A 54,608-nucleotide genomic window follows, 5' to 3' on the forward strand; every position below is an offset into this window, starting at 1 on the left:
CTGCGGCGGCCGTCGGCGGCGGTGTAGGGGAAGCGGAGCCGCTCGGCGTCCCGGCAGGCCAGCGCGAGGGCCGTCAGCGCCTCCGCGCTGGTGGGCGCCGGCGGGCCGCCCCACTCGGCCGGCTCGGTCATCGCGGACAGCGCCTCGACCCGGCGCCGCAGCCGCGCGGGCATCACCCGCACCACCTTTGACAGCACCCGGACCGAGGGTTCGGCGATGCCCTCGACCGCGCCGTGGGCGGCGGTCTGGAGCCCGACGGCCAGCGCGACCGCCTCGTCGTCGTCGATCACGAGGGGCGGCAGCGCCGCGCCCGCGGCGAGCTGGTAGCCGCCGTCGGCACCGCGCCGGGCCGTGACGGGGTAGCCCAGGCCGCGCAGCCGCTCGATGTCGCGCCGCAGGGTGCGGACGGAGACGCCGAGCCGCGCGGCCAGTTCGTCGCCCGGCCAGAACCGGTGGGACTGGAGCAGGGACAGCAGCGTCAGGGTCCGGGCGCCGGTGTTGGCCATGCCGCCCATTCTGGCGTCGCTTTGCGGACAGGAACTGACCGCATGGCTTCCTAGCGTGATCGTCGACCGATACGGAACGCCCCCGGAGCGGGCGTTCCACGACGGAAGGCGGAACGACATGACCACGCGGACGGCCACAGCCGACGCCGCCCCTGCGACGGTGACGGGCGAGCACGCCGACCTGCTCCAGACGCTGGTCCATCACCGGCACCTGCTGCGCTTCACCACGCGCGGCCTCACCGACGAGCAGGCCGCCGCGCGCACCACCGTGAGCTCCCTGTGCCTGGGCGGCCTGATCAAGCACGTCACCGCCGTGGAGCGGATGTGGGCGGAGTTCCTCGTCCACGGCCCGTCCGCGATGGGCGACCTCGGCCACCTCCCCGAGGGTGGCCTGCCGCAGCGGGCCGACGAGTTCCGGATGCTGCCTGGCGAGACGCTGGCCGGCCTGCTCGACGGCTACGCGGAGAGGGCGCGGCGGACCGAGGCCCTCGTGGCCGCCCTCCCCAGCCTGGACGCCGCCCACCCGCTGCCGCGGGCACCGTGGTTCGAACCGGGCGCACGGTGGTCGGCCCGCCGGGTGCTGCTGCACCTCATCGCGGAGACCGCCCAGCACGCGGGCCACGCCGACATCATCCGGGAGTCGCTCGACGGCCAGCAGACCATGGCCTGACGGCCGCTCAAGACGCCGGGCTGATGGCCCGGAAATAGAGGAAGTTGGGCGTCGTCGTCAGCGCCGCGTACACCTTGGGGTCCCGTTCCCTGGCCTCGGGCAGCGGCATGGGCTCGACGAGCTGGTCGACCTGGAAGCCCACGTCCCGCAGCGCGGCGAACGCCTGGCTCAGCGGGCGCCGGTAGAAGCGCACTTCGTGAGGGCGCCCGCCGAGCTGCCAGGTATCCGTGACCAGTTCGGTCTGGAAGTAGTCGGGCCGGTCGAACCAGCGCCAGTCCTCGGCCGGGTGGTGGATGGACATCACCAGCGCCCCGCCGGGACGCAGCACCCGCCGCAGCTCGCCGAGCACCGGGCCCCAGTCCTCCAGGTAGTGCAGGACGAGTGAGGCGGTCACGAGGTCGAACGTCCCGTCCGGCAGGAAGTCCAGCGGCTCGGCCAGGTCAGCGCGGTGGAACCGGGCGCGGTCGCCGCTGGCGGCGCACCGTTCCCGGGCCAGCCGCACCATCGACGCGCTGGCGTCGATGCCGGTGACCCGGGCGCCGCGCTCCAGCAGGCTCTCCGCCAGGTGGCCGGCGGCGCACCCCACGTCCAGCACGTGGGCGCCGGCCACGTCGCCGGCCAGGCCGAGGATCGCGGGGCGGTCGTACAGCGCGTTGGCCACGCTCGATCCGGCGTGCGCGGCGTAGTCCGCGGCGAGTTCGTCGTACTGGTCCGGGTCCGGGCCCCCGGGCGCGTCCGCCATCGCCGCCGCTCCTTACGCTTCGCCTGCCGACGGCCCACCGTACCCGCCAACCGGGGCGCGGCGCACCGGATATCAGAAGTCCCGGTCGGCGGGCCTCGGCGCGGCGGCTGAGCCGGAGGCGAGGCAGACGACGCACTGGTCGTCCACGTACAGGTCCCAGTTGCCGACGCTGTTCTCGTAGCAGATCCAGTAGTTCCACAGGCCCGAGGCCCGGCCGTCCATGCCGACGGCACGGCACTTCTCGAACGACGGGTAGGTGCCCTGGTAGCTCGTGGACAGCGGCGCCGCCTCCTCTACGGCGGCCGGTGCGCTGCTGGCCGTGCTGCCGGTGCTGGCCGCACTGGCCGCCGGGACGGTCAGGCCGGTCGCGGCGAGCGCGAGCACGGCCGTGGCAGCGAGGCGTGAGATCCGGGGCATGAACCGCTCCTTACCTTGGTCTGGTGGGGGGAAGCGGGCTCAGCGTGCCGCGCCGGCGTTGGACGGACGTTGTGGCGGTGTTGGCCAGCCGGCCGGGATCCGTTCAAGGACGCCGCCGGCGAACGTGTCGTACAGCGGCAGCGATTCCAGGTGCACGTAGCCGATGTGGCAGTCACAGAAGGCCAGTGGGCAGGGGCGCGGGGCGAGGGCGGCACGGTAGCTGCCGTCGTAGAGGTTGCCCAGCGTGGCGCGGACGAAGTGGCAGCGGCGGACCGTGCCGTCGCCGTCCACGGAGATGACGGACGCGCCGGTGCGGCACGGCAGCCCGGCCGAGCGGTGCGGGTGGCGGCTGTAGGGGAAGAGCGGGTCGATCGCCGTCCAGGCGTCCGCCTCGGCGTCGGTGTAGACGTGCCCCTCGGCGGCGTTGACCCATAGGTAGACGTGGGCGGGCAGGTCGGCGCGCAGCCGGCGGGCGTGCGGCAGGTGCGCGGGGAGGCCGACGATGCCGGTGCTGAAGCGGACGCCCCGCGCGGCCAGCTCCCGTGTCCTGGTGAGGAACCGGTCGTACGGCGTCTGGCCGGGGTGGTAGGTGCACCACAGCGCGACGGTGCCGAGGTCGGCGTCGGCCAGCCAGCCGGTGCGGCAGCTGAGGTTGGTCTGGATCGCGACGCGCGCGACGTGCGGCTGGTGCGACAGCTCGACGAGCGCCCGCCGGTACCAGGAGCGGACCAGGCCCTCGCCCCAGGGCGTGAACAGCACCGACAGCCGGTCGCCGGTCTGCGCCGCCGCCCAGGCGGTGAAGCGTTCCAGGGCGGCACGGTCGGCACGGAGCGTCTCGGGGGTGTCGCGCCGCTTGGCGAACGGGCAGTAGGGGCAGTCGTAGTCGCACGAGGCGAGCGGCCCGCGGTAGAGGATCGTCAGGTCCACGGCGGCTCTACCTCGGCTCGTAGGCGGCCATCGCGGCCCGCACCTCGGGGGAGAACAGCGCCGGTCCGAGGGCGTCGGAGTAGGCCAGGCCCTCGGGGGTCAGGCGCAGCACGGGCCCCGCGCCGTCGCCGGCCGCCCGGTCACGGGCGTCGGTATCCAGCCAGCCGCGGGCGGCGAACTCGGCGAGCTCGGCGGGGAAGTCGTCGCGCGGGTCCGTGCCGAACCGCGCGCGGTACTCCGCCACCGGCATGCCCTGGGCCTGGAGCAGTGACTGGAGCAGGTGGCGGCGGCGCGCCTCGTCCTCGTTCAGGTAGCGGCCGTGGCGGGCGCGGGTGAAGTCGCCGGTGGCGATGTAGGCGTCGATGATCGCGCGGACCTCGCGGGCGCCGACCGCGTACTCGAACGAGTAGTGGAGCGCGGAGGTGTAGGAGCGGGCGCCGCAGCCCAGGCCGATCATGCCGTCGGTCTGGCAGGCGTAGTCGGCGGGGCCCTGCGGCGGCGCGTCGGCGCGGCGGAACATCCGCATCGACACCTGCTCGTAGCCGTGGGCCAGGAGGTGGTCCCGGCCGGTGCGGTAGAGGGACAGCCGCTGGGCGTCCCAGTCCTGGCCGGTGCGCGCGCCGTGACGGGCCAGGCCGGTGAGCGGCCGCACGTACAGCGGGTAGAGGTACAGCTCCTCCGGCCGCCAGGCGAGCGCGGCGTCGAGCGACCGCAGCCAGGTGGCCGTGGTCTGGCCGTCGATGCCGTAGATCAGGTCGATGTTGAGGACCGGGATGCCGGCGTCGCGGATCCGGCCCAGGGCGGCCTCGACGTCGGCGCGGCGCTGCGGGCGGACGGCGGCCCGCGCCTCCTCCTCGACGAAGCTCTGCACGCCCAGGCTGAGCCGGGTCGTGCCGCGCTCCGCGAGCACGGCGAGCCGGTCGGCGGTGGCGGTGGCGGGCGACGCCTCCGCGGAGAGCGGTATGGCGCGCAAGTCGGCGCCCATCCGCCGCTCGGCGATGTCGCACAGCCGGTGCAGCTCGGCGGCGGTCAGGAAGGTGGGGGTGCCGCCGCCGAACGCGGCGGTGGCGAACCGCACGGGGTCGGCGTCCCCGAGCGCCTCGCGGACGGCGGCGGCCTGCCGGTCGAGGGCGTCGAGGTAGCGGCCGGTCAGCCCGTCAGGGGCGCCGGTGCGGGTGAAGAGGTTGCAGAAGCCGCAGCGGACCTCGCAGAACGGGACGTGCAGGTAGAGGGAGAGCGCGTCCTTGGGTTCGCCGCGCCAGATGTCGCGCAGGGCGGGCCGGTCGGGCAGCGGGCGGTAGGCCGTCTTGTGGGGGTAGGCGTAGACGTAGCTCTGGTACGGGCGGACCGTGGCGGGGACGGGCGCGGTGACGGGGGAGTTCATGCGGACGGCTCCAGGAAGAAGTGGGCGTACGGCACCGTCCACACCACCTCGTGGCCGAGGCGGTGGCCGGTGTAGCCGTCGTCGCCGTAGGCGGTGCCGTGGTCGGCGCAGACGATGGCGAAGCAGCGGCGGCGCGCGCGGATCGCCGCGAACAGGCGCTCCACGTGCCGGTCGACGTACTCCAGGGCGGCGGCGTGGGAGGCGCGGGTGTCGCCGCGCTCGGCGGTGGCGCCCGGCTCGTAGAACCAGTTGGGCTGGTGCAGCGCGGAGACGTTCACGAAGAGGAACAGCCGCCGCTCGGCGGGGAGGCGGGCGATGAGGTGCTCGGCGCAGGCGATCTGCTGCTCGAAGGAGGTGGGGGACGCGACGCCGAACCCGGGCTCCCAGTGGCTCTCCTGGAACAGGCCGGGCAGCACGCCGCCGAGCGCGCCCCGCTTGTTGAAGAACCCGGTGCCGCCGATGCACGCGGTGTGGTACCCGGCGGCGGCGAGGCCGGAGACCAGGTCGGGGGTGTCGAAGACGTACGTGCCGCTGGCCGTGGTCTCGCTGCCGGCGAACCGCGCGGCGAACAGCCGGGGATGCGGCCCGGGAGCGGCCGGGGTCGGCAGGTAGCCGGCGAACATCGCCTGGTGGGAGGCGTAGGTGAAGCTGCCCGGGGCGTGCCGCTTCTCCCAGGCGCCGCCGGGCAGGTAGCGGGCCAGGTGCGGGGTACGCCCGGCCGCGGCGAGTTCGGCGGCGACGTCGTACCGCAGGGTGTCCAGGGTGAGCAGGAGCAGGTCGTCGCGGCCGACGATCTCGTTCATGTCCGGGTTCATGCTGGGGTTCAGGTCGGGCAGCGGGCTGGTCTCAGGCGGTCGCATGGTGGCTCCTGGCGTGGTGCTCACGCCGCGGCCGGACCTGCCGCGGGTGCCGCCGCTGGCGCACGGCGGCGACCTGGGCGGCGTAGGTGTCCAGACCCTCGGCGCCGCTGCCGGGCAGGCCCGTCAGGCCGGGCAGCAGGTCCCCGAAGGCGTTGACCTCGGCGACGGCGAACCGCTGCCAGCCGACGGCCGGGAGGAGATCGACGCCGACGCACAGCGTGCCGGGGAAGCACGCCGCGGCCCGTTCGGCGGTCTCCAGGGCCGCCGCCCAGTTCTCTCCTGCCGCCGCGACGGCGGCGGCCAGGTCGCCGCGCTGCCCGCCGAGGTGGAGGTTGGTCATCGGGGAGCGGCTGGTGCGCACGACCGCGTGGGTGGCGCGGCCCGCTACCACGACGACGCGGAGGTCCGCCGCGCGCCCGTCGCCGAGCGACGCCTTGGGCCACCACCGCTCGACGTGCAGACGCTCGGGAGCCAGAGCGTCGACCAGGGCGGCCACCTCGCGCTCGCCGGTGACGCGGCGCACCCGCAGCGAGTTGTGCAGGGCGCCGCCGGCGGCCGTCTCGACGGAGGTCGTCGCCCGGACCCGGCCGCGGCCCGCCGTCTCCACGGCCACCACGCCCGACGCGGACGACCCGTGCGCCGGCTTGAGGAACACCCGCGGCATGCCGTGCGCCTCCATCAGCGACCGCACGTCCTCCCAGCCTCGCACTGCCGTGCCGCCGCCGGACGTGGGCGACTCGGGGACGGGCACCCCGGCGGCGGCGAGGACGCCGTGGCAGCGCCGCTTGTCGAACAGGACGTCGAGGTCGCCCGGGTCGTCCAGGCGTACTCCGCCGCGCAGCGTCCGCACCGCCGCGGTGAAACGGGCGTACCAGCGGGGGCCGCCCTCGACCCGCGTCGGGTCGTCCACGCCGCGCAGGATCCGGTCCACTTCGGCGTTTTCGCCGGGCGAGTCGATGCGCACCGTTTCGCCGGACCCGAAGCCGGCGCCGTCGTCGCGCAGCACGTCCGTCCACGGCACGACGCGCGGGGCGGGCAGCCCGGCCCGGCGCACGGCGCGGGTGAACAGCGTCACCCGGCGGTTCTCCGGGTTGCCCACGACGGCGTACCGGTCGGTGGGGCCGTGGTGCACAGTTACTCGCCGACGGCCACGAAGCGGTGGATTTCATCGTCCCACTCGTGCTCCTCGGCTTCCTCGTCGAGGTAAAGGGTGACGCCGGCGCCTTCCAGCGCGTCCCGGAAGCGCTGCCGCACCGGCTCGCTGAGGAAGTTGTAGTCGAGGTCGAGCGTCTTCAGGTGGGTGAGCGGCTGGCCGCTGAGCAGGGCCGTCGCCCCCTCGTCGGTGAGGATGCCCATGGACAGGTCGAGCGTCTTCAGCTGGGCGACGATGGGCGCGGACGCCATGGCGGCGGCGATCTCGTCCTCGTAGTCGCTGTTGCACAGCGCCAGGTGGCGCAGGCGCGGCAGCCGCGTGCCCTGCAGGATCGGCGCCAGGTCGGCGATCTCGCTGTCGCCGCCGTAGTCCGCGGTACCCAGCCACAGCTCGAGGTACTTCAGGGCCGGGAAGTCGCTGGCGGCGATGGCGCGCACGACGCCGGCGGGCAGGCCGCCGGTCTCGACGACTAGCGAGCGCAGCCGCTGGTGCGTCACCGGGTGGAATTCGAGCCTGTTGCCGCCTCGGACGCCGAATTCCTCCAGCTCCGGGAAACCCTCCAGCAGCGGGGAGACCAGGCCCTGCTCAATCCAGGAGATCTCGTACTCCTCGGGCGCGATGTCGCCGAGGAACAGGGCGCGGAGCGACGGGAGCTGGTCCCGCGCCGCAAGGAGTGTCTCGATCACCTTGTCGGGCCGGCAGCTGACGTCCTTCGTCCATAGGCCGACGACGATCGCGCGGACCTGGCTGAGGTCCACGGTGTCGGCGAAACGCTCGAACACCTGCTCCCAGTCGAGCAGCGGTCCCGTGCCGTACGGCGGGGTCGATATCCGCCATGCCACGGCATCGGCTGCCGGGAGCCGGGCGCCCTTTGTGCCCGGCTCGGTGAAAGGGAAGTCACGGACCTTCAGTCCGTAGAACGTTTCCAGGTGATTCACTCTGCCCATGCCGCTGCCGCTCCTGACTGGCCGTTTTGCAGGTACGCGGATCTTTGTAACACCGGTCACTGACACCGGCCGCAGGCGGGGCTTTGTGAGAGGGCGTCAGGCCGCTGCGGCGCGCGGCCGGAGGGCCGTTGTCAGACCCCCGGCCTACCGTCGGTCACGACGCGGCGTCACCGGGCGGCGCGTCACGACGGAACCGGAAGGGGGACGGGTATGTACCGGCAAGGGGACGTGCTGATCGTGCCGCTCGCACCAGAGGAGGTGCCGCCACAGACGCGGGACGCGCACGAGGAGCCGCGGGACGGCCGCGGCCGGATGGTGCTGGCGCTCGGCGAGGTGACGGGGCACGCGCACGCCGTGGTGGGCCCGGGCCGGCTGCTGCGGGAGCCGGGCGGCTCGGGGGCGATGCTGCTCGAACTTCCCGGCGGCGGCCGGCTGGTGCACGAGGAGCACGCGGCGATCACACTGCCGAAGGGCTGGTACCGGGTGATCCGGCAGCGGGAGTACGTGCCGGGCGCGGTGCGGCTCGTGGCGGACTGAGGAGGCGGGATGACCAGCGTGACCAGTCTGGCCGGCGAGCCCGGCCGGGCCAGCACAGCAAGCACGGGGAGCGGCGGCAGCGGCGGCGCCGGGGAGGAAGTCGCGCGGTGGCGGCTAGTCGCCACCGCCACCGGCCCGGCGGACCGCGCGGCCGCGGCGGCGGGCGTGCGGCAGGCGTACCGGCAGGCGGGGCTGCGGGAGCCCGAGCGGATCGAGTGGGCCGCCTCGCCCCGGGCAGCGGTGCGGCTGCTGCGGGCGCAGGACGGGCCGTTCGCGCCCGCCGCCAGGGGCGCCAGCGTGCGGGGCGCGGTGCGCGACGCGCCGTGGGCGTCGGAGCGGGAACGGCTGCGTGCCCGGCTCGGCCCCCGCGGCTGGGCGCAGTGGTGGGGCGCGACGGGCGCCGCGCTGTGGGAGAGCACGGAGCAGCTGGTGAGCCGGGTGCGGGCCGGCCTGGTCGAGGAGGTGGCCGAGGACGCGGACGACGAGGCGGCCGTCCGCGTGCTGCTGCTCGACGCGGTGCGCGGGCAGCACGACGCGGCGTGGCTGTGCGCGTTCGGCGCGGGCGGGGACTCGCCGCTCGCGGGGCTCGGTGCGGTGGCCCGCGCGGCGGGCTGGTGGTGGCCGTACGAGCGGCTCGCGGTGGTGTGCGAGCGGCCGGTGGAGCTGTACCGGGACGAGGCCGGCCGTCTCGACCGGAGCGACGGCCCGGCCCTGGCGTTCCCCGACGGCTTCGCGCTGCACGCCTGGCGCGGCATGCCGGTGCCGGGCTCGTTCCTCGCGGAGCTGGCAACGCTCACCCCCGAGCGCATCAGGGACGAGGAGAACGCCGAGCTGCGCCGCGTGATGCTGGAGCACTACGGCTACGACCGCTACCTGCGCGAGTCGGAGGCGCAGCCGGTGCACCGCGACGAGACGGGGGTGCTGTGGCGGGTGCCGCTGTCTGGTGACGAGGACGTGGTGATGGTCGAGGTCGTCAACTCCACGCCCGAGCCGGACGGCACGCGCCGCACGTACTGGCTGCGGGTGCCGCCGGGCACCCGGACCGCCAGGGAGGGGGTGGCCTGGACGTTCGGGCTGGCGCCCGAGGAGTACGCCCCGGTGCGGGAGACCTGACGGGCCGCGGCAGGTGCCTGGTCCGGCGCCTGCCGCGGCGGCCCGCCGGCCCGCCGTGGCCGTCAGCCGCGTTCCGCCAGGGCGTGTGCGGGAGGGGTGCGCAGCGCCCGCCGGACGGGAAGTTCGGTGGTGAGGAACGCGACGGCGGCCACGGTGGCGGCCGCGGCGAGCGGCAGCCACACCGGCCCGGCGGGCCAGGGCCGGTCCAGGAAGCCGATGCCCAGCAGCGCCAGCGGCACGGCGGAGAGCGCCAGGCCGGTGAGCAGCGCGGCGGCGCTCATCACCGCGGCCTCGCGCCGCGTCATCGCCAGGATTTGCCGCGGGGTGGTGCCGGTGAGCCGCAGCGTGGCGATCTCGTGGCGGCGCTGTGCGGTGGTGGCGATCAGCTTGTTGGCGATGCTGAGGAGGAGATAGCCGAGCAGGACCACGACGACGGCGAGGTTGATCCACACCTCCGGCGGCACCTCGTCCCGGCCGCCGGCCACCGTGCTGTCCGCGGTGCCGGCCGGCTCCACGGTCAGGCCGGGCCGGGACGCGGCCAGCGCCCGCAGGCCGCGCAGCGCTTCCTCGGTGCCGTCGGTGCGCACCAGGATGCGCTGGTGCAGGGAGGTGGTGGTGTGGCCCTCGGCCAGGTCGGCGGAGAGCGCGACCGCGCCGAAGCCGAGGCCGCGTTCGTAGACGGCGGCGACCCGCGCCTCGACGGCGGCGCCGTCGCCGAGCACGAGCTGCACCCGGTCGCCGACTCCCACGCCCGCGGCCCGGGCGGCCTCGGTGCTGACCGCCACGGTGTCGCCGGTCAGGTCCGCCAGGCCGCCGGACCGCACGCCGAGGTCGAGGACATCCGCGGCGGCGGGCGTCAGGATCAGCGCGGACTCCGCTTCGACGGTCTCCTCGCCGAACTGCACGGAGGACCACAGCACGGTGGTGTCGCTGACGGGTGCCGCCGACCGCACGCCCTCGGTGGCCCGCACCGCCCGCAGGGTGTCGTCGGTCAGGCCGCCCAGTCCGTCGGCGGTCAGGCGCGCCTCGGCGAGCGTGCCGTCGCTGACGTCGCGCTGGGAGGCGGCCATCACCGTCGTCTGCGCGTACACGTACGTCAGCACGAACACCACGGCCATGGCGAGGGCGCTGACGACACCGGCGAGCCGCAGCGCATAGCCGCGGATGTTGGCCACCGCCAGCCAGGACGGCGCGGAGACGCCGGGCCGCAGCCGCCGGGCCAGCAGGTCACCGGCGCCGCGGAGCAGGGCCGGCCCGGCCAGCGCCAGGCCGATGGCGCCGGTGATGCCGGCGATCGAGGTGGCGGACGCGCCCAGCACCGTGCGGGACAGCAGCGGCACCACGGACATGGTGGTCGCCGCGAGGATCAGCAGCAGCCCGGCGTTGACCCGCAGCCGCGAGGGCGTGCGCGGTTCGGCGCGCGACTCGGCGACGGCCTCGGTCGCGGGCATGCGGGAGGTGCGCCACGCCGCGCCGCGCGCCGACACCTGGACCGCGAGGACCAGCAGCAGCACGGTGGCGAGCGCGGGCAGCGGGCTGACCGTCAGCGGCAGCTCCGCGGGGATGACGCCGCGTGCGCTGAGCATGCCGCGGAACCGTTCGGCCAGCCAGTAGCCCAGGGCCACGCCCGGCACGAGCGCCACGCCCGCGACGACGGTCGCCTGTGCGGCGGCGAGGCGCCGGATCTGCCGCGGCGTCGCGCCGACGGCGCGCATCAGGGCGAGTTCACGCCGCTGCCCGGCGACGGCCACGGCCAGCGCGCCGGCCGTGACGAAGCCGATGACGAGCAGGACGACGCCGGCCAGCGATCCGGCGAGCAGGATGAGCAGGGAGCGGGCCGCCGCCGCGTCGGGCGCCGCGGCCTCGCCGCGGTCCGTGCCGGTGGCCACCACCAGGCCGGTGCCGCGCAGTTCGTCCCGGACGGCGTCGGCGACCTCCTCCCCGGCGCCGGGCTCGGTGCGCAGGCCGATCAGGTCGACGGTGCCGGCGCGGGGTCCCTCGTCGCGTCCGGCCAGGCGCATGGCCGTGTCGTCGGCGACGTACACGCCGGGCACCGGCGCGGCCACGACGGCCGTGACCCGGTAGTCCCGCGGCTGCCCGGCGGCGGCCACCGTCACCTCGTCGCCCGGCCGCACCCCCGCCGCGTCCGCTGTGGCGGCGTCCAGGGCGACCTCGCCGTCCCCGGCGGGCGGCGTGCCCTCGACGGCGTCGCCGCCGTCCTCCAGCAGCCGCACCGAGGACCAGCCGTGCCCGGCCGTCCGGGGGTCGCCGCCGGGCACGACGCGCCCGTCCCCGGTCACGACGGCGGCGGGGAAGGAGACGTCGCCGACGGCCGCGGTCACGCCCGGCAGCCCGCCCAGCTGCCCGACCAGCCGCTCCGGCACGGGCCGGCGCTCGGGCAGCGCGAGTGGCAGGTCCCCGCTGGGGCGGAACGTCTGGTCGGCCGCGACGACGACGTCGGCGCCGCCGAGCCGCCCGGCGGGCAGGTGGGACCGCCACCCGGACTCGGCCAGCACGCCGGTCGCCGTGATCATCGCGGCCCCGCCGAGGATCGCGCAGGCCACGGCGAGCATCGCGCTGACCCGGTGCCGGACCATCGGCACCGCCATCGGCAGCAGGCGCGGCATGGTCATCCCTTCCCGAGCGAGACGAGACGGTCGGCCAGGTCGGCGGCGCTGGGCCGGTCCAGGGTCTCGACGATCTGCCCGTCGGCCATCACCAGCACCCGGTGCGCCCGCGCCGCGGCCGCCGGGTCGTGGGTCACCATCACAACCGTCTGCCCCAGGTCGTCCACGAGCCCGCGCAGCAGGTCCAGCACCTCGTGGGCGGTGCGCAGGTCCAGCGCGCCGGTCGGCTCGTCGGCGAACACGACGTCGGGCCTGGCGGCCAGCGCCCGCACGATCGCCACGCGCTGCTGCTGCCCGCCGGACAGTTCGGCCGGACGGTGGGTCAGACGCCCGCCGAGGCCGACTCGTTCGATCAGGGTGCGCAGCCACTCCCGGTCCGGGGCGCGGCCGGCGAGCCGCAGCGGCAGGGTGATGTTGTCCTCGACCGTGAGGGAGGGCACCAGGTTGTAGGACTGGAAGACGAAGCCGAGGCGCTCGCGCCGCAGCTCGGTCCTGCGGGTCTCGTTCAGCCCGGTGATCTCGCGGCCGCCGACGGTGATGCTGCCGGAGGTGGGGACGTCGAGGCCGGCGGCGCAGTGCATCAGCGTGCTCTTGCCGGAGCCGGAGGGCCCCATCACGGCGTAGAACGTGCCGCGCTCGACGGTGAGGGAGACGTTCCGCAGCGCGTGCACGCCCCCCGGGTAGGTCATGGACACGCCGCTCAGGGCGATGGCGGGCGTGGCGGTCACCGCCGCCCCCGCAGGTGGTGCGCGACGAGGGCGACGACGCACGCGGCGGTGACGGCCCCGCACGCGAGGTGCACGGCCACGGCGGCCCCGGCGGCCGAGGCGACCGTGTTGCCGACCGCGCTGACCACCAGCACTGCCCAGAGCGCCGTGCGCAGCGCGCCGCCACCGCCGGCGGCGGGCGCCGTGCCGTGCTGCGGGTGCGCGAGGGAGTGCTGGGGGCCGCCGGCCAGGCGGTAAGGGTCGGTCATGTCCTGCTCCGGATCGCTGGGTTGAGCGTTGTACTGCCGCGGTGTGGCCCTCACGCTAGGTGCGGCACCCCTGCCGCGCCGATCCCGCCAGGTGCCGGATCCGGGGTACAGCAGGCTGTACCGAGGGGCAGGATGAGCGCGGACTCCCGCACGGATTAGGGTCGCGGTCGCGGGAGGGTGGATGACGACCCACGAACACGATTCCGCCGGAGCGCGATCGCTGGTGCGGCGCGGCGACGTGCGCGCCCTGTCGCGCCAGGCCGCCGCGGGTGCGCTGACGGCGCTGGAGCGGCTGGCGGGCGGCACGGGCACGGCGGTGCTGGCGCTGCTGCTGCTGGGCTGGCTGCTGGTGGTCGCCGTGCTGTGCGTGCTCGGCGTGGGGGTGCTGCTCGCGCCCGCGGCGGTGCGCGCGCTGCACACGCTCGCGGACCGGGAACGCGACCGGCTCAGCCGGTGGGGTCCGCAGCTCGTCGGGCCGGACGCGCCCCCGGCCCGGCTGCGCCCCGCCCTGGCGCACCCCACGGTCCGGCGGGAGCTGCGCTGGCTGGTCCGCCACGCCACGCTCGGGCTGCTCACCGGCCTGGCTGGCCTGCTGCTGCCGCTGTTCGCGGTGCGCGATCTGACGTTCCCGCTGTGGTGGCGGCTGGCGCCTGCGGACGCGTCCATGACCTCCCTGGGGTTCGGGACGGCGGACGGCTGGCCCGAGGCGGTCTCCGTCGGCCTGATGGGCGTGGGCTGGGTCGCGATCATCGTGGGTCTGGCCCCGGCCATGGCGCGTGCGCAGGCCAGCCCGGGGCGGCGGCTGCTGCCCGCGGGCGCGGAGACGGACGTGGCGCTGCGGATCGCGGAGCTCACCGCCAGCCGGGCCGCCGCCCTCGACGCGCACGCGGCCGAGCTGCGCCGCATCGAGCGGGCGCTGCACGACGGCACGCAGAACCGGCTCGTCGCCGCGACGGTGCTGCTGGGCGCCGCCCGCCGCATGGTGGAGCGCGACCCGTCCCAGGCCGGCGAGCTGCTGGAGCGCGCGCACGGCGCCGCCGAACAGGCCCTGGCCGAGCTGCGGTCGGTGGTGCGCGGCATCCTGCCGCCGGTGCTGGCCGACCGGGGCCTCGCCGGCGCGCTGACCGGCCTGGCCGCCTCGTGCCCGGTGCCGTGCCAGCTGGACGTCGACGTGCCGGCCCGCTGCGCCGCGTCCGTCGAGGCGACGGCCTACTTCGCCGTCGCCGAGGCGCTGACCAACGTCGCCAAGCACAGCGGCGCCAGCCGCGTCACCGTGACGGTGCGGGCCCACGACGGCCGCCTGCGGCTGCGCGTGGCGGACGACGGCCGGGGCGGCGCTGCCGAGGACGGCGGCTCGGGACTGGCCGGGGTGCGCCGCCGGGTGGCGGCGCACGACGGCACGCTCACCGTGACCAGCCCGCCGGGCGGGCCGACGACGCTTGAGGTGGAACTGCCATGCGGATCGTGATCGCCGAGGACGACTCGCTGCTGCGCGAGGGGCTCGCGCTGCTGCTGCGGGCCGAGTCCTTCGAGGTGGTGGCCGCCGTCGGCACGCCCGACGAGGTCCTGGCCGCGATCGACGAGCACCGGCCCGATGTGGCGATCCTCGACGTGCGGATGCCGCCGACCCACACCGATGAGGGCATCGCCACCGCCGTGGAGGCCCGGCGCCGCCAGCCAGACCTGGCCGTGCTGGTGCTGTCCGCCTACGTCGAGCAGTCTTTCGCTACGGAGCTGCTCACCGGGGGCGCCGGCCGGCTCGGCTACCTGCTCAAGGAGCGGGTCGGCCGCGTCGAGGAGTTCGTGGACGCGCTGCGGCGGGTGGCCGGCGGCGGCACGGCGATCGACCCGGAGGTCATCGCCCAGCTGTTCACGCGCAGCCGCGCGGACAGCCGCATCGACCGGCTCACTCCCCGGGAGCGGGAGGTGCTGGCGCTGATGGCCGAGGGCCTGGGCAATGCCGCCATCGCCAGGCGCCTGGTCGTGACCGACGGCGCCGTTCACAAGCACATCCGCAGCATCTTCGCCAAGCTCGGTCTGTCCCCCGCGGACGAGGTGGACCGCCGCGTCGCCGCCGTGCTGCGGTACCTGGACGACGTCCGCCGCCGCTGACCCGGCCCCTCGCGCAGCACCGTCCCGGGCCGGCCGGAGCCCGGTCAGCGTCAGTCCAGGTCGACGTGGTCAAGGGCGTCCAGGAGGCGGGACAGCACGCGCACGCAGCCGTCGAGGTCGGCGTCGGTCACGCCGCCGGCGGCGGGGCGCAGCAGGGCGCGTTCGCGGTCGGTCACGGCGGCAAGGGCGGCTTGGCCCTCGTCGGTGAGCCGGAAGAGCACGGACCGCCGGTGCGCCGGATTGGGCACCGGCTCCACCAGGCCGCGCGTGGCGGCCTCGTTGGCCATGCGCTGCACGAACTGGCGGCTGAGCGCCTGCTCCCTGCCCATCTGCGGGACGGTCATCGGTCCGTGCTCGCGCAGCATGCGGAGCACGGCGCGCACTCCCGCCGGCAGGCCCATGTGGGGGGTGTCCAGCTCGACCTTGCGGTGGATGCGCCGGTACAGCGGGCCGACCAGGTCGAAGACCTCGACCAGCCGGTCCGCGCGTTCCTCGCTGTCACTCATCCCGCCATCATGACACCTGGGTTGTCATTCCGCGTCCAAAAATGACACCTTAGTTGTCATGAGTGATCTCTACTGGCACGAGTCCGGCACCGGCCGCCCCGTCGTCCTGCTGCACGGCGGCTTCCTGCACCACGGCATGTGGGAGGAGCAGATCCCGTTCCTCGCCGCCCGGTACCGCGTCATCGCCCCCGACGCGCGCGGCCACGGCCGTTCCCCGAACGCCACCGGGCCGTTCCGCGCCGCTGATGACGTCGCCGCACTGCTGCGGCACCTGGACACCGGCCCCGCCATCCTCGTGGGCTGCTCCATGGGCGGCGGCACCGCGGTCGACACCGCGCTGGAGCACCCCGGACTCGTCAGCGCCGTCGTCGTCAGCGGCGTTGGCACCAGCGAGCCGTACTTCACCGACCCGTGGACGACGCGCGCCCTGACGGCCACCCAGCAGGCCATCGCCGCGGGCGACCTGGACGGCGCGGTCGAGGCGCACACCGCGCTCGCCGCCGGCCCGCACCGCACCCTGGACGACCTCGACCCCGGCGTCGTGGCCAGGCTGCGGGACATGACCAGGACCACCATGTCCAAGCACCGGCACGACGAGCCGAACCACCTGGTGCCCGTGCCGGACACCTGGGAGCGGGCCGCGGGCCTCACCGTCCCCGTCGTCGCCCTCAACGGCTCCCTCGACTCCCCCGACCACCTCGGCATGGCCGGACGCCTGGCCCGCACCGTGGCCAGCGGCCGCGTGCTCACGGTCGACGGCGCCGCGCACTACCCCAACATGGAGCGTCCCGCCGTCTTCAACGCGCTGCTGGGGGACGTCCTCTCGGCTTTCTGACGGTTCCGGGGCACAGTGGGGGCATGAGACCGGACCTGCTCCGCGCCGTGGGCGCGGCCACAGCGGTGTACGGAGCGGTGGTGGCGGCCCGGCCCGGGCTGCTGACGGGCCCGTCCGGGCTGCGCGGTGAGGACGCCCGGACGGCGGTGCGGCCGGTCGGGCTGCGCGACGCGGCCAGCGGGCTCGCGCTGCTGCTCGCTCCCCGCGGCCCGGCGCTGCGGACGGCCGCCGCGGTGCGGATCGCCGCCGACCTCGGGGACGCGGTGCTGCTGGGCCGCACGCTCCCGGGCAGCTGGCGCCGCCGGGGCGCGGCCGCGGTCGGCGTGGCCTGGGGCGCGCTGTCGGTCGCCGGACTGCTGCTGCCCGAGCGGACGGGCCGCCGCGAGGAGGGCCGGGGGCGCGGCGGCCGCAGGTACGCTGCCAGGAAGGCCGACTGAGAACTCACCACAGGGGGCAGTGACGTGGCGCTGTTCGGGAACGCTCATGCCATCGACCCGGGGTCCGCGCAGCAGGAGTACGCGCGGCTGCTGGGCGCCGGCGAACAGGTGCAGGCCGCGTACCTGCTGATCCGGGACACGATCCTGCTGACCAACCGGCGGCTGATCATGATCGACAAGCAGGGGATCACCGGCAAGAAGGTGGAGTACCACTCCATCCCTTACCGCTCCATCTCCCACTTCGCGGTCGAGACCGCCGGGCACTTCGACCTCGACGCCGAGCTGAAGATCTGGATCTCCAGCTCCGAGACGCCGATCGAGAAGACGTTCACCAAGGGCGTGGACATCTACGAGGTCCAGGCGATCCTCACGCACTACGTCACGCAGTAGCGCGGCCGCTGGCGGCCAGCGCGGGGAACGTGGTGCGCGCCGCCTCAGGCTGGGCGTTCCCACAGGAGAGCTATCCGGCCCTCCGTCCAGTCGGGCAGGCGTGCAGCGAGTCTGCTCAGCGACGGGCCTCGCACGTGATGCCAGTGCACGGTCAGCGGCGTACCGAACAACTGCCGGAACCAGGACTGGAGGCCTGGCGCGGCACCAGACAACGCCTGGTCACGCGTCATCTCGGGTTCGGGCAGCTCATGCAGCGGGTACACGCACAAGGCGTAACGGCCTTCGATAGGCCCGGGAAAGAACGCGACGGCCCGGACGTCCTGCCACCCCAGGCGGGTAATGGACCCGCGTTTGTACGCATCGTGGTACTCGACCCCGTCGGGGCCGAAACGCACCGCCGGGTCATCCTTGCGGCTCGGACTTGGCCCGCCCAGGTACGCCTCAATGGTGCTTATCAGCCGGTTTCTCGGCCGGTAGAACAGCGATTCGCCGCCCATTGCACAGCTCCTCCGCCAGCTCACCCCTCGATCGCAGCCCGCGACCCGGGTTCTGCACGCGCGCCTGGCTCGTCTGTCCTCCCCGGAGGCTACGGCCCCCGCCCGGGACCGGTCCCCGGGCGGGGGATCCCAGCCGAGCGGCGACCGGCGTCCGGGTCAGAGCCGTGTCACACTCGGCCTACCGCGCGTCACTCTTCGTTACGACGTCGCTGTCACGAGATGACCGTGGGCGCCGGCAGCTGTTGCCGCACTCCGCCAGCCGGACATACGCGAAGGCCCCGTTCCAGTCGTGGAACGGGGCCTGAGCTGCGCGCTCGGCAGGATTCGAACCTGCAACCTTCTGATCCGTAGTCAGATGCTCTATCCGTTAAGCTACGAGCGCTCGGCCCCCGCTTGCGGCGGGGCCGTGTTGCGCGACCAGAGTACAGCAGGTGCGGCCCGGGAGTGAAATCCATCGGGGTGAAGCAGCCCACATCGCCTCGCGCACGCGGCTGACCTGCGCAAACACCCCTCGCAGAAGAGCGCGGGCGGCCCGGGACGCGCCCGCCCGCGGCCGCATGCCGGAACACATGCCGGACACACGTGCCAGACAGCGAGAAGCCCCGGCCCGAGGGCCGGGGCTTCCGCGTCGTCCTGCTGGTGATCATCGCGATCACAGTGGCGGAGGCTCCGGGATTTGAACCCGGGATCGGGGGGAACCCGAAACCGCATTAGCAGTGCGGCGCCATAGACCAGACTAGGCGAAGCCTCCCCACACGGCGTCGCACGAGGCAACGCGTGCGTGCAAATGATGCCACAGTCCCGGTGGACGCAGCCAATCGGATTCCACCCTAAGGGGCGAAGAGCGGGGAGTCGAGTTGCGCAACGAACCGGCTCGGGGAGCGTTAGCAGGGAGACATACCCGTCCATCCTGACTCACGCTTCACCGTGACCCGAGGGAGTACCCCCATGCGCACCCGCCTCGCTGCCGCCGCCCTCCCGCTCGCCGCCGCCAGCGCGCTCGGCCTCGCCGCCGCCGCGCCCGCCCACGCCGGCGGCGGCACCGCCGCGGACCCCCGGCTCCAGCACCCCTACCACGTGGTCATCACCGTCACCGACAGCGGTGAGGACGACGGCACCTACGAGCTGTACTGCGACCCGGTCTCCGGCCTCTCCTACGGCCAGCACCCCGAGCCCGGCGCGGCCTGCGACGCCCTCCTCAGCTCCGGGCAGCCGTTCGAGCCCGTCTCCTCCGACGCGCTGTGCACCTACATGTACGGCGGCCCGGCCCGGGCCCACGTCTCCGGCACCTGGGCCGGCGAGCCGGTCGAGGCCGCCTTCACCCGCGACAACGGCTGCGAGATCGACCGGTGGAACCGGCTCGTGCCCGCTCTGCCCCGGATTGGCGGCGAAGGTGCCTGAATCGCTCCTTTCGAACGCACCGTCGCTTCGCGGGGCGTGGGCCGTAGACTCCCCCTAATGCCACGCACGGGGGACGTGCGCCCGGGAACACGTGGTTCAAGGGAGAGGGAGGAATCGACGTCGTGAGCAGCAGGCCAGCGAGAGGCGCTGCTCGCCTCGCCGCGATACTCGACGCGCTGCCCGACGCCCTGTTGCTCGTCAACGGCAACGGCACCGTCGTGAACGCGAACGCCATCGCAGTGGAGACCCTCGAGGCTCCGGGAGCCCCTCTCATCGGCCGCGGCCTCCTCGACATCGTTCCCGACTTCGACCCCCGGCGGATCCCGGGGTCGATGCGCCGTCCCCAGGACGACCCGGGCGCCCGCACCAAGCCGACGCGCATGATCGCGCGGCGCACCGACGGCACCGAGCTGCAAGTCGAGGTGACGAGCGCCGGGCTGAACAGCCATCGGTCGCCCTACGCTTCGGCGGTCGAAGCGGCGTTCGCCGACGACTACGCCGGCGAGGAGCTGCTGATGCTCGTGGTCCGCGACCTGACGGGAACGCTGGACACCGAAGCCGAACTGGTGCGCCAGCAGCGGCAGACGGAGATGATCCTGCGCGCCGCCTCCGAGGGCGTGGTGGGCGTCGACACCGCCGGCCGGATAGTGCTGGTCAACCCGGCGGCGGCGCAGATCCTCGGGCACCGGGCGAGCCAGCTCGGCGGCCAGGAGCTGCACCCCCTGATACAGCACTCGCGGGCGGACGGCACGCCGCTGGCGTTCGAGGAGACCCCGCTGCACGACACCCTCTCCTCCGGGCGCAAGCACCGGGTGCGCGGGCAGGTGCTGTGGACCAAGGACGGCAAGGCCGTGCCGGTGGACCTGACGACGGCCCCGGTGCGGGACGGCGACCAGCTGGTCGGCGCGGTTCTGGCGTTCACCGACCGGCGGGCGCACGACGCGCTGGCCGCGCGGCACGCCCAGCTGACGTCCGTGCTGACCGACAGCCTGCGGGGGCCGCTGGAGGAGCTGCGCCAGGAGCTCTCCGCGCTGGCGGCCGACCCGGCGGGGCAGCTGTGGCCGGAGGCCAACCAGGTGCTGCACCATCTGGCCGCCGGCTACACGCGGATGACGACGCTGCTGGACAACGTCCTCAGCTTCCAGCGCCTCGACGAGGGGCGCGAGAAGCTCCACCGGCGGCAGGTCTCCCTGGAGTCGGTGGTGGCCGCGGGCGTGGAGGGCGCCACCGAGCTGATCGGGCCCGGCCGGGCCCAGTTCGCCGTGCACGCGCCGCCGATCGAGGTGGAGGTCGACGAGGAGCGCATGGCGCTGGCGCTGGCACACCTGGTGGCCGACGTGGCGGGCGTGGACGCGACCGGGCGGCAGGGCCAGCCGGGCGGCGACTCGACCATCGTCGTCGCCGCCGCGCGCCGCGGTGACGTGGTGCGGATCGAGGTGCGCGGCCCGCACCCCGGCGGCAGCCCGGTGCACGAGCCGATCGTGCGCGGCGTGGTGCAGCAGCACGGGGGTGTCGTGCAGACCCACGAGATGCCGGGCTCCGGCGGCGGGCAGGCGTACGTCGTGGAGGTGCCGGTGGTCTCCGGCACGGCCGCGCCGGCGCCGAAGCGGGCCGCCAAGGACGGCAGCGGCGAGACGACCGTGATGCCCGTGCCCGCGCAGCCCGCCCGCGGCACCGGCGAGCACGCCGCCGCCGAGGGCGGGCAGGACACCACCCCGGCGCCCGGCCGGCCGCAGCTGCCGGCGCCCGCCGGGACCGGGCGGCGCCGCAAGCAGGCGGCGCCGGAGGAGCGCGAGGGGCAGGCCGACGAGGCGGCGCCCGTCCGGCAGGGCAACGGGCGCCGCCGGCGCGCGCTGGCCAGCGGCGACCAGCCGGCCGTCCCCCGGCAGGCCGTGGCGGGCCCGGCGCCTCAGCCCGGCGGTGGTCCCGGCGCAGCGGCGGGGCAGACGGACCGTCCGACCGGCCGCCGCAGGCGCGCGAAGCCTCCCGAGGCCACTCCCGAACGCCACGAGCGCCCGGAGCTTCCGGCGCCCGGCGCCGCGCCCGCACCGGAGAACGCGCCTGCGGTGGGCCCGGCCGCGCTGGAGCCCGCCGTGGCGCAGCACGCCGCGCCCGCGCCCCCCGCCGCCGCCCACGCGCCGCAGCCGCAGCCGCCGCAGCCCGTGCCGCAGCAGACGCCGCCCCAGCCCCAGCAGACCCCGCAGGAGCAGCAGGCCCAGCCGCAGGGCAACGCCGCGCAGGCGCCACCGGAGCACCCGCGCGACCCCGCAGCGGAGGAGCCCGAGCCCCGGCCGGTGGAGCACTCGGTCGTCGCGGCCAGCCCGATCCTGGACGGCAGCGCGCCGCGGCCCCCCACCGTGCACCGGCCGCGTTCCCTGCCGATGCCGGGCAGCGAGTCCGCCAAGTCTGACCCGCGGTCGCTGCCGGGCGTCAGCGTGCGCACGCTCGGCCAGGGCGTGCCGGTCAACGCCGCCGGGTCCGTGCCACGCCAGCCCGCACCGGCCCCGGCCGCGCCGGCCCCGGCACCCACGCCAGCGCCGACACCGACGCCGACGCGCCGCCGGAAGCTGGCGACGCCGCCCGCCGACGACCCGCGCATGACCGCCACCGCCACGCCGCCGCAGGGCACGGCCGCACCGCCGCAGCAGACGCCACCGCAGCAGGCCCCGCCGCAGCAGACGCCGCCGCAGCCGAAGCCCGCCGAGGGCGCACGGGAGTTCACGATCAGCGCGCCGGCGGCGGGCGCGGACGAGGGCCCCGAGCCGCTCGACGGCCCCAACGGCGCCGTCGAGGTTTCCGAGCAGCACGGGCCCGACGCGCAGCCCGGCGGCCTGCGGCTGCCCGGACCGGCCGAGGACGAGCTGCCGCCCGAGCCGCTGGACAACCCCCGCCGCCTGCTGGTGTGGCCCGAGCCCGACGTGTCGACGCAGCAGGCGCTGACCGACCGCGGCTACCGCCCGGTGATCGTGAACTCCCGGGAGGAGGTGGACGCGCAGATCGCGGCCTACCCGGCGGCGCTGTTCGTCGACCCGCTCACCGGGCCGATCACGCGCACGGCGCTCCAGTCGCTGCGGCAGGCGGCCGTCGCGGCCGAGGTGCCGGTGCTGGTGACGGCGGGCCTGGGGCAGGCGAGCCGCGAGGCCGCGTACGGCGCGGACCCGGCCGTGCTGCTGAAGGCGCTCGCCCCGCGCGACAGCGAGCAGCATCCGCCGCGGGTGCTGCTGGTGGAGTCGCAGCAGGCGATCGCGAACGCCCTGGCGGTGTCGCTCGAGCGGCGCGGCATGCAGGCCGCGCACGCCTCCTCGGACGCCGAGGCCGTCGAGGTCGCGCAGCAGGTCAGGCCGAACCTCGTCGTCATGGACCTCAACCAGGTCAGGCGCCGCAGGGCCGGGATCATCGACTGGCTGCGCGTCAACGGCCTGCTGGCGCGCACCCCGTTCGTCGTCTACACGGCGGCGGAGATGGACCCCTCGCAGCTGCCGCTGCTGGCCTCGGGCGAGACCGTGCTGTTCCTGGCGGAACGCTCGACGCAGCCGGAGGTGCAGGCGCGGATCGTGGACCTGCTGGCCAAGATCGGGGCGCACTGACCCCCGGCCCCGCTGCCGGGCCCGCGCGGCCGGTGGTCAGTGCCGCAGCTCGGTGACCTCCAGGTCGCCGCTGGCGTACCGGGCGCGCAGCAGCTTCTTGTCGAACTTGCCGACGCTGGTCTTGGGCACCGCCTCGATGCGGGTCCAGCGCTCGGGCAGCTGCCAGCGCGGCACGTGCCGCGCGAGGAAGGCGCGCAGCTCCTCGAACGACGCGGACGGCGCGGCGCCGTCCCCCTCTTCCGCGGCCGCCCGCGCCGGGGCGGGGACGACGGCGGCCAGCGGCCGTTCACCCCACTTCTCGTCCGGCACGGCGATGACGGCGGCCTCGGCGACGGCCGGGTGCGCCATCAGGTGGTTCTCCAGGGCCACGGACGATATCCACTCGCCGCCGGACTTGATGACGTCCTTGGCCCGGTCCGTCAGCGTCAGGTAGCCATCGGGCGTGATGGTGCCGACGTCGCCGGTGCGCAGCCAGCCGTCGGGGCTGAACCGGTCCTCGGGACGCTGCGGCTCGGCCCCCGGCCCGCCGTGGTACGCCCCGGCGATCCACGGGCCGCGCACCTCCAGCTCGCCCTCGCTGCGCCCGTCCCACGGCAGGATGGCGCCGCCGGGCCCGGCCAGCCGCGCCTGCACGCCGCAGGGGAAGCGGCCCTGGGTGACGCGGTACGGCCACTCCTCTTCAGGGCTCAGGCCCGGCGGCGGTTGCGACACGGTGCCGAGCGGTGACGTCTCAGTCATGCCCCAGGCGTGGCAGACCCGCACGCCGTGCCGCTCCTCGAAGGCGCGCATCAGCGACTCGGGGCAGGCCGAGCCGCCGATGGTGACGCGGCTGAGGCACGACACGTCGCGCGGCCGGGCCGCCAGCTCGGCGAGCAGCCCCTGCCAGATGACGGGGACCGCCGCAGCGTGGGTGGGGCGGATCGCCTGGATCATGTCGGCGAGCGCGCTGGGGCTCAGGAAACGGTCGGGCAGCAGCAGGCTGGTGCCGCTCATCAGGGCGGCGTGCGGCAGGCCCCAGGCCAGCACGTGGAACTGCGGCACCACGGGCAGCGTGGTGTCGGCCGAGGTCAGCCCCATCGACTCGGCCGCCAGGACCTGCATGGAGTGCAGGTAGATGGAGCGGTGGGTGTAGACCGTGCCCTTGGGGTCGCCGGTGGTGCCCGAGGTGTAGCACAGGGCGGCGGCGGTCCGCTCGTCCAGCACGGGCCAGTCGTAGTGGCCGGGGCGGTCGGCGATCAGCTCCTCGTAGTCGTGCACGGCGGCGCGGGTGCCGCGCAGCAGGCCGCGGTCGCCGGGGCCGGCGACGACGACGTGTGCGACGCGGGGCAGCTCGGGCAGCAGCGGGGCCAGCAGCGGTAGCAGCGAGCCGTTGACGAGGATGACGCGGTCGTCGGCGTGCCGGGCGATCCAGGCGATCTGCTCGCCGGGCAGCCGGAGGTTGAGGGTGTGCAGGACGGCGCCCATGCCGGGGACGGCGAAGTACGCCTCCACGTGCTCGGCGTTGTTCCACATCAGGGTGGCGACGACGTCACCCTCGCGCACGCCGAGGTCGTCGCTGAGGGCGTGCGCGAGCTGGGCGGCGCGGCGGCCGGTCTCGGCGAACGACTGCCGGTGCGCGGTGCCGTGCTCGGTCCAGGTGTAGACCTGGGCGCGGGCGTGGACGGTGGAACCGTGGTCGAGGATGCGGCTGACGAGAAGCGGAACGTCCTGCATCGTGCCGTGCACCGGGCCTCCCCACACTCGCCGGTGACCTGAGGTCTCCGGGCAGTGTGGCACCGGCGGGGAGGTAAGAACAGGGGGTGTGCGAGCCCTGGATCGCGCCGGGCGCGCGCCCGCGTGTGCTGCGTGTGCTCAGGCGGCCATGGCCTGGCTGTCCCGGTCGAGTGCGGGGGTGAGCCCTCCGTCGATCGCGCCGTCGAGCCCTTCGGCGATGCCGGGGCCGGCGACCTCGGCCAGTTCGCGGTCCTCGCGGAGCTTGGCGAGCGCGCGGGAGACCGCGCTCTTGACCGTGCCGACGGAGACGCCGAGCACCTGGGCGGTGGCCGCCTCGCTGAGGTCCTCGTAGTACCGCAGGACGACCATGGCGCGCTGCCGCGGCGGAAGTCTGACCACGGCGCGCCACATCGCGTCGCGGACCGCCTGCTGCTCGGCCGGGTCAGGCCCGGGCACCGGGTCGGGCTCGGGCAGCTCCTCGACGGCGTACTCGTCGACGCGCCGCTTGCGCCACTGGGAGGTGCGGGTGTTGAGCAGTGCCCGCCGCACGTAGCCGTCGAGGGCGCGGTGGTCCTCGATGCGCTCCCAGGCGAGGTAGGTCTTGGTGAGAGCGGTCTGGAGCAGGTCCTCGGCGTCGCTGGGGTTGGACGTCAGCGAGCGCGCCGTGCGCATGAGCACCGGGCCGCGCGCCCGCACGTAGGACGTGAAGGTCGGCGGCTGCGCCGTTGGGGCTGTCCGGGGCGTCGTCATGTGCAACAAACTAGGAGACATCACCCGGGCGGCGGATCGCCCGGAGGTCGCGATGGCGTCTCCGCCCCAGGGTGTAGAGGCGGGGCTGAGGCCACCTCCCAGGGGTGGAGGGCGCGGCCCGGGTCTCCTCAGGGAGGATCAGGGATTCACCTGATGATCGAATGGTGGCCGAAACGGCGCGGTCGCGCCCTGGCAGGACGCGACCGCGCCAGGTGACCTTCCGGTCACGCCGGTGACGCACCCCGGACATCACCGGCGTCCGTGCCGGGCGCGTTCGCGGGTCAGAACAGCGCGCCGAAGTTGATGGTGACGCTCCGGTGGTCGTTGTGCTGGAGGATCGGGGCGAAGTTCGGGCCGTCTACCTGGGCGGTACTGGACTGGTTGGAGGCGTTGGCGCCGATCGCCGACTGCTGGGTGGCGGCGGCGTTACCGGTGTTCACTCCTGCGAATCCGGCGTGCTCGCTGACGACGCCGGCGTTCGCGCCTACGGCCGCGTTGCCCGCGGTGACCGGGCCTACGGCGTGCGCGACGCCCCCGAGGGCGCCAAGGGTCAGGGGAAGGGCCGCCGCGACGGCGGCGAGGCGGGCGGTGCGGATGCGTGCCATGTCCAGTTCCTCCATGGGATCGCGTGGTTCGCTGCGGGTGTTCGCCGCTGCGGGACGGTGCTGGGGGAAGCCCCCCTCGGGCGGGCAGTTGGCCTTCTGCCGCGAACTCGGAACGACGTCGCGAAACGAGAGTTGCCCACGGAAACCGGGGTGAACCAGGGAAAGCGGCACGATTCCCTCGGAGGTATGACGGCGGCACGCTAAACCGGCTCGCGTGTGCTGCCCGGCGCTCACGCTGCCTCGTCGTGCGCCGGGCGCGCGGGGCGGCGGCAGTCAGTTAGGCCGGTGGAAGCAGAACATCGGAGGCCCGCCGTCCCCCGCCTCGCCCTCCGAGCAGGGGGTGATGTACCTCAGGCACCAGCCGTCGCGGCCCTCGGCGAAGGCCAGGTGGTAGGCGACCCCGACCTCCTGGGTCTCCACCGTCGCCACCCCAGAGGTCCGGCCCGTCGTCTCGTCCTCGAGGGTGGTCGTGCCGGCGACCGTGGCCCTGCCGATGACCTCCGGCAGAGTCTCGAGGAGTCCGAGCGAGCTGGAGCCGTCCGGGCAGGCCATGGCGGCGTAGGCGGCCTCGTCCCCCTCGGTCATGGCGTCCGCGACGGTCTCGGCCGCCGCCTGGAGGCTGTCGCCGTCGCCGCCTCTGACCACGAGCCACAGCCCGGCGGCCGTGCACCCGGCGACGGCCAGCCCGGCGGCCGCCCACCACCGGCGGGAGCGGCCGGGGCGGCTGCCCAACTCGCCTCCCTCTGAGCTGCCGTTGAGGCTGCTCATCCCTATCTCACCACCATCCACGCGGGTATGACGGTCAGTTACAAAGGAGTGGCAGGAGCCGGATACGAGGGCGCCGGGCCGCTCTCAGGCCGTCGCCGTCAGCTCCTCGATCCGCCGGGCGAATCCTGCCTCTGGCAGGGGGAGTTCACACTCGTCCACGTAGGCAACGGCCCCCGGCACGTAGTGGACGACCGCGGTAGCCGCCGCCGTCAGGCCGGTGCCGTCGTCACCGGCGCCGGCCGTGTCGCCGTCGCCGCCGTCCTCGTTCCGCAGGCCCGTCAGCACCCGCAGGACGAGTTCCGGGCCGCAGCCGTCGTCGCCGGGCGGCTCGGGCGACTGCCGGTGCCACAGCTCCGCCTCCCACTCCTCGCCCAGCGTCAGGTGGTGCAGGTACAGGCAGAACGCGGCCGCCCCGTCTCCCGCCCCGGCGGCGAACTGCCACCAGAAGCGGGCGCCGTCCTCCCGCCCCGCCAGCTGGAGCACGCACCCGAGCACCCGCGCCCCGGCAGGCTCCGGCACCCGCCGGGCGAGGAACGCGGCCAGGCGGCGCAGCGCTCCCGCCTCCTCGACGACGGTCCGGCACAGCATCGCCAGCTGCCGCTTCGCCTCGCTGACGGCGCCGCTGCCCGGCGGCGGCCGGCCGTCGGCGGCCGCGTCCCGGGCCATGCGCGCGGCGACGAGCGCCGCGACCCGTGCCTCGGCCTCCGCAAGCTCCTGCTGGCTGTAGGGCCGTGGCGTCAGCACGGCCCGGGCCAGCGCCCGTTCCAGCGGCGACTCAGCCACCGACGCCATCGCCGCTCCCCCTCTCCGCGACCCGCTCGGTCAGCCCGAGCGACTCCTTCAGCCGGTGCCGGGCGTACCGGGCCGTGGACCGCACGCCGGGCACGCTGATGCCGAGGATGTCCGCGGTCTCCGCCGTGCTGTAGCCGATGCAGTACAGCAGCACGATCACATCGTGCTGGCGCTCGGGGAGTTCGCGGATCGCCTGGTAGATGGACAGGCTCTCTTCCAGCTCGCCGATGGGATCGACGGCGGTGTGCAGGGCGTGGGTCTCGAAGGCGGCGCTGTCCATCACGACGGGACGCCGTCCCCGGGCGCGCGCCGCGTCGATGGTGCGGTGCTTGAGAATCGTCCAGGCGTAGCCCGCCGGGCTGTCGAGCCGCAGCACGTCCGCCCAGTCGGCGGCGAGCTGCTCGAAGGTGCGGTCCACCGCTTCCTCGGCGTCCGCGCGGTCGCCGAGGTACAGCTCGGCCCAGCGCACGTAGGCGGGGCGGTACATCTGGTGAAAGGCGCGGAAGTCCGCGGGCAGGGACGGCAACGGGGCAATACCAGTCGGTCGTACGGACGCTGCTTCACTCACCGGTGTCCCTCCCGCCCCGGCGCGGCCTGAGCGGGTATGGCGAGCTCTGGCGGGGATCCCTCGTTGTCTCCCACGAGCTGAACTGTCACGGACGTTCGGGCCTCTCGGTGTCGTCGTCGAGGGAACCGGTCCACCAGCCCCCGGAAGGCACCATGCGCCTTCTGCCCCTAATAGCGACCGGCGCGCACCGATCGTGCATCTCAATGGCCACAAATCTTACGGAGTGAAGCTTCTCAGTTACGGAAAAGATCGCGCTTTCTATGGCCTCCGCACCAGGTCCGCCGTCCGCGCCGTCCCGTCGGTCCAGGGGTGGGGATAGCCCCCGGTGGCAGGGGGGAGGTGGCGGGAGTGACCGGGGCGTCGGAGCCCGGCAGAGTGGGGGCCATGCGAGGCAAGCTGAGGATGATGGTGATCGCGGGGCTGCTGCCGCTGGCCGGCCTCGGGCAGCAGGCGGCGGCCGCGGCCGACCCGGTCGGCGAGGCCGTGAGCGGGCTGACCGAGGAGGGTTTCCCGGCCGCGGTGGCCTATGCGCGCGACGGGGACCAGGACACGACGTACGCGGCGGGGGTCGCCGACACGGCGACCGGCCGCGAGGCCACCGCCGGGGACCGGTTCCGCATCGCCAGCAGCACCAAGGCGTTCACGGCGACCGTGCTGCTCCAGCTGGCGGGCGAGGGCCGCCTGAGCCTGGACGACTCCCTGGCGCAGTGGCTGCCGGACGTGCTGACAGGCAACGGCTACCAGCCGGAGCGGATCACCCTGCGGCAGCTGCTGAACCACACCAGCGGCGTCCACGACCCCGCCACCACCCCGGAGTTCTTCGCGCCCTATCTCGAGGAGGGCGACCGGGCCCACGTCATCACGCCGCGCGAGGTGATCGAGCGCGCCGAAGCGCACGGGCCTGACTTCGCCCCCGGCACGGATGTGGCGTACTCCAACACCGGCTACCTGCTGGCCGGTCTGGTCATCGAGCGTGCCACCGGCCACCCCGTGGAGACGGAGATCGCCCGCCGCGTGCTGGAGCCGCTCGGCCTGCACGACACCTCGCTGCCGCGCACCGACCCGTTCCTCCACGGACCGCACCTGCACGGATACGACCTCGCGGGCCAGGACATGACCGTCTTCAGCCCCTCTTACGACTGGACGGCGGGAGCGATGGTCTCGACCGTGAGCGATCTCGCCCGGTTCCAGCGCGCGCTGTTCGACGGCGAGCTGCTGCCCCCCGCGCAGCAGGCGGAGCTGCGCGAGGTGGTGGCGGCCGGTGAGCGGCAGGGCTACGGGCTGGGCGTGGAGACCATGCAGCTGCCGTGCCCTGACGGCTCGGACCGCGAGCTGTGGGGGACGACCGGCGCCGGCCCCGGCTACTACAGCTACGCCTTCGCCTCGGCGGACAACGAGCGGCAGCTGGTGCTCGCGACGACCGTCTACGACCTGGCCGCCGAGCTGCGCGGCGACGGCACCGCGCCGTGGCCGGCCTCGCCGCTGGCGCCGCTGACCGCCGCGTTCTGCACGGACGGCTGAGCCCGCGGGTGCGCGGGTGCGCGGGCACCTGCGCGCCCCTTCTGCACCCCCGCGTGCGTACTCCGCAAGGAGGCGGAACGCGCTGCACCGGTTCCGCCTTCGCCCAACGACCGCGTGGACGAGACGGTCAGCGCGCCGCTGACCGGCCCGGGCGGCGGCGCGCACGGCCTGTACGTCGTGGCCGAGTGCCCCGAGGGCGTCCAGCCGGAGCTGTTCACCGGCGACGTCACCTCCGAGGAGGGGCCATGACCGGATCCGCGCCGGGATGAGACGCAAACCCGTTGCCCGCCGCGGCGGGACGTTGCCATGATCGGCGGATGGCACAGACCTACCAGGACGGCAGGGCGGGGATCGACGCCGCGCTGGTACGGCGCCTGATCGCCGCGCAGTTCCCGCAGTGGCGGCATCTGCCGGTCAGGCCGGTGGCCGTCGACGGCTGGGACAACCGCACCTACCGGCTCGGCGACGACATGACGGTGCGGCTGCCCACCGCCCGTGGCTACGTCCCGGCTGTCGCGAAGGAGAACCGCTGGCTGCCCGTGCTCGCGCCCGCGCTGCCGGTGCCCATCCCGCAGGTGCTGGGCGTGGGCGAGCCCGGCGAGGGCTATCCGCACCCTTGGTCGGTGCGCCGCTGGATCGACGGCGAGACCGCCGCCCCCGAACGGATCCGCGACATGGCGGAGTTCGCGGAACAGGTCGCGGAGTTCATCCTGGCGCTCCAGGAGGCGGACGCCACCGACGGGCCGGGCGCGGGCGCGCACAGCTTCTACCGGGGCGCCTCCCCGGCGCACTACGACGAGGAGACGCGCCGCTGCCTGGCCGCGCTGCGCGGGCGCGTGGACACCGCGCGCGCCGCCGCGGTGTGGGAGGACGCTCTCGCCGCCACCTGGCACGGCGAACCGGTGTGGTTCCACGGCGACATCGCGCACGGCAACCTGCTGGTCCGCGACGGCCGCCTGGCCGCGGTGATCGACTTCGGCACCTCGGGCACCGGCGACCCGGCGTGCGACCTGGTGATCGCCTGGACGCTGTTCGAGGGCCGCAGCCGCGAGGCGTTCCGCCGCGCCGTCCGCCAGGACGACGGCACGTGGGCCCGCGCCCGCGGCTGGGCGCTGTGGAAGGCGATGCTGTGCCTGGCCAGCGACAGCACCCCGCCGGACGAGGCCGCCGGGCACCGCCGCGTGATCGAGGCGGTGCTCGCCGACTGACGGCGACGGGCCGCGCGGGGGCGGGGCGTTACTGGAAGCCGCAGCCCGGGTTGGGCGCGTCCTGGTGCAGCGGCGCCCCGTGCGGCAGCACGTACAGCACGTACAGGACCACCGGCTGCGTGCCCTCGTTGCGGCCGAGATGCACCGTGTCGGGGCCGGACGGCTCGGTGAGCGTGGCACCCGCCGGGTAGGTGCCGTCCGACGCGCAGGTCGCGTCGTAGTGGCTGAGCGTCCCCTGCTGGACGTACCCGTACAGCGTTCCGTCGTGGTAGTGCCAGCCGGTGCCCTGGCCGGGCGGGATGGTGATCTTCCGGAGGATGTAGTCGGTGTCTCCCACCGTCCGCTCAGCGATGACGGTGTTGGTGACGTCCGGTCCCGGCGGTGTGGCGTGCGCGGTGCCGGCGGTCATCACCTGAGCGACGGCGGCCAGGCCGGCGGCGGCCAGCCCGGCGCGGAGCGGAACCCGCATGCGGTCTCCTTGTCTGATGTCTGCTGTCTCGCCCCGTTCCTGACGCGGTGCCAGCTTCTTTCCTACCGGCGCGCCGCCCGCGCGTCATCCCCGCCACCGGCCGGCGCGGCTGGCGTGATAGGTGTGGTTCCCGGTTCCGGGTGCGGCGGGCACCGGGACCCCCGGACCGGAACCGGGGACAGCAGTGAGCAAGGGGAGGCGCCCGTGATCGTCGTCGCCGGTGAGGCTCTCATCGACCTGGTGCCCGACCGGCGCGGCGACGCCCTGTCGCCGCTGCTGCCGGCGCGCGGCGGCGGCCCGTTCAACACCGCCATCGCGCTCTCCCGCCTCGGGTCGCCCACCGCCTTCTGCTCGCGGATCTCCACGGACGCCTTCGGCGAGTCGCTGGTGGCGCGGCTGCGCGAGGAAGGCGTCGGCCTCGGGCTGCTCCAGCGCGGGCCGGAGCCGACGACGCTGGCCGTGGCGGCGCTGTCCGAGAGCGGCTCGGCCGACTACACGTTCTACGTGGACGGCACCGCCGACCGGCTGTTCGGCCCGCCGCCCGAACTGCCGCCCGCCACGGCGGCGGTGTCGTTCGGCACCTGCTCGCTCGTCCTCGAACCGGGCGCCAGCGCCTACGAGGAGATGATGCGCACGGCGGCGGCGCGGGGCCTGGTAGTGGCGCTCGACCCGAACATCCGGGCCGGGCTGATCCCCGACCCCGGCGCCTACCGGCGCCGGTTCGCCGCCTGGCTGCCGCACGTGACGCTGCTGAAGCTCAGCGAGGAGGACGCCGACTGGCTCGGCGGGGATGTGACGGGCTGGCTGGCCGCGGGGCCGGCCGCCGTGGTGATCACGCGCGGCGGAGACGGCCTGACGGTGACCACGCGGGACGGTGCCACCCGCGCCGTGCCGGGCGAACCGGTGCGCGTCGTCGACACCATCGGCGCCGGGGACACCGTGAACGCGGCGCTGCTGCACGGCCTCGCCGCGCGCGGCGCGCTGTCCCCCGAGGCCATCGCCGCGATGGCGCCGGACGACTGGGGCCCGCTGCTGTCCTTCGCGGCGCGGGCGGCGGCCGTCACGTGCTCGCGCGCCGGCGCAGAGCCGCCGCGCGCCTCGGAGCTCGCGGGGGCGGACCCGGGGGCGTGACAGCGTAAGGTGGCGCTGCTTCGCTGGGAGCAACGCCAGGCTGGTCTGCCGAGGAGGCCCCGTGCCGCTGTCCCGCCGTGCCCCGCTGCCGGCCGTGCCCGACCGGGCCGCCCGGCTGAGGGCCAACGCGGTCGCCTGCCTCGCCGGCACCGAGGAGTCCAACGCCCGCCCCGAGGCCGCCGCCCGCCTCGCCGCCATCGACGCCACCGCCGCCGGACGGCTGGCGGCGCTCGACGCGGCGGGCCCGGGCGAGCTGTTCGCCGGCCTGCCGCTGGGGGAGAGCGACACCAACCTGATGCGCTCCTTCCAGTACCTGTACGAGATCGCCCTGGCCACCCGCGCCCCCGGCGCCCGCGAGGGCGGCCTGACCGGCGACGCGGAGGCGCAGCACCGGGTCGCCGACGGCCTGGCGTGGCTCTACGGCACCCACTACGGCGACCAGGCGGCGGGCTACTACGGCAACTGGTTCTCCTGGGAGATCGGCATCTCCACCCACGTCAGCCGGCTGCTCGTGCTGCTCGGCGACCGGATCGAGGCCCGCCACCCCGGCCTGACCGGCGCGTACGTCGCGGCCATGGACGCCTACCTGCGCCACGGCAAGGACGGCGACGTCGACCTGGACTCCCGCTTCCACACCGGCGCCAACCTCGCCGGCATCACCACCAACCGCATGCTCCAGGGCGCCGTGCGCGGCGACGACGCCCGCGTCGCCAAGGCCATCGCCGACCAGGACACCGTCCTCGGCGTGATCGACCCCTACCGCCCGCGCCACGGCGTCACCGACGGCTTCTACGCGGACGGTTCGTTCGTCCAGCACGGCAGCGTGGCGTACACCGGCTCCTACGGCGCCGCTCTGCTCAGCCGCGTCGTATCCGCCCTCGGCCTGCTGGCAGGCACCGGCTACCTCGACGAGGCGGGGCTCGCCCGCCTGGCGGCCGCGGCGTACGGCTGGCTGGCCCGGTCGTTCGCCCCGGTGATCTTCGAGGGCTGGATGATGGAGATCGTCCGGGGCCGCGCCGTCTCCCGGACCAGCGACGGGTACGACGCCACCGCGCCCGTGGTCGAGGCCGCCGTGGACCTCGCCGCGCACGCCGCCCCCGCCGAGGCGCGGCGGCTGCGGGCGTACGTGCGGCACCTGCACCGCACCTCGCCCGCCGCGCCGGACGGCTCGGGCTTCGTCTCGCCGCTGAGCGCCGTGCGGTACGCGGACATCCTGGCCGACGAGTCGGTGCCCGGCGCCGACCTGTGCCCGCCCGAGGCGCACGCGGCGTTCAGCGCCATGGACAAGACGGTCCACCGGCGGCCGGGCTACGCCTTCGCGGTGGCGCGCAGCTCGGAGCGGATCAGCGGCTACGAGTACATGAACGGCGAGAATCTCCTGCCCTGGTTCCAGGGCGACGGCGCCCACTACCTGTACCTGGCGGGCGAGGACCAGCGCACCGTCTTCGGCGTGGACTACCTCACCACCGTCGCGCCCGGCCGGCTCGCGGGCGTCACCGCGCCCGAGGAGCGGCGGCTGACCGTGCCGGAGCTGTACGGCGGCTTCTTCTACGACGACCCGGCCGAGGGGTTCACCGCGTCCTCCGGGAAGCAGAACGCGTACGTGTACGTCCCGCGCGGCACGCAGGCGTTCTCCGGCGGCGCACGGCTGGGCGCGTACGGGATGGCGGGGCACGTGCGCGCGGACGACGCCGCGTACGCGGCCAAGCGGGCCGGGCTGCTGCCGGACGGCTTCACCGCCTACCGCAACTGCCGGGCCACCACGTCCTGGTTCCTGCTGGACGAGGAGATCGTGGTGCTGACGTCGGGCATCGGCGACCCGGACGGCCGGCCGGTGACCACCACGCTCGACACCCGCGTCGCGGACCCGGCGGACGACGTGTCGCTGACCGGGCGGCGGCGCGACGGCGGCCGGTGGACAGGCCCGGGCGCGGCGCCGCTGGCGTGGCTGCGGTACCGCAACGCCACCCGCGGCACGGCCTGCGGCTACGTGCTGCTGCGGGCGCCGCGGCTGACGGCCGCGCTGGAGACGGTCACCCGCAGCCGCCGGGTGGTGCGGGCGGCCAATCCGGACACGGCGGTCACCAGACGCGTCTTCACCCTGACCGCCGCGCACGGCACCGCCGGGGCCGGGAACGGCGGCGCCGGGCGCGGCGGGCCCAGGCTGGCCTACGCGCTGCTGCCGCACGCCACCGAGCGGCGCCTGGCCGCCTACGCCGCCGCGCCGCCGGTGACCGTGCTGGCCAACACCCCGCGCCTGGCGGCCGTGCGCCACCACGGGCTCGGCCTGACGGGCGTCAACGCCTTCGCGGCGGGCACGCACCGGGCCGGGCCGGTGACGCTCGACGGGCCGGCGTCGGCGCTGCTGCGCACCGGCCGGGACGGCACGGTCACGGTCGCCGTGTGCGATCCGACGACGCGGCGGGACGCGGTGTCCCTGACGCTGGGCGGGCTGCCGCCGCGCGAGGTCGTCGCCGCGGACGAGGGCGTGGCGGTCAGCTTCCGCGGCGGCGTCACGCGGCTGCGCGCCGCCACCCGCCACGCCTACGGCCGCAGTTTCACCGCGGTCCTGCGCTGAGGCGCTGCCCCTGGTGCCTGGTGTGCGCTGCGGGGCGCGCCCGGGGGCGCTCACCCGTCCGGGCCCGCCCGGCGTGCCCCGGCGGCCGGGCGGGAGCAGGCTGCGGTCATGGCAGCGCGCCCCCGCATCGTCGTGTACCCGCCCGTGCCGGGCCGCGGGCGGCGGGTGCGCGCGGACGGCGAGGTGCTCGGGACCGCCAGGTCGCTGCGGGAGCTGCTGGAGTTCCTGCGCCGTGCCGGGCTGGATCCCGACGACGTCGACCCGCGCGACGCCGGTCTGTTCGAGTGGCGCGGCGGCGGGCCCGAGACCTGGGAGTGACGGCGGCCGGCCGGGTGTGGCGGTCATCTCGCTGCCTTGCGCGGCGGTTGGGGGGAGCGGCCGGGGAAGGTATGGAGCATGACCTCGCTACCTGCCGACATCCTCGCCAAACTGCGCCGCATCGGACGTCAGTTCACTCCGGAGAACAACGAGCTGGTCAGGCGGCTGCTGGCGCCGCGCCACGAAGCGGCGGGTTACCTGGCCCTGCGCGTGGTGCGGGACGTGGCCTACGGCCCGGATCCGCGTCACCGGCTCGACCTGCACACGCCCGGGGCGGCGGCGCCGGGCGGCGGGGCTCCGGTGCTGCTGTTCGTCCACGGCGGCGGCTTCGTCGGCGGGAACAAGTCCGAGCCCGGCTCGCCGTTCTACGACCACATCGGCGGCTGGGCGGCGGCGCGCGGCTTCGTCGCCGCCACGATGACGTACCGGCTGGCGCCGGTGCACCAGTGGCCCTCGGGGGCCGAGGACGTGGCCGCCGCCGTCGCGTGCGTCCGCGACCGCGCCGCCGGCGTGGGCGGCGATCCGGAGAAGATCGTGCTGATGGGGCACTCGGCGGGCGCCACGCACGTGGCGTCCTACCTGGCCGGGCACGCGGCGGGCGGCGGGTCGCCGGCGGCGGACCTGGCCGGGGCGGTGCTGCTGTCGGGGATCTACGACCCGGGCGCGACCGAGCCGAACGTGCCGATGCGGGCGTACTACGGCAGGGACACCGCCAGCTACGGCGCGCGGACGGCGGTGCCGGGCCTGGTGAAGCTGGAGCTGCCGCTGCTGATCGCGCTGGCCGAGTACGACATGCCGGTGTTCAGCAAGCAGGCGGTGGTGCTGCTGGACGCGATGCTGGCCGAGCACGGCGTGCTGCCGCCGGTGGTGACCGTGCCGGGGCACACGCACCTGTCGGAGATCCTGTCGCTCGGGCTGGACGACGCGGCGTTCGGCGCCGTCCTGGAGCGCTTCGTGCGCCAGGTCACCGGCGGGTGAACGCGCGGCCGGCGGGCCCGGGCGGTGCGCTCCCGGGCCCGCTCGGTGCCGCACGTGTCAGAACGTCACGTCGGAGCAGATGAAGTAGATCTGGTCGGCGTGGGACGCCTTCCAGATGGTGTAGACGACGTGGTGGCCGCTGCGCCCCGGGGCGCTGACCTCGGCCGTGTAGTGCTCGGACGGCTCGTAGGAGCCGGTGCGCTCGATGAGCTCGAGGTCGTCCCAGTCGAGGGCGTCGTTCTCGGCGTCGTAGCCCTGCTTGGTGACGTAGATCTCCAGGTAGTCGGCGCCGTGCTGGGCCTGGTCGTACAGGTCCACGGTGAAGGTGCTGTCGACCTGGGTGGTCTGCCACGGGCCGGGGTTGTCCAGGGCGTTGTACCGGCCGTTCTCGGTCTGGCCGGCGCTGCACAGCTGGTTGTCGGGGATGTAGCGCTGGAAGTCACCGCCGGTGCCCTCGCGGTACAGGCCGTTCCAGTTCCACATCGCGTTGGTGTCGTGCTGCCATGCCTGCCAGCACATGGGGTCTTCCTGCTCCATGGCCGGGTTCTGGAAGTCGTCGCCCCAGCGCTGCAAGCAGCCGTAGTTGCGGGAGACCGGGTCCGCGACCGACCCGTGGGCGGAGGCGGTGGGCGCGGACCACGGCGTCAGCAGCAGCGTGGCCGCGGCCAGCAGCACCAGCAGCGCGCGGACCGTCCCTTTCCGCGCGTCTGCTGGTTCGTGACGAAGTACCTGACTGAACACTGCGACTCCTCGACCGGAGTTGTGGGGGGTTGTTTCCGGAGGTTGGGAGCGCTCCCAATCGCAGTGCCCCCTTCCCTCGCGTTCTGTCGAAGAAACTTCGAACAGGTGCGGGCTTTTCCGCAGGACCGGGCGCCGGGCGCCCCGCGCGGACACGGCCGGCGCGCCCGCTCCCGCGCCTCCCCCACCACCCCCGGAACCCCACAGAAATCACCGGCGGGGCGATGGATTCACACAGAAGAAGACGCCGGAGCGATTGACTGACGCGCCCGGCCGGTCAGGCTGGGGGGCGGTCCCGTACCCCCGCGGTGCGCGGCCAGCGCCGGACCCGGTCCGCGGACCGGCGCTCCTCCCTCTCCCCCGCCGGGGGTTTCCCGGCAGAAGGGATCCGTCCATGACCGCACCCCACGACGACGTCCCGGCGCGCCGCGGCCCCGGCCGCCGCCGCCTGCTCGGCACGCTGGCGGGCCTGCCGCTGGCGTTCGCCGCCGCGTCCGACACCCAGGCCGCGCCCGGCGGCGGCCAGCGCCCGCGCACTGTTCACCTCGCCGGTGACTCGACCGCCGCCCGCAAGCGGGCCGACGAGGCCCCGGAGACCGGCTGGGGCATGGCCCTGCCGTTCTTCCTCGCCCCCGGCATCGAGGTTGCCAACCACGCGGTCAACGGCCGCAGCTCGAAGAGATCGACGAGGGCCGGCTGGCGGCCCTGCTGGAGACCGTCCGCCCCGGCGACCTGCTGCTGGTGCAGTTCGGCCACAACGACGAGAAGACCAGCGACCCCGCCCGCGGCACCGACCCCTGGACGACCTACCAGGACTGCCTGCGCCAGTACCTCGACGGCGCCCGCGCGCACGGCGCCCGGCCCATGCTGGCGACCCCGGTGGAGCGCCGGCGGTTCGGCCCGGCAGGCGACGCCGAGCCCACGCACGGCGAGTACCCGGCGGCGATGCGGGACCTGGCCGCCCGCGAGGGGGTGGCGCTGCTCGACATCCAGGCGCTGTCGCTGGCGCTGTGGCAGCAGCTCGGCGCCGAGGGCTCCACGGCGTACTTCAACGGGACGCCCGAGCGCCAGGACGACACGCACTTCAGCCCGCGCGGCGCCATCGCCGTCGCGAGGATGACGGCCCGCGCGCTGGTCGACGAGCAGGTGCTGCGCCCGGACCAGACGCGCCGCCTCGACGAGGAGATCCCGGAGGACTGGATCACCTGGGCCCGCCTGACGGGACCTGGGGCGAGGGCCGGGATGCACTCAGATACACCCCCGCTCCGGGTCGCAGCGCCCGTGTGGCGCGGCCGCCGCGTCCCTAGCGTCCTGAGTGGGCGCGGGAAGCGCCCCGGAGAGGGGAGATGCACCAATGTTCCGACAGGCGCGACAGCAGACCGTGCCGCCCGCCACCGGCCCCCGGGAAGCGCTGCGGCTGGTCAAGGTCAGCAAGGTCTACGGCACGGCCGGCAACGCCGTGACCGCCCTGGACGACGTGACGCTGAGCCTGCCGGCCGGCAGCTTCACGGCGGTGATGGGTCCGTCCGGCTCGGGCAAGTCGACGCTGCTCCAGTGCGCGGCGGGGCTTGACCGGCCGGACCGGGGGATCGTCGTGGTCGACGGCACGGAGATGACCGGCGGCAGCGAGGCGGAGCTGACGAGGTTCCGGCGGCGGCGCGTCGGCTTCGTCTTCCAGCAGTACAACCTGCTGCCCACGCTGACCGTGCTGGAGAACACGACGCTGCCGCTGAAGCTGGCGCGGCAGCGCGTGGACCGGGCGCGGGCGCGGGAGATCCTTGCCCAGGTGGGGCTCGGTGACCGGCTGGACCACCTGCCGGACGAGCTGTCCGGCGGCCAGCGGCAGCGGGTGGCGATCGCGCGGGCGCTGGTCACCCAGCCCAGCGTGATCTTCGCGGACGAGCCGACCGGCGCGCTCGACCTGCGCAGCGCGCGGGACGTGCTGGGGCTGCTGCGCGACGCGGTGCGGCGGCACGGCCGGACGGTGGTGATGGTGACGCACGACCCGGTGGCGGCGGCGTACGCCGACTCCGTGCTGTTCCTGGCCGACGGGCGGCTGGCGGGACAGCTGACCGCGCCGACCGCGGAGGCGGTGGCGGAGCGGCTGACGCACCTGGGCGACGCGGTGCTGGCGGAGGTGTGAGGGATGTTCACGCTGGCGATGCGGTCGGTGCGGCACCGGCCCGGACGGCTGATCGGCACCCTGCTGGCCGCGACGCTGGGCGCGGCGATTGCGATGGCGTTCAACTCCCTGCACGACACGGCGGCGGCCGGCGTCGACGACACCTCCGCCATGACGCTGGGCCTGGCGGGCGGTGTGGTCGGCGGGTACGGCACGCTGCTGGTCTTCTTCACCGTCGCCTCGACGCTGACGGTGAACGTGCGGCAGCGCGGCGAGGAACTCGGCACGCTGCGCCGCGCCGGGGCCACCCCGGCGCAGCTGACGCGGATGGTGACCGGTGAGGCGCTGGTGGTGGCGGTCGTCTCGACGCTGCTGGCGATCGGCCCGGCGGCGCTGGGCGGTTCGGCGCTGCTGCGGCTGTTCCAGGACACGGACCAGGTGGCGGCCGACGTGGACTACGTCTTCGGGCCCATCGCCCTGTCCGCCGGCTTCTCCGTGACGCTGCTGGCCTCGGCCGGTGCGGCGTTCGTGGCGGTGCGGCGGGCGGCGCGCGCGGCGGCCGGCCAGCGGCGGCGGCGCGGCCGGGCGCGGACCGTGGGCGGCGTGGCGGCCCTGGTCACCGGGTCCCTCGGGGCGCCGGCGACGCTGATGATGGACGCGTCGGACGAGATGCTGATGGCGCCCGCGTCCTACGGCGCGATCCTGCTGTCGATCGGGTTCGCCGCGTTCTCGGCGCCGCTGCTGCGGGGGCTGCTGCGCTGCTTCGGCGGCCTGGTGGCGGCGCTGACGGGCGCGGGCGGCTACCTGGCGGTGCGGAACCTGCGGCGGCGGGCGGACCAGCTGGGCGGGATCCTGATGCCGCTGATCCTGTTCACCGGCATCGCGACGGCCACGCTGTACATGCAGGTGGTGGAGAGCGACGCCCTCGAGGCGGCCGGACTGGTGAAGTCGGCCGACGACAAGAACCTGGTGACGATCAACGTGATCGTGGCCGGCATCATCGTGGCCTTCTGCTGCTTCTCGCTGGTCAACAGCCTGTACGCCGAGACGTCGTACCGCAGCGGGGAGTTCGGCCGGCAGCGGCTGACGGGGGCGACCCGGTGGCAGGTGCTGACGATGGTCGCCACGGAGTCCGTGCTGGTCACGGTGACCGGGCTGTTCTTCGGCACGGCCGCGGGCCTGGCCGGCCTGATCCCGTTCTGCGTGGTCCGCACCGACCGGATGCTGCCGGAACAGGGTCCGTGGATCTGGCTGGGCGTCGCGGCGGTCGGGGCCCTGGCGACGCTGGTCACCAGCCTGGTCACGGCGCGCCGCGCGCTGCGGAAGCCCGCCGTGGCGGCGGTGGCGGTGGCGGCCTGAGAGGGCCGGTGTGCGGGGAGTGCGGGGGTGTGAGACGCGCGAGAGATGCGCCACAGGGTGAGCAGCTGTCAGGTCAGGGCCGGATGCCGCATGCCGCCTTGCTGGTCCACGCGCAACGCCACGATGCTGGGCGCTTCCGTGCAGTCCCGCTCCGCTGGGAGGAGGTCACTGTGCGACGCCGTCGCTCCGCTCTCGTGCCCGGCCGCTGACGCGCCACACCGTGGCCCAAGGGGCCCGTCGGCACCGGCGGGGCCCCTGCGCGTGCCCCGGGGCCGACGGCCCGTCAGGCGGCCCCGGCGGGCTGGCCCGCCTCGGCGGCGACGGCGGCCGCCGCGCGGACGAAGGCGGCGACGGCGGGGGAACGGCTGTGCGACGGCCAGGCCAGGCTCAGGCGCAGCGGCGGCAGGTCCGCCACGGGGCGGTAGGCGATGCCCGGCCGGGGGTGGCGCTCAGCGACCGAGACCGGCGGGAACCAGACGATGCGGCCGATCTCGACGAGGCTGAAGATCTCCGCCAGGTCGCGCGGGGCGGGCGGCGGCGGCACGGCGGCGCGGGAGCGCAGCCCGGGCGGCTGCCCCTCCTGGTCGGCGGCGGTGCCGTCGGGCAGCGCCTTGCCGGCCAGGTCAGCCAGGCGCAGCGCGGGGCGGGCCGCGAGCGGGTCACCGGCCGCGATGGCCAGCAGGCGGGGCTCGGTCAGCAGGGGTTCGCTGTCCAGCCCCTCGCCGGCGAACGGGGCGGGCACGAACGCGACGTCCGCCCGCCCGTCGCGCACCGCCGCCGCCTGCTCGCCGCGTCCGGCCATGACGAGTTCGGCCGGCAGCGCGGCGGGGTCGCGCTCGTAGGCGGCGAGGACCGCGGGCAGCAGCCCGCCGTCGTAGCCGGCCTTGAGGGCGACGCGCAGCTGCGGGCGGGGCCGCCCGGCGTTCCGCGTGCGGCGCTCGGCGGCGGCCACCGCGTCGAGGACGGCCCGCGCCTCGCGCAGCAGCACCTCGCCCGCCGGGGTGAGCGCCACGCTGCGGGTGGTGCGCGTCAGCAGCGCGACGCCCAGCTGGCGCTCCAGCGCGCGGATGGCCCGGGACAGCGGCGGCTGGGCCATGCCGAGCCGCGCGGCGGCGCGCCCGAAGTGCGCCTCCTCGGCCACGGCGACGAAGTACCGGAGCTGCCGCACCTCCAGGCCGTTGCTCCCGCCATTCCTACCGCCACTCATACCGCCACGGTATCAATGGTGATCGGATCGGTCCTTCTCCCGCGCGGGGAACGAGAGTTGGATGGTCAGCGCGGCGCCCGCCGCATCCCGTTCCCCCGCCGCCCCCCTGCTGCGGGGTGTCCGCGTCTTCCCGGTACCACCTGGAGTTGGCATGTACGTCGTCACCACGCCCACGGGCCAGATCGGCAGCCTGGTGCTGGCGCAGCTGCTGGCCGGCAACGTCCCGGTGCGGGTGGTCGTCCGCGACCCCGCGAAGCTGCCCGCCGCCGTCCGGGACCGCGTCGAGGTCGTCGAGGGCTCACACCGCGACGCCGGTGTGGTCGCCCGGGCGTTCGACGGCGCCGAGGCCGTGTTCTGGCTGCCGCCGCCGTCGCCCCGGGCCGCCCGCGTCGAGGACGCCTTCGTGGGGTTCTCCGCCGCCGCCTGCCGGGCCCTGCCGGGCAGCGGCGTGCGCCGCGTCGTGGGCGTCTCCGCGCTCGGCCGCGGCACGCCCCTGGCCCGCCGCGCCGGGCACGTCACCGCCTCGCTGGCGATGGACGACGCGTTCGCCGCCACCGGCGTCCCCTACCGGGCCCTGGCGCTGCCCTCGTTCATGGACAACCTGCTGCGGCAGACACGGCGGATCAGGGAGGAGAACCGGTTCCTGACGATGATCTCGCCCTCGCTGAAGTCACCGGCGTGCGCCGTCCGCGACATCGCCCGCGCCGCCGTGGCGCAGCTGCGGGACGCGTCGTGGACCGGCTTCGGCGAGGTGCCGGTGCTCGGCCCCGAGGACCTGTCCTTCGACGAGATGGCCGGCATCATGTCCGAGGTGCTCGCCCGGCCCGTCCGCTGCGAGCGGGTGGCACCGGACGTATTCCGCGCCCGGCTGGTCGTCGCCGGCATGTCCGAGGCCATGGCCCAGGCACAGGTCGAGATGGCGCTGGCCAAGGACGCCGGGCTCGACAACGCCGTCACCCGCACCCCGCAGACCAGCTCGCCGACCACCTTCCGCACGTGGTGCCAGGAGGTGCTGCGGCCCGCCGTCACCGCGGCGTGACGCGGGCCCGGCTCACCGCCCGGCCCGCCGCGCCGCCCGCGCCGCCAGATCGCGGCAGAACGCGCCGAACTCCAGCCCCGCGGCGGCCAGTCCCATGGGGAACGTGCTGGTCTCCGTCATCCCCGGCGAGACGTTCGTCTCCAGCACGACCACCTCGCCCGCCTCGGTGACCAGGGCGTCGGTGCGCGACAGATCCCGCAGCCCCAGGGCCCGGTGCGCGGTCACCGCCGCCCGCGCCGCCTCCTCGGCGGCGTGCGCGGGCACGCGGGCCGGGCAGAAGAACTCCGCCTCGCCCGGCGTGTAGCGGGCGGCGTAGTCGTACATCCCCTCGCAGGCGATCTCCACCGCCGGCAGCGCCACCGGGCCGTCGCCGAGGTCGGCGACCCCGACCGCGATCTCGGTGCCGGTGACGCGCTCCTCGATCAGCGCCTCATCGTGGTAGCCGAAGCAGGCCATCAGCGCCTGCGGCAGCTGCCCGGCCTCGTCGACCCGGCTGACGCCGAACGCCGACCCGCCCGCGCGCGGCTTGACGAACAGCTCCTTGCCCAGCCGCTCGGTGATCCGGGCCGTCAGCTCCGCCGCGCCCAGGTCGTGGAACGCCTGCTTCGGCAGCGTCACCGACCGCGGCGTGCGCAGCCCGGCCCGCGCCAGCACGGCCTTGGCGGCAGTCTTGTCGAACGCCGACCGGCAGGCGTGCGGGCGGGCGCCGACGTAGCCGACCCCGGCCAGCTCCAGGACCTCCTTGAGCGTGCCGTCCTCGCCCGTGGCCCCGTGCAGCACGGGGAAGACCGCGTCCGGCGGGTCCTCCGCCAGCGCCGGCAGCAGGTCCGTGCCGACGTCGCGCAGCTCCGCCTCGACCCCGGCCCGGCCCAGCGCGGCCGCCACCTGGCTGCCGGAACGCAGCGACACCTCGCGCTCCGGCGACAGGCCCCCGGCGATCACCACGACCCGGTTCGTCTCGCTCACTTCCGTCCACTCCCTCGGTCCGTGGTGCCGAACGTCCGCCCCAGTTCGATCTCGGCCTCGATCACGCCGGCCAGTATCCGCACGCCCTCCCGGATCCGCTCCGGCGGCGGGTAGCAGAACGACAGCCGCATGCTCTGGTGCCCGCCGCCGTCGGCGTAGAAGCCGGTGCCGGGCACGTAGGCGACGCGAGCCTGCACCGCCCGGGGCAGCATCGCCTTGGAGTCCAGCCCCTCCGGCAGCGTCACCCACACGAAGAAGCCGCCGTCCGGCCTGGTCCACGTCACGCCCGGCGGCATGTACTCGGCAAGCGCCGCCAGCATCGCGTCGCGCCGCTCCCGGTACATCTCGCGGAAGTCCTTCAGCCGCTCCTGCCACGGCTGCGTGCGCAGGTAGCGGTCCACCGCCAGCTGCGCGAACGACGAGTGCGACAGCATCGCGCTCTCGGCCGCCAGCACCAGCCGGTCCCGCACCGCCGGCGGCGCCAGCGCCCAGCCCACCCGCAGCCCGGGCGCGAAGGTCTTGGAGAACGAGCCGAGGTAGATCACGTCCGCCGGCGCGTCGGCCGCCAGCGCCCGCATCGGCTCGCCCTCCAGGTACAGCAGGCCGTACGGGTTGTCCTCCAGCACCAGCACGCCGGCCGCGCGGCACACCTGGAGCACGCGGCGCCGCCGCTCGGCGCTCAGCGTCACGCCCGTCGGGTTCTGGAACGTCGGCACCGTGTAGAACAGCTTCGCCGGGCGCCCGGCCCGCTCAAGCCGCGCGAACGTCTCCGCCAGCGCCCCGGGGTCGACGCCGTGCTCGTCCATGGGCACGTGCGTCACCTCGGCCTGGTACGCGGCGAACGTGCCCAGCGCCGTCACGTACGTCGGGCCCTCGGCCACCACCGAGTCGCCCGGGTCGAGGAACACGCGCGCCACCAGATCGAGCGCCTGCTGCGAGCCGACGGTGACGACGACGTCATCGGGACGGGCGTCGATGCCCTCGGCAGCCATCACGCCGCAGATCGACTCCCGCAGCGACGGGTCGCCCTGCGCCGAGCCGTACTGCAGCGCGACCGGGCCCCGCTCCTCGACGAGGCGGGCCATCATGGCGCCCACGTCCGCCATCGGCAGGGCGCTGACATTGGGCATGCCGCCCGCCAGCGAGACGATCTCGGGGCGCGACGCGACCGCGAACAGCGCCCGCACCTCGGAGGCGACCATCCCCGCCGCCCGGCGGGCGTAGCGGCCGTGCCAGGGATCGACGCGCGTGCCCCGCGGCTCCTGGGGGTCTTCCTGACCGGGACGCATCCGCACTTTCCTGCTCCCTTGACGGTGGCCACCGACCCTACAACCGTCGCCCCCGGCCCGCGCCGGCCGACCGGCCCCGCCGGGTGGGTGCCGCGGTCATCGTCCACCGTGCGGGCGCTGGCCGTCACCCGTCCCAGACGGCCCCGCCCGGCGACGGGTGACGGCCGCGGCGGCGTTCCCGGCGGGCCGTCAGTCCAGGGTCAGCAGGGTCGAGGTGTTGATCGGCTCCGGTGCCTCGAACGGCAGCAGGCTGGAGTCGAGCGTGATGGAGCGGACGATGCCGACCGCCTTCCACGGCGCCTTCTCCAGGTGCACCTTCGCCAGCTGCGCGTCGACCCAGATGACCGCCCCCTGGTAGTTGACGCCGGCCACGGCGTGGCTCGCCCGCGAGTGCTCGAAGACCACGATGGCGGAGGCGCCGTGACCGGCGCGCCGCAGCCGGTCCGCGACGACTCCCCACGCCTTGTTCGGATCGGCGTCGTCCTCGGTGAGGTCGTCGCGCCACCGCGTGTTCAGCCATGCGCTCGTGCGGCCGGGGCCGTCGTCCTCCCGCATCGGCCCTCCGTCGTCCCGCTTCACTGACTGGTCGACCCCGGCGGCCGCCGTCGGGTTGCCCGACCAGGAGGCGAGGAAACTGCGGACCGCCTCGACGCAGTTGGCCAGGAACTCCATGCCCTTCTCGTCCCGATGGCTGTTGATCAGCTTCACCCATTCGGCCGGCTGCGGCAGCCCGAGGTGCGCCCTGAGGCCCGATTTGACCGGGTTGGGGAACTGCTGATAGGTGTCCCCCTCCTTGGGAAACGCCTTCTCGAGCTTGCGCTGGTCCTCCTCACTCGGCCCGAACAGCCGGCTGCCCGGCTGTTCGCGCACATTGTTCGTCAGGCTGCCCGGATGCGGGCGCGCGCGCTGCACGGTCAGGCCGTGCCCGCCCGCCGCGAGGGCCCGCGTCACAGCGGCGTTCCCGGCGGCGCGCTGCAACGACAGCACGGCGCCGACGTGGCCGGGCACCGCCGGCGTTCTCGGCGCGGCCCGCCCTGGCCGGCCCGGGGCTGGAACGCCGGGCCGCTTCGATTGGTCACGCACGTGCACCTTGTCCACCGCCTTCTGCGCTGCGAACGGCTTGTCGTGACCGTCTATCAGCCCGCGCGCCGCGGGCGGTAGGTCCGCCGGGGCAGTCCTGCCGGCACAGGTGCCGCACCCGGCGGCCCGTCGCGCACACGGCCGGAGCACACCGCGCCAGGGGGCGCACATCGGCCACCGCAACGCGCGCAGACCGGTCCTGGGAACCGGAGGGCTCCGTTCCCCGCGCTGTGGCGGCGATAGCGTTACGGCATGCAAGAGCCAGCGGATGACGGGCCGCGCTTCACCGTGCTGGGCCCCGTGCGTGCGTGGCGAGGCGACCGGGAACTCAGGCTGGGCTCACCCCAGCAGCGCGCCGTGCTGGTGGCGCTGCTGCTGCGCAACGGACGACCGGTCCCCTCGGAGGAACTCGTCGACGCGGTATGGGGAGAACAGCCGCCCGCCGCCGCCGTCTCGGTGCTGCGCACCTACGCGTCCCGGCTGCGCAGAGCGCTGGAACCCGACCGCCCGGCGGACGCCGCCCCGCGCGTCCTGATATCCGTGCCCGGCGGATACGCCCTGCACGCCGCCCCGGACGCGGTCGACCTGCGGGTGAGCGAGCGGCACCTGGCCGAGGCGCGGCGCGCCCGCGCGGCGGGCGACCTGCTGGCCGCGTCCACCGCGCTGCGGGCCGCGCTGGACGGCTGGGAGAACGTCGCGCTCGTCGGCGTCCCCGGCCCGCTGGCCGAAGCGGAACGCGCGCGGCTGGCCGAGCAGCGGCTGGCCGCGCTGGAGGCCCGCATCGACGTGGACCTCGAACTCGGCCGCCACGACCAGGTGGTGGCCGAACTGACCGCGCTGGTCGCCGAACACCCGCTGCGGGAGCGGCTGCGCGGGCAGCTGATGCTCGCGCTCTACCGCTCCGGGCGGCAGGCCGAGGCGCTGGCGGTCTTCTCTGACACCCGGCGCTCCCTCGTCTCCGAGCTGGGCGTCGAACCGGGAGCCCAGCTCCAGGAGTTGCACGCGGCGGTGCTGGCCGGGGACACGGCGCTGGCGCAGACTCCCGCCGCCGCGCAGCCGGAACCCGCCACCACGGCCGTCTGCCCCGAGCAGCTGCCGAGCGCCGTGCCCGACTTCACCGGCCGCGAGGAGGAGTTCGGGCTGCTGCGCGCGGCCCTCTCCGCGCCGCCGCAGGAACCGGCCGCCCCGACGGCGGTCGTGGTCGGCATGGGCGGCGCCGGGAAGACGACGCTGGCCGCGCAGGTGGCGCACTCGCTGCACGACCGGTTCCCCGACGGGCGGCTGTTCGTCGACCTGCACGGCGCGAGCGACACCCCGGCCGACCCGCACGCCGTGCTCGGCCGCTTCCTGCGCGCGCTCGGTGCCCCCGACGGCTCGCTGCCGGGCGACCCGGCCGAACGCGCCGCGTTCTACCGCTCGATGCTGGCCCGGCGGCGGGTGCTGGTGGTGCTGGACAACGCGCACGACACCGAACAGGTCCGGCCGCTGCTGCCCGGCACCCCGACCTGCGCCGCGCTCGTCACCAGCCGCTTCCGGCTCGCCGCGCTGCCCGCCACCCGGCGGATCGACCTGGCGGGATTCACCCCGGAACAGGCGCTGACCCTGTTCGCCCGCATCGTCGGCGAGGAGCGCGCCGCCGCCGAACCGGAGGCGGCGCTGCGGGTGGTGCAGGCCTGCGCCGGGCTGCCGCTCGCGGTCCGCGTCGTCGCCTCGCGGCTCGCGTCGCGGCCGGGCTGGAGCGTCGCCGCACTCGCCGGCCGGCTCTCCGACGAGCAGCGGCGGCTCGACCAGCTGCGCGCCGAAAGCCTCGCCGTCGAGTCGTCGTTCCGCCTCGGCTACGAGCAGCTCTCCCCCGGCGATGCGCACGCGTTCCGGCTGCTGGCGCTGCCGGAGGTGCCCGACCTGTCCCCGGACGCCGCGGCGGCCGTGCTCGGGATGTCCCCGGCCGAGGCGGAGGACGTGCTGGAACGCCTCACGGACGCCGGCATGCTCCAGTCCCCGGCCGCCGACCGCTACCGCTACCACGACCTGCTGCGGCTGTTCGCCCGGCAGCGGGCCGCACGCGAGGGCACGGAAGACGAACTCGACGCCGCGCTGGACCGGTTGCTCGACCTGCACCTGGCGACCGCGCGCCACGCCTACCGGCTGATCAGGCCCTGCCACACCGTGCCCGACGCCCTGGCCGCCACCGGACACAGCGGCCTGGAGCTGCCCGGCGCCGCGGCGGCGCGCGCCTGGGCGGACCGCGAACTGCCCGGCATCCTCGCCGCCACCCAGCAGGCGGCCAGCCGCACCGCCGGGCTGGCCCGGGTCGCCGCCGAGCTGATCCTCGCGCTCGACCCGCTGCTGGAGGAACGGTTCGGCTGGGGCGACTGCCTGCCCGCGTGCCGCGCCATCGCCGAGGCCACCCACCGCGCGGGCGACGCACGCGCCGAGGGGCGCGTGCGGTACATGCTGGCAGGCGCCCTGATGCAGACCGGGAAGTGGGACGAGGTCGACGAGCACGCCAGCGTGGCGCTCGACCTGGCCCGCGCCGCCGACGACGGCATCACGCTGGCGATGACGCTCAACGTCCGCGGCGCGCACGCCGCCTACCAGGAGAACTGCGCGGCGGCCTTCGGCTACCTGGAGGAGGCCGTCACGGTCAGCCGCGCCATCGGCGACCCCGGCATCGAGGAGTACGCGCTGGGCAACCTCATCCAGGTGCGCATCGACGCCGGCAGCAACGACGCGTCACTGCTGGCCATGGCCCGGCACCACCTCGCGCTCGCCGAGCGGATCGGCGAGCCGTACGCCATCGCCCGCTCGCTGTACCGGCTCGGCCAGGTGCTGCGGGTGTCCGGGCGCCCGCACCAGGCGATCCTCACCCTCCGCCGCGGCCTGGAGCTGCTGGAGCCGGACGGGCCGCGCCTGCTGCGGGCGGGCATACGGTTCCGGACCGCCGAGGCGCTGCGCGCCGCCGGGCGGCCCCGGGAGGCGGTGTCCGAGGCGGAGCGCGCCCTGGTGCTGCTGCGTGAGATCGAGTTCGCCTCGCTGGAGGCCCGGATCCTGCGCTACCTCGGGGACGTGCTGAACGAGCTCGGCCAGCCCGACCGGGCGCGGGCCTGCTGGCGCGAGGCCCGTTCCATCCTGACCCGGCTGGGCCTGCCCACCGGGGACCTGTCCTGGGAGCTGGCCGGCAAGCCCGCCGCCGGGGAAGGGTGACGCGTACACACCGTCATCAATCGTTCGTCAACGCGCTGTGGAACTCCCGCCGGAAGACTCCTGCTGCCGCCGCTGAGGCAGGGCCGGTGAGTCCCCCTGCTCACCGTGGCCGCGGCGGCATGGCGTCCGGCGGAGGTGTGAGTGATGACGACGTTCCTGCGGAGCCCGGCTGAGGATGCGCTGGCCTACGCGCTGCTCGGCAACCCCCTGGAATGGCGCGTCGCCTACCCGGAACTCTTCCGTCGCCTGGGCCTGGGCTCCCGCACCCAGGGCCCGGTGCTCGACTACGGGTGCGGCCCCGGGGTGGTCGCCTCACACATCGCCGGGCGCTACCTCTACGACGTGGTGGGCTGCGACGTGTCGGCCGACATGATCGAGGCCGCCGAGCGGCACGTGGCCCGGCCCGACGTCCGCTTCCTGCGACTGGCGAGCCAGCGGGTCGAGGGCTACCCCGACGGGTACTTCGGCGCCGCGCTGTGCGCGTTCGTGCTGAACGTGATCGACGACCCGCGGCTGCACCAGGAGATCGCCCGCGAGATCCACCGGCTGCTGCGGCCCGGGGCGCCGTTCGGGCTGCTGGTGCCCCATCCGGACAGCACCGGCGTGCAGTTCAGCACCTGCCGCAGCGGCGACCCCGGCGTCACCTACGCGCCGGGCGACCCGATGCTCACCCGGCTCGCCTCGCACGGACGGGAGCTGACGGTGCAGGACTACTACTGGCCGGTGGACTGGTACCGGTCGCTGCTGGCCGACGCCGGCTTCCAGGACGTCACCGCCGCCGCACCGGTGGCCGGCGACGCCGAGCCGCCGCAGCCGCCGTTCCTCCTGGTCACCGGAAGGCGGTGACCAGGGCCCGGGCTATGGTGAAGGCTTCACCGTACGACCGTAAGTGAGGCACCATGGCCGACCCGACGTTCGTGCTCGTGCACGGAGCCTTCGCCAACTCCTTCTCGTTCGCGCCGCTCCAGGCCGAACTAGGGCTGCTCGGACACCGCTCCGTCGCCGTCGACCTGCCCGGCCACGGCTTCCAGGCGACATTCCCCGCCGGCTACCAGGCGCCGCAGGACCCCGACGCGCTGGCCACCACCCCGGGCGTCCTCAAGGGCGTCACGCTGGACGACAACGCCAAGCACGTCATCACGGTGCTGGAGCGGGCCAAGCAGAACGGGCCGGTGATCCTGCTCGGCCACAGCCGCGGCGGCATCACGGTCACCGCCGCGGCCAATGCCCGGCCCGACCTCATCGACCGCCTGGTGTACGTGGCCGCGTGGTGCCCGGTCGACCTCGACGTCTCCGACTACTACGGCGAGCCGGAGATGGCCGGCGTCGACGCCGGCGCGGTCGGCGCCGCGCTGGTCGGCGACCCGGCCGCGCTGGGCCTGCTGCGCAGCAACTTCCGCACCGCCGATCCCAAGGCGCTGGCCGCGTTCCGGGAGGCGTTCTTCGCGGACGGCACCGACGACGAGTTCCGCGCCTTCCTCAACCTCTTCCAGCCCGACGAGAACCTGGACGCCGGCGGCACCGCCGACCGCGCCCAGGCGGACACGTGGGGGCGGATCCCGAAGACGTACATCCGCCTGGCGGACGACCGCAGCATCCCGCTGGCCATGCAGGACCGGCTCATCCGCGAGGGCAACGCCCTCACCCCGGACAACCCGTACGACGTGCACACCCTCCAGGGCAGCCACCTGCGGTGGCTGGTCCACCCCGGGCCGGCCGCCCGCGTGCTGGCCTCCCTCGCCACCTGACGGCCCCGGCCGTCCCTCCCCGCCCTGCGGAGCACTCGTCCAAGACGCCGGGGCGGCCGGGCGGGGAGGGTGTGCCCAGGCACCGTGGGCGGTGTCCTCGCCGACGGCCAGCGGGCCGTGGTCGAAGCGGCCGTCACGGCGAAGCTCGCCGGCGGCGGCGACGACGCCAACGACTACTGCTTCGTCTTCGAGTTCCGCGACGGGCTGGTCCACCGCGTCCGCGAGTACCAGGACCCGCGCGTGCCGCCCGCGCGCTGCTTCCCGCCGCCGCCCCGGGCGGGGCGCCGCGTCAGCGTGACGGCCGGTCCCCGCCCGCGGGGAACTCCTCGCTGCCCCTCACCCGCAGCAGCCCCAGCCGCTCCCGGGTCCCCTCGTCCGCCGGGGTCAGCACCAGCAGCGACTGGCTCTGGTCCGGAGTGACCAGGGTCTCGCAGTCCAGCGCCAGCGGCCCGACGCGCGGGTGAAGCACCGTCTTCCTGTCCGCGCGCCGGACCGCGACCTCGGGCTCGGCCCACAGCTGGCGGAACCCGGCGCTCGCGGCACGCAGCCGCTCGACGAGCCCGGCGACCACGGGGTCGCCGGCGCGGCGCCCCGTGGTCGCGCGCAGGTCGGCGACGAGCTGGCGGGCGTACCGCTCCCGCTCCCCGGGCACGGTGACGGCGCGGACGGCGGGATCGGTGAACCACCGGTACACCGCGTAGCGTTCGTCGCCGTCGAGGTGCTCGTAGCCGCCGTGGATGAGGACGGCCATCCGGTTCTGGGCGAGGATCTCGCCGAGGTCGGACAGCACCATGGCGGGGGTGTCACCGAGCAGGCGGAGCAGCCGCAGCAGGCCGGCCTGGGCCAGCCGGGCCACGCTCTCGCCAGGCGGCGGGCGGTGGCCGGCCAGGTAGAACAGGTGGTCGCGTTCGTCGTCGGTCAGGCGCAGAGCCCGGGCCAGCGAGGCGAGCAGCTGGGCCGACGGCTGGCTGCTGCGGCCCTGTTCGAGGCGCACGACATAGTCCACCGACATGCCGGCGAGCATCGCCACCTCCTCGCGGCGCAGGCCGGAGGTACGGCGGCGGGGGCCGCCCGGCAGGCCGGCCTCGGCGGGCTGGACCGCCTGCCGGCGGCGGCGCAGGAAATCGGCGAGTTCGCCGCGTCGCATCTGCCCATGCTCCTGCGGGAGTCCGGGCGTATCCAGGGAGCGCCGGCCCTGGGATCGGGGTGTCAGCCGGTGCCCTCGCCGAAGTCCCCGCCGAAGTCCTCGCTGAAGGCGGCGCCGAGCGCCGCGGCGATCAGGGCGGGCAGGTCGGAGCGGCCGTCCTCGCGCACCCAGCGCATGAGGGCGACGTGCGTCGCGGCCAGGCACGTGCTGGCGGCGACCCAGACCCGGTACTCTTCCTCGTCTCCGGTGCCCTGCCGGTCGCCGAGCAGGGCGTCGGTGATGGCCTTCTGGGTGGCGAACTGGCTGTCCAGGTGGCGGGCGCGCAGGGCCGGGGTGTCGATCATCAGCCGCAGCCGGGCGAGCAGCAGGTCGCGGGCGGGTGAGGGTCCGGGCGGTCCGAGGACGCAGCGGGCCGCCTCGACGAGGGTCCGGCCGATCCGCAGCACCGGGCACTCGTCGGCGGGCCGGGCCACGACCCGGGCCGCGAGGAGGGCGTCGGACCGGTCGTGGAGCACGAGGTCTTCCTTGGTGGGGAAGAGCCGGTAGACGGTCGTCACCGGGACCCCGGCGGCGCGGGCGACGTCGCTGACGGTGGTCGCGTCGTAGCCGCGCTCGGTGAACAGCCGTATCGCGTGCGCCTGGATCCGCCGCCGGGTCTCCGCGGGCTCGCCCTCCCGCTGAGCTGGCTGGTTCTCGCCGTTCATGCGCGGTAAGGCTACCGGCGCGCGCGTGCCCGCCTCGCACCGCACGGGCGGCCGCGGTGCGCTCGGGGTGTCAGGCGGCCTGGCAGTGCTCCGCGGCCAGGCAGGACAGCAGCGACGGCCGGTGCAGGGCGGCGACCCGGTCCAGCAGGTCGGGGTGGCGCAGCAGGGCGGCCGCCTCCCGGTCGAGGTCGTCCGGCCTGGTCAGGCGCCGGAAGTCGTGGGTCAGGCCGGCGGCGTGCGGGGAGCGGGACAGCCGTCCGGCCGCGGTGCGGGCCAGCGCGGGCGAGGCGAGCAGGCACGCGGCCCAGCTCGCCACGACCTCGTCGACCCAGCTCCGCCAGGCCGGCTCGTGCGGTTCGGGGCCCAGGACGCCGGCCCCCACCAGCTCGTCGAGCCGCGCCGATCCGCCCGGGCCCGCCATCGCCACCAGGGAGGCGTCCATCACCGTCGGGTAGCGCAGCCACGCGGCGGCGGTGACCGCCTGGCGCGCCTGGGCGTGCGCGAGGGCGGCGCGGAACGTGCCGCCTGCGGCGGGTCCGGCAGCGGGAAAGGCCGTGACCAGCCACCGCGTCGTCGCGGCTATGACGGGCGAGAGCGCGGCGGTCATCGCGGCCTCCTTTCCCCTTCTCCTGGCTTTCCTCTGCTTTCCCCTGGCCATCGCTGGCCCGGTACGGCACACCGGTGCGACCGGGGCACTCTATGCGCCGGGCGAGCCGAGGAAAATGACGCGAATCACACCGTGCGCCACGAAGGCGCGCATACCGGACGGACCGGCCTCACGCCGGCGCCGCGCTCCGGGCGGTCCGCGCGGCGCCGGTGCCGGCGGCCGTGCCGGTCACCGGCCGCCCCCGAACAGCCGGGCCAGCTGTGCCGGGTCCTGCGGCAGGCCGGAGCCGACGCCGACGGCCACCGCCCCGGCCTCGAGGTAGGCGCCGGCCTCGTCGACGGAGATCCCCCCGGTGGGGATGAGCGCGGCGTGCGGCAGCACGGCCCGCAGCGAGGAGAGGAACTTCGGCCCGCCGACGTGGGCGGGAAAAACCTTCGCCGGGCCGCGCCCGGCGGCGTCGGCGATCTCGGCGGGCGTAAAGCCGCCCTCGATGAACGGAATGCCGTGCCCGGCCGCCGCCTCGCGCACCGCGGGGGCCGGGTAGGGCGAGACGAGGAAGTCCGCGCCCGCGCCGATCGCGGCCGTGGCCTGCTCGGCGGTGGTGACGGTGCCGACGCCGAGCAGCGGCCCGGGCTGGCCGGCAGCGGCGCCGTGCCGCTCCCGGCAGGCGGCCAGGGCGCGCTGCCAGTCGGGGGTTGAGGTGGTCAGCTCGACGACCTGGCAGCCGGCGTCGAGGAGGCCGCCGACGGCGGCGGTGGCCGCGGCGGCGTCCGGCGAGCGGAGCACCGGCAGCAGGCGCTGCGCCGCGAGGGCCGCCAGCAGCCGGTCCGTCGCGGCCGCGCGGGTGCCGTGCGGGGGTGCTTCGTTTCCGTGTGATCGCATCGTCTGCCCTTGTCTGCCTTGTCCGTCGGGTGTCCGTCGGCTGTCCGTCGGGTGTCCGTCGGGTGTCCGTCGGGGTCGCCCACCAGTCGTGGACGGTACCGTCCGCGGGCCGGCTGACCGGCAGGCAGGCGGGCCGGTACGCGGACACCACCCGCCGCACCAGCCACAGCGCCCGGCACGAACAGACAACAGCCCGACAGGTTTGGACAAGGCGCTCCGCGTCACTCCCGCGCACCCTGAAAAGGCAGCAACCCGACTCCCTGGCGGCACATCCGTCCAGGCACGCAGAGGGACGCGGCGGTACCCGCCCCGCACCGGAAGGGACAGGCTGGTGGAAGAGCGCTACGAACTGTTCTGCACGACCGACCCGTCCTTCTACGACCAGGCCGGTCCCGGCACCGCCGACGACGAGCTGTTCACGCAGCTGCGGGCGGACCGCACTCCCGAGGGGTGGGACCGGCACACGCCGCGGGGCTGGATCAGCTACCGCCCG

The 54,608-nt window shown here is 75.1% G+C and carries 53 protein-coding genes, 2 tRNA genes and 1 pseudogene (2 of these 56 only partly in view); 25 read left to right on the forward strand and 31 right to left on the reverse strand.

Annotated features, from left to right (window positions below):
* Positions 1 to 506, reverse strand: partial view of a YafY family protein gene (locus tag JK356_RS14475; protein ID WP_201868250.1) — the 5' portion only. 457 nt of this gene lie to the left of the window's left edge; only the first 506 of its 963 coding nucleotides appear in the window; its start codon is at positions 504 to 506; the stop codon falls past the left edge of the window.
* 118 nt (positions 507 to 624) lie between these two features.
* Between JK356_RS14475 and JK356_RS14480 the strand changes: the two genes are divergently transcribed.
* Positions 625 to 1,176, forward strand: a complete 552-nt coding sequence (locus JK356_RS14480; protein ID WP_201868251.1) for a DinB family protein — start codon at positions 625 to 627, stop codon at positions 1,174 to 1,176.
* Between the two features lie 7 nt (positions 1,177 to 1,183).
* Here the strand turns inward: JK356_RS14480 and JK356_RS14485 are convergent, their stop codons facing one another.
* The 7 genes from JK356_RS14485 to JK356_RS14515 form a co-directional block, all read right to left on the reverse strand.
* Entirely contained in the window at positions 1,184 to 1,918 is a 735-nt protein-coding gene (locus tag JK356_RS14485; RefSeq protein ID WP_201868252.1) for a class I SAM-dependent methyltransferase, read from the reverse strand.
* Between the two features lie 72 nt (positions 1,919 to 1,990).
* Positions 1,991 to 2,335: a hypothetical protein gene (locus tag JK356_RS14490; protein ID WP_201868253.1), complete on the reverse strand. Its 345-nt coding sequence runs from the start codon at positions 2,333 to 2,335 to the stop codon at positions 1,991 to 1,993.
* A gap of 39 nt (positions 2,336 to 2,374) precedes the next feature.
* Positions 2,375 to 3,262: an STM4011 family radical SAM protein gene (locus JK356_RS14495; protein ID WP_201868254.1), complete on the reverse strand. Its 888-nt coding sequence runs from the start codon at positions 3,260 to 3,262 to the stop codon at positions 2,375 to 2,377.
* Positions 3,263 to 3,269: 7 nt separating this feature from the next.
* Positions 3,270 to 4,646, reverse strand: a complete 1,377-nt coding sequence (locus tag JK356_RS14500) for an STM4012 family radical SAM protein (protein WP_201868256.1) — start codon at positions 4,644 to 4,646, stop codon at positions 3,270 to 3,272.
* Positions 4,643 to 5,449 carry an STM4013/SEN3800 family hydrolase gene (locus tag JK356_RS14505; protein ID WP_201868440.1) on the reverse strand — a complete coding sequence of 269 codons (807 nt, stop codon included), beginning with the start codon at positions 5,447 to 5,449 and terminating at the stop codon, positions 4,643 to 4,645. Before JK356_RS14505 ends, JK356_RS14500 begins: the two co-directional genes overlap by 4 nt.
* A gap of 43 nt (positions 5,450 to 5,492) precedes the next feature.
* On the reverse strand, positions 5,493 to 6,638 hold the full coding sequence (locus tag JK356_RS14510; protein WP_201868258.1) for an STM4014 family protein: 1,146 nt from the start codon (positions 6,636 to 6,638) through the stop codon (positions 5,493 to 5,495).
* Between the two features lie 2 nt (positions 6,639 to 6,640).
* Positions 6,641 to 7,606, reverse strand: a complete 966-nt coding sequence (locus JK356_RS14515; protein ID WP_201868260.1) for an STM4015 family protein — start codon at positions 7,604 to 7,606, stop codon at positions 6,641 to 6,643.
* 210 nt (positions 7,607 to 7,816) lie between these two features.
* Between JK356_RS14515 and JK356_RS14520 the strand changes: the two genes are divergently transcribed.
* Both JK356_RS14520 and JK356_RS14525 read left to right on the forward strand, forming a co-directional pair.
* Positions 7,817 to 8,143: a hypothetical protein gene (locus tag JK356_RS14520; RefSeq protein WP_201868262.1), complete on the forward strand. Its 327-nt coding sequence runs from the start codon at positions 7,817 to 7,819 to the stop codon at positions 8,141 to 8,143.
* Between the two features lie 9 nt (positions 8,144 to 8,152).
* Positions 8,153 to 9,256, forward strand: coding sequence for a DUF6745 domain-containing protein (locus JK356_RS14525; protein WP_201868264.1), 1,104 nt, complete (start codon positions 8,153 to 8,155; stop codon positions 9,254 to 9,256).
* Between the two features lie 62 nt (positions 9,257 to 9,318).
* Here the strand turns inward: JK356_RS14525 and JK356_RS14530 are convergent, their stop codons facing one another.
* From JK356_RS14530 to JK356_RS14540, 3 genes are read right to left on the reverse strand one after another with little or no spacing between them, the layout of a single operon-like run.
* Positions 9,319 to 11,883 (reverse strand): ABC transporter permease, encoded by a 2,565-nt coding sequence (locus tag JK356_RS14530; RefSeq protein WP_236671325.1) that lies wholly within the window; start codon positions 11,881 to 11,883, stop codon positions 9,319 to 9,321.
* Between the two features lie 2 nt (positions 11,884 to 11,885).
* A complete protein-coding gene (locus JK356_RS14535) occupies positions 11,886 to 12,572 on the reverse strand; it encodes an ABC transporter ATP-binding protein (protein WP_201868444.1) in 687 nt (228 codons plus the stop codon).
* 35 nt (positions 12,573 to 12,607) lie between these two features.
* Positions 12,608 to 12,859, reverse strand: coding sequence for a hypothetical protein (locus tag JK356_RS14540; RefSeq protein WP_201868472.1), 252 nt, complete (start codon positions 12,857 to 12,859; stop codon positions 12,608 to 12,610).
* 181 nt (positions 12,860 to 13,040) lie between these two features.
* Here JK356_RS14540 and JK356_RS14545 point away from each other — a divergent pair, with 181 nt between their 5' ends.
* The gene (locus tag JK356_RS14545; RefSeq protein WP_201868266.1) at positions 13,041 to 14,327 is read left to right on the forward strand and encodes a sensor histidine kinase; all 1,287 of its coding nucleotides are present in this window, start codon (positions 13,041 to 13,043) and stop codon (positions 14,325 to 14,327) included.
* Positions 14,315 to 14,971 carry a response regulator transcription factor gene (locus tag JK356_RS14550; RefSeq protein WP_201868268.1) on the forward strand — a complete coding sequence of 219 codons (657 nt, stop codon included), beginning with the start codon at positions 14,315 to 14,317 and terminating at the stop codon, positions 14,969 to 14,971. The genes JK356_RS14545 and JK356_RS14550 overlap by 13 nt, the downstream gene beginning before the upstream one ends.
* Before the next feature lie 50 nt (positions 14,972 to 15,021).
* Here the strand turns inward: JK356_RS14550 and JK356_RS14555 are convergent, their stop codons facing one another.
* Entirely contained in the window at positions 15,022 to 15,477 is a 456-nt protein-coding gene (locus JK356_RS14555; protein ID WP_201868270.1) for a MarR family winged helix-turn-helix transcriptional regulator, read from the reverse strand.
* Positions 15,478 to 15,535: 58 nt separating this feature from the next.
* Between JK356_RS14555 and JK356_RS14560 the strand changes: the two genes are divergently transcribed.
* From JK356_RS14560 to JK356_RS14570, 3 genes are read left to right on the forward strand one after another with little or no spacing between them, the layout of a single operon-like run.
* A complete protein-coding gene (locus JK356_RS14560; protein ID WP_201868272.1) occupies positions 15,536 to 16,312 on the forward strand; it encodes an alpha/beta fold hydrolase in 777 nt (258 codons plus the stop codon).
* Between the two features lie 23 nt (positions 16,313 to 16,335).
* The gene (locus JK356_RS14565) at positions 16,336 to 16,749 is read left to right on the forward strand and encodes a hypothetical protein (protein WP_201868274.1); all 414 of its coding nucleotides are present in this window, start codon (positions 16,336 to 16,338) and stop codon (positions 16,747 to 16,749) included.
* A gap of 24 nt (positions 16,750 to 16,773) precedes the next feature.
* Positions 16,774 to 17,139 carry a PH domain-containing protein gene (locus tag JK356_RS14570; protein ID WP_201868276.1) on the forward strand — a complete coding sequence of 122 codons (366 nt, stop codon included), beginning with the start codon at positions 16,774 to 16,776 and terminating at the stop codon, positions 17,137 to 17,139.
* A gap of 44 nt (positions 17,140 to 17,183) precedes the next feature.
* Here JK356_RS14570 and JK356_RS14575 read toward each other — a convergent pair whose 3' ends face one another.
* From JK356_RS14575 to JK356_RS14585, 3 genes are all read right to left on the reverse strand, one after another.
* Positions 17,184 to 17,636 carry a hypothetical protein gene (locus JK356_RS14575; protein ID WP_201868278.1) on the reverse strand — a complete coding sequence of 151 codons (453 nt, stop codon included), beginning with the start codon at positions 17,634 to 17,636 and terminating at the stop codon, positions 17,184 to 17,186.
* A 309-nt stretch (positions 17,637 to 17,945) separates the two neighbouring features.
* Positions 17,946 to 18,018, reverse strand: a tRNA-Arg gene (locus JK356_RS14580).
* Between the two features lie 276 nt (positions 18,019 to 18,294).
* A tRNA-Ser gene (locus JK356_RS14585) sits at positions 18,295 to 18,387 on the reverse strand.
* A gap of 197 nt (positions 18,388 to 18,584) precedes the next feature.
* On the opposite strand from JK356_RS14585, the gene JK356_RS14590 reads away from it, so the two are divergent.
* Both JK356_RS14590 and JK356_RS14595 read left to right on the forward strand, forming a co-directional pair.
* The gene (locus tag JK356_RS14590) at positions 18,585 to 19,037 is read left to right on the forward strand and encodes an SSI family serine proteinase inhibitor (protein ID WP_201868279.1); all 453 of its coding nucleotides are present in this window, start codon (positions 18,585 to 18,587) and stop codon (positions 19,035 to 19,037) included.
* Positions 19,038 to 19,159: 122 nt separating this feature from the next.
* On the forward strand, positions 19,160 to 22,624 hold the full coding sequence (locus tag JK356_RS14595) for a PAS domain-containing protein (protein WP_201868280.1): 3,465 nt from the start codon (positions 19,160 to 19,162) through the stop codon (positions 22,622 to 22,624).
* Positions 22,625 to 22,660: 36 nt separating this feature from the next.
* Here the strand turns inward: JK356_RS14595 and JK356_RS14600 are convergent, their stop codons facing one another.
* The 6 genes from JK356_RS14600 to JK356_RS14625 all read right to left on the reverse strand — a co-directional run bounded on the left by JK356_RS14600 (position 22,661) and on the right by JK356_RS14625 (position 27,778).
* Positions 22,661 to 24,349, reverse strand: a complete 1,689-nt coding sequence (locus JK356_RS14600) for a long-chain fatty acid--CoA ligase (RefSeq protein ID WP_201868281.1) — start codon at positions 24,347 to 24,349, stop codon at positions 22,661 to 22,663.
* A 126-nt stretch (positions 24,350 to 24,475) separates the two neighbouring features.
* Positions 24,476 to 25,087: a SigE family RNA polymerase sigma factor gene (locus JK356_RS14605; protein ID WP_201868282.1), complete on the reverse strand. Its 612-nt coding sequence runs from the start codon at positions 25,085 to 25,087 to the stop codon at positions 24,476 to 24,478.
* Positions 25,088 to 25,368: 281 nt separating this feature from the next.
* Entirely contained in the window at positions 25,369 to 25,692 is a 324-nt protein-coding gene (locus JK356_RS14610) for a hypothetical protein (protein ID WP_201868283.1), read from the reverse strand.
* Positions 25,693 to 25,965: 273 nt separating this feature from the next.
* Complete coding sequence (locus tag JK356_RS14615; protein WP_201868285.1) at positions 25,966 to 26,460, reverse strand: hypothetical protein; 495 nt, start codon at positions 26,458 to 26,460, stop codon at positions 25,966 to 25,968.
* A gap of 84 nt (positions 26,461 to 26,544) precedes the next feature.
* On the reverse strand, positions 26,545 to 27,252 hold the full coding sequence (locus JK356_RS14620; protein ID WP_201868286.1) for a hypothetical protein: 708 nt from the start codon (positions 27,250 to 27,252) through the stop codon (positions 26,545 to 26,547).
* Positions 27,236 to 27,778 carry an RNA polymerase sigma factor gene (locus JK356_RS14625; RefSeq protein WP_201868287.1) on the reverse strand — a complete coding sequence of 181 codons (543 nt, stop codon included), beginning with the start codon at positions 27,776 to 27,778 and terminating at the stop codon, positions 27,236 to 27,238. Before JK356_RS14625 ends, JK356_RS14620 begins: the two co-directional genes overlap by 17 nt.
* Positions 27,779 to 28,204: 426 nt before the next feature.
* Between JK356_RS14625 and JK356_RS14630 the strand changes: the two genes are divergently transcribed.
* From JK356_RS14630 to JK356_RS14635, 3 genes are all read left to right on the forward strand, one after another.
* Positions 28,205 to 29,341: a serine hydrolase gene (locus JK356_RS14630; protein ID WP_236671326.1), complete on the forward strand. Its 1,137-nt coding sequence runs from the start codon at positions 28,205 to 28,207 to the stop codon at positions 29,339 to 29,341.
* Between the two features lie 114 nt (positions 29,342 to 29,455).
* Positions 29,456 to 29,590: a hypothetical protein gene (locus tag JK356_RS22225; protein ID WP_269137139.1), complete on the forward strand. Its 135-nt coding sequence runs from the start codon at positions 29,456 to 29,458 to the stop codon at positions 29,588 to 29,590.
* A 68-nt stretch (positions 29,591 to 29,658) separates the two neighbouring features.
* Positions 29,659 to 30,549, forward strand: a complete 891-nt coding sequence (locus tag JK356_RS14635) for an aminoglycoside phosphotransferase family protein (RefSeq protein ID WP_201868288.1) — start codon at positions 29,659 to 29,661, stop codon at positions 30,547 to 30,549.
* 28 nt (positions 30,550 to 30,577) lie between these two features.
* On the opposite strand, the gene JK356_RS14640 is transcribed toward JK356_RS14635, so the two are convergent.
* Positions 30,578 to 31,018 (reverse strand): cupin domain-containing protein, encoded by a 441-nt coding sequence (locus JK356_RS14640; RefSeq protein ID WP_201868289.1) that lies wholly within the window; start codon positions 31,016 to 31,018, stop codon positions 30,578 to 30,580.
* 204 nt (positions 31,019 to 31,222) lie between these two features.
* Between JK356_RS14640 and JK356_RS14645 the strand changes: the two genes are divergently transcribed.
* The 4 genes from JK356_RS14645 (at position 31,223) to JK356_RS14660 (ending at position 36,023) form a co-directional block, all read left to right on the forward strand.
* Positions 31,223 to 32,149, forward strand: coding sequence for a carbohydrate kinase (locus tag JK356_RS14645; protein WP_201868290.1), 927 nt, complete (start codon positions 31,223 to 31,225; stop codon positions 32,147 to 32,149).
* Between the two features lie 61 nt (positions 32,150 to 32,210).
* Positions 32,211 to 34,727, forward strand: a complete 2,517-nt coding sequence (locus JK356_RS14650; RefSeq protein WP_374100656.1) for a polysaccharide lyase family 8 super-sandwich domain-containing protein — start codon at positions 32,211 to 32,213, stop codon at positions 34,725 to 34,727.
* A gap of 108 nt (positions 34,728 to 34,835) precedes the next feature.
* Complete coding sequence (locus JK356_RS14655; RefSeq protein ID WP_201868291.1) at positions 34,836 to 35,045, forward strand: hypothetical protein; 210 nt, start codon at positions 34,836 to 34,838, stop codon at positions 35,043 to 35,045.
* A 78-nt stretch (positions 35,046 to 35,123) separates the two neighbouring features.
* Positions 35,124 to 36,023, forward strand: coding sequence for an alpha/beta hydrolase (locus tag JK356_RS14660; protein ID WP_201868293.1), 900 nt, complete (start codon positions 35,124 to 35,126; stop codon positions 36,021 to 36,023).
* Between the two features lie 57 nt (positions 36,024 to 36,080).
* Here JK356_RS14660 and JK356_RS14665 read toward each other — a convergent pair whose 3' ends face one another.
* Positions 36,081 to 36,764 carry a lytic polysaccharide monooxygenase gene (locus JK356_RS14665; RefSeq protein ID WP_307815586.1) on the reverse strand — a complete coding sequence of 228 codons (684 nt, stop codon included), beginning with the start codon at positions 36,762 to 36,764 and terminating at the stop codon, positions 36,081 to 36,083.
* Between the two features lie 391 nt (positions 36,765 to 37,155).
* Here JK356_RS14665 and JK356_RS14670 point away from each other — a divergent pair.
* From JK356_RS14670 to JK356_RS14680, 3 genes and pseudogenes are all read left to right on the forward strand, one after another.
* Positions 37,156 to 37,970, forward strand: a pseudogene (locus tag JK356_RS14670) (rhamnogalacturonan acetylesterase); the annotation flags it as partial.
* Between the two features lie 145 nt (positions 37,971 to 38,115).
* A complete protein-coding gene (locus JK356_RS14675) occupies positions 38,116 to 38,904 on the forward strand; it encodes an ABC transporter ATP-binding protein (RefSeq protein WP_201868294.1) in 789 nt (262 codons plus the stop codon).
* 3 nt (positions 38,905 to 38,907) lie between these two features.
* Positions 38,908 to 40,242 carry an FtsX-like permease family protein gene (locus JK356_RS14680; protein WP_201868295.1) on the forward strand — a complete coding sequence of 445 codons (1,335 nt, stop codon included), beginning with the start codon at positions 38,908 to 38,910 and terminating at the stop codon, positions 40,240 to 40,242.
* Between the two features lie 283 nt (positions 40,243 to 40,525).
* On the opposite strand, the gene JK356_RS14685 is transcribed toward JK356_RS14680, so the two are convergent.
* A complete protein-coding gene (locus JK356_RS14685) occupies positions 40,526 to 41,449 on the reverse strand; it encodes a LysR family transcriptional regulator (RefSeq protein ID WP_201868296.1) in 924 nt (307 codons plus the stop codon).
* A 151-nt stretch (positions 41,450 to 41,600) separates the two neighbouring features.
* On the opposite strand from JK356_RS14685, the gene JK356_RS14690 reads away from it, so the two are divergent.
* The gene (locus JK356_RS14690) at positions 41,601 to 42,488 is read left to right on the forward strand and encodes an NAD(P)H-binding protein (protein ID WP_201868297.1); all 888 of its coding nucleotides are present in this window, start codon (positions 41,601 to 41,603) and stop codon (positions 42,486 to 42,488) included.
* Positions 42,489 to 42,500: 12 nt separating this feature from the next.
* Here JK356_RS14690 and JK356_RS14695 read toward each other — a convergent pair whose 3' ends face one another.
* From JK356_RS14695 to JK356_RS22370, 3 genes are all read right to left on the reverse strand, one after another.
* On the reverse strand, positions 42,501 to 43,454 hold the full coding sequence (locus JK356_RS14695) for a D-alanine--D-alanine ligase (RefSeq protein ID WP_201868298.1): 954 nt from the start codon (positions 43,452 to 43,454) through the stop codon (positions 42,501 to 42,503).
* Positions 43,451 to 44,743 (reverse strand): PLP-dependent aminotransferase family protein, encoded by a 1,293-nt coding sequence (locus JK356_RS14700; RefSeq protein WP_236671327.1) that lies wholly within the window; start codon positions 44,741 to 44,743, stop codon positions 43,451 to 43,453. The genes JK356_RS14695 and JK356_RS14700 overlap by 4 nt, the downstream gene beginning before the upstream one ends.
* Before the next feature lie 189 nt (positions 44,744 to 44,932).
* The gene (locus JK356_RS22370) at positions 44,933 to 45,751 is read right to left on the reverse strand and encodes a toxin glutamine deamidase domain-containing protein (protein ID WP_201868299.1); all 819 of its coding nucleotides are present in this window, start codon (positions 45,749 to 45,751) and stop codon (positions 44,933 to 44,935) included.
* 324 nt (positions 45,752 to 46,075) lie between these two features.
* Between JK356_RS22370 and JK356_RS14710 the strand changes: the two genes are divergently transcribed.
* The 3 genes from JK356_RS14710 (at position 46,076) to JK356_RS14720 (ending at position 50,775) form a co-directional block, all read left to right on the forward strand.
* Positions 46,076 to 49,027 (forward strand): BTAD domain-containing putative transcriptional regulator, encoded by a 2,952-nt coding sequence (locus JK356_RS14710; RefSeq protein WP_201868300.1) that lies wholly within the window; start codon positions 46,076 to 46,078, stop codon positions 49,025 to 49,027.
* Between the two features lie 144 nt (positions 49,028 to 49,171).
* Entirely contained in the window at positions 49,172 to 49,873 is a 702-nt protein-coding gene (locus JK356_RS14715) for a class I SAM-dependent methyltransferase (protein WP_201868302.1), read from the forward strand.
* 53 nt (positions 49,874 to 49,926) lie between these two features.
* Positions 49,927 to 50,775: an alpha/beta fold hydrolase gene (locus tag JK356_RS14720; protein ID WP_201868304.1), complete on the forward strand. Its 849-nt coding sequence runs from the start codon at positions 49,927 to 49,929 to the stop codon at positions 50,773 to 50,775.
* A 289-nt stretch (positions 50,776 to 51,064) separates the two neighbouring features.
* Here JK356_RS14720 and JK356_RS14725 read toward each other — a convergent pair whose 3' ends face one another.
* The 4 genes from JK356_RS14725 to JK356_RS14740 form a co-directional block, all read right to left on the reverse strand.
* Positions 51,065 to 51,922 carry a helix-turn-helix transcriptional regulator gene (locus tag JK356_RS14725; protein ID WP_201868306.1) on the reverse strand — a complete coding sequence of 286 codons (858 nt, stop codon included), beginning with the start codon at positions 51,920 to 51,922 and terminating at the stop codon, positions 51,065 to 51,067.
* Positions 51,923 to 51,984: 62 nt separating this feature from the next.
* A complete protein-coding gene (locus tag JK356_RS14730) occupies positions 51,985 to 52,626 on the reverse strand; it encodes a TetR/AcrR family transcriptional regulator (protein WP_201868308.1) in 642 nt (213 codons plus the stop codon).
* 70 nt (positions 52,627 to 52,696) lie between these two features.
* Entirely contained in the window at positions 52,697 to 53,233 is a 537-nt protein-coding gene (locus JK356_RS14735; protein ID WP_201868310.1) for a hypothetical protein, read from the reverse strand.
* A gap of 228 nt (positions 53,234 to 53,461) precedes the next feature.
* The gene (locus JK356_RS14740) at positions 53,462 to 54,115 is read right to left on the reverse strand and encodes a bifunctional 4-hydroxy-2-oxoglutarate aldolase/2-dehydro-3-deoxy-phosphogluconate aldolase (protein WP_201868312.1); all 654 of its coding nucleotides are present in this window, start codon (positions 54,113 to 54,115) and stop codon (positions 53,462 to 53,464) included.
* Positions 54,116 to 54,446: 331 nt separating this feature from the next.
* Here JK356_RS14740 and lanKC point away from each other — a divergent pair, with 331 nt between their 5' ends.
* Positions 54,447 to 54,608, forward strand: partial view of a class III lanthionine synthetase LanKC gene (gene lanKC / locus JK356_RS14745; protein ID WP_201868314.1) — the start only. Its footprint extends 2,478 nt past the window's final position; the window shows 162 of its 2,640 coding nt (coding positions 1-162); its start codon is at positions 54,447 to 54,449; its stop codon lies off the right edge, out of view.

The organism is Streptomyces sp. 7-21, from assembly GCF_016741785.1.
Lineage (GTDB): Bacteria > Actinomycetota > Actinomycetes > Streptomycetales > Streptomycetaceae > Streptomyces.

What these genes read in the sequence shown, in the direction of transcription:
- JK356_RS14545 (WP_201868266.1), top strand. Translation starts at nt 13,041, where the DNA reads ATGACGACCCACGAACACGATTCCGCCGGAGCGCGATCGCTGGTGCGG.
- JK356_RS14485 (WP_201868252.1), bottom strand. Translation starts at nt 1,918, where the DNA reads ATGGCGGACGCGCCCGGGGGCCCGGACCCGGACCAGTACGACGAACTC.
- JK356_RS14605 (WP_201868282.1), bottom strand. Translation starts at nt 25,087, where the DNA reads ATGACGACGCCCCGGACAGCCCCAACGGCGCAGCCGCCGACCTTCACG.
- JK356_RS14490 (WP_201868253.1), bottom strand. Translation starts at nt 2,335, where the DNA reads ATGCCCCGGATCTCACGCCTCGCTGCCACGGCCGTGCTCGCGCTCGCC.
- JK356_RS14610 (WP_201868283.1), bottom strand. Translation starts at nt 25,692, where the DNA reads ATGGCACGCATCCGCACCGCCCGCCTCGCCGCCGTCGCGGCGGCCCTT.
- JK356_RS14590 (WP_201868279.1), top strand. Translation starts at nt 18,585, where the DNA reads ATGCGCACCCGCCTCGCTGCCGCCGCCCTCCCGCTCGCCGCCGCCAGC.
- JK356_RS14555 (WP_201868270.1), bottom strand. Translation starts at nt 15,477, where the DNA reads ATGAGTGACAGCGAGGAACGCGCGGACCGGCTGGTCGAGGTCTTCGAC.
- JK356_RS14655 (WP_201868291.1), top strand. Translation starts at nt 34,836, where the DNA reads ATGGCAGCGCGCCCCCGCATCGTCGTGTACCCGCCCGTGCCGGGCCGC.
- JK356_RS14710 (WP_201868300.1), top strand. Translation starts at nt 46,076, where the DNA reads ATGCAAGAGCCAGCGGATGACGGGCCGCGCTTCACCGTGCTGGGCCCC.
- JK356_RS14520 (WP_201868262.1), top strand. Translation starts at nt 7,817, where the DNA reads ATGTACCGGCAAGGGGACGTGCTGATCGTGCCGCTCGCACCAGAGGAG.
- JK356_RS14700 (WP_236671327.1), bottom strand. Translation starts at nt 44,743, where the DNA reads ATGCGTCCCGGTCAGGAAGACCCCCAGGAGCCGCGGGGCACGCGCGTC.
- JK356_RS14550 (WP_201868268.1), top strand. Translation starts at nt 14,315, where the DNA reads ATGCGGATCGTGATCGCCGAGGACGACTCGCTGCTGCGCGAGGGGCTC.
- JK356_RS14680 (WP_201868295.1), top strand. Translation starts at nt 38,908, where the DNA reads ATGTTCACGCTGGCGATGCGGTCGGTGCGGCACCGGCCCGGACGGCTG.
- JK356_RS14615 (WP_201868285.1), bottom strand. Translation starts at nt 26,460, where the DNA reads ATGAGCAGCCTCAACGGCAGCTCAGAGGGAGGCGAGTTGGGCAGCCGC.
- JK356_RS14630 (WP_236671326.1), top strand. Translation starts at nt 28,205, where the DNA reads ATGCGAGGCAAGCTGAGGATGATGGTGATCGCGGGGCTGCTGCCGCTG.
- JK356_RS14505 (WP_201868440.1), bottom strand. Translation starts at nt 5,449, where the DNA reads ATGAACGAGATCGTCGGCCGCGACGACCTGCTCCTGCTCACCCTGGAC.
- JK356_RS14690 (WP_201868297.1), top strand. Translation starts at nt 41,601, where the DNA reads ATGTACGTCGTCACCACGCCCACGGGCCAGATCGGCAGCCTGGTGCTG.
- JK356_RS14675 (WP_201868294.1), top strand. Translation starts at nt 38,116, where the DNA reads ATGTTCCGACAGGCGCGACAGCAGACCGTGCCGCCCGCCACCGGCCCC.
- JK356_RS14530 (WP_236671325.1), bottom strand. Translation starts at nt 11,883, where the DNA reads ATGCCGCGCCTGCTGCCGATGGCGGTGCCGATGGTCCGGCACCGGGTC.
- JK356_RS14740 (WP_201868312.1), bottom strand. Translation starts at nt 54,115, where the DNA reads ATGCGATCACACGGAAACGAAGCACCCCCGCACGGCACCCGCGCGGCC.
- JK356_RS14635 (WP_201868288.1), top strand. Translation starts at nt 29,659, where the DNA reads ATGGCACAGACCTACCAGGACGGCAGGGCGGGGATCGACGCCGCGCTG.
- JK356_RS14535 (WP_201868444.1), bottom strand. Translation starts at nt 12,572, where the DNA reads ATGACCTACCCGGGGGGCGTGCACGCGCTGCGGAACGTCTCCCTCACC.
- JK356_RS14565 (WP_201868274.1), top strand. Translation starts at nt 16,336, where the DNA reads ATGAGACCGGACCTGCTCCGCGCCGTGGGCGCGGCCACAGCGGTGTAC.
- JK356_RS14715 (WP_201868302.1), top strand. Translation starts at nt 49,172, where the DNA reads ATGACGACGTTCCTGCGGAGCCCGGCTGAGGATGCGCTGGCCTACGCG.
- JK356_RS14560 (WP_201868272.1), top strand. Translation starts at nt 15,536, where the DNA reads ATGAGTGATCTCTACTGGCACGAGTCCGGCACCGGCCGCCCCGTCGTC.
- JK356_RS14620 (WP_201868286.1), bottom strand. Translation starts at nt 27,252, where the DNA reads ATGGCGTCGGTGGCTGAGTCGCCGCTGGAACGGGCGCTGGCCCGGGCC.
- JK356_RS14640 (WP_201868289.1), bottom strand. Translation starts at nt 31,018, where the DNA reads ATGCGGGTTCCGCTCCGCGCCGGGCTGGCCGCCGCCGGCCTGGCCGCC.
- JK356_RS14725 (WP_201868306.1), bottom strand. Translation starts at nt 51,922, where the DNA reads ATGCGACGCGGCGAACTCGCCGATTTCCTGCGCCGCCGCCGGCAGGCG.
- JK356_RS14730 (WP_201868308.1), bottom strand. Translation starts at nt 52,626, where the DNA reads ATGAACGGCGAGAACCAGCCAGCTCAGCGGGAGGGCGAGCCCGCGGAG.
- JK356_RS14480 (WP_201868251.1), top strand. Translation starts at nt 625, where the DNA reads ATGACCACGCGGACGGCCACAGCCGACGCCGCCCCTGCGACGGTGACG.
- JK356_RS14500 (WP_201868256.1), bottom strand. Translation starts at nt 4,646, where the DNA reads ATGAACTCCCCCGTCACCGCGCCCGTCCCCGCCACGGTCCGCCCGTAC.
- JK356_RS14525 (WP_201868264.1), top strand. Translation starts at nt 8,153, where the DNA reads ATGACCAGCGTGACCAGTCTGGCCGGCGAGCCCGGCCGGGCCAGCACA.
- JK356_RS14515 (WP_201868260.1), bottom strand. Translation starts at nt 7,606, where the DNA reads ATGGGCAGAGTGAATCACCTGGAAACGTTCTACGGACTGAAGGTCCGT.
- JK356_RS14540 (WP_201868472.1), bottom strand. Translation starts at nt 12,859, where the DNA reads ATGACCGACCCTTACCGCCTGGCCGGCGGCCCCCAGCACTCCCTCGCG.
- JK356_RS14685 (WP_201868296.1), bottom strand. Translation starts at nt 41,449, where the DNA reads ATGAGTGGCGGTAGGAATGGCGGGAGCAACGGCCTGGAGGTGCGGCAG.
- JK356_RS14660 (WP_201868293.1), top strand. Translation starts at nt 35,124, where the DNA reads ATGACCTCGCTACCTGCCGACATCCTCGCCAAACTGCGCCGCATCGGA.
- JK356_RS14735 (WP_201868310.1), bottom strand. Translation starts at nt 53,233, where the DNA reads ATGACCGCCGCGCTCTCGCCCGTCATAGCCGCGACGACGCGGTGGCTG.
- JK356_RS14575 (WP_201868278.1), bottom strand. Translation starts at nt 17,636, where the DNA reads ATGGGCGGCGAATCGCTGTTCTACCGGCCGAGAAACCGGCTGATAAGC.
- JK356_RS14720 (WP_201868304.1), top strand. Translation starts at nt 49,927, where the DNA reads ATGGCCGACCCGACGTTCGTGCTCGTGCACGGAGCCTTCGCCAACTCC.